General features: G+C 71.4%; 54 protein-coding genes (1 of these 54 cut by a window edge). 26 read left to right on the forward strand and 28 right to left on the reverse strand.

Going from position 1 to position 55,877, the window contains the following annotated elements; translation table 11 throughout:
- Positions 1-459 carry the final stretch of an FAD/NAD(P)-binding protein gene (locus tag ABH928_RS19430; RefSeq protein ID WP_370068071.1) on the forward strand. It extends 1,440 nt beyond the left edge of the window, so the window shows 459 of its 1,899 coding nt (coding positions 1,441-1,899); its start codon lies beyond the left edge, outside the window; the stop codon is at positions 457-459.
- Positions 460-520: 61 nt separating this feature from the next.
- Here the strand turns inward: ABH928_RS19430 and ABH928_RS19435 are convergent, their stop codons facing one another.
- The 5 genes from ABH928_RS19435 to ABH928_RS19455 all read right to left on the reverse strand — a co-directional run bounded on the left by ABH928_RS19435 (position 521) and on the right by ABH928_RS19455 (position 6,692).
- Positions 521-2,128 carry a glycoside hydrolase family 13 protein gene (locus tag ABH928_RS19435; protein ID WP_370068073.1) on the reverse strand — a complete coding sequence of 536 codons (1,608 nt, stop codon included), beginning with the start codon at positions 2,126-2,128 and terminating at the stop codon, positions 521-523.
- A 22-nt stretch (positions 2,129-2,150) separates the two neighbouring features.
- Positions 2,151-3,017, reverse strand: a complete 867-nt coding sequence (locus tag ABH928_RS19440; RefSeq protein WP_370068075.1) for a carbohydrate ABC transporter permease — start codon at positions 3,015-3,017, stop codon at positions 2,151-2,153.
- Entirely contained in the window at positions 3,014-3,955 is a 942-nt protein-coding gene (locus ABH928_RS19445) for a carbohydrate ABC transporter permease (protein ID WP_370068077.1), read from the reverse strand. Before ABH928_RS19445 ends, ABH928_RS19440 begins: the two co-directional genes overlap by 4 nt.
- Positions 3,956-4,031: 76 nt before the next feature.
- Complete coding sequence (locus ABH928_RS19450) at positions 4,032-5,399, reverse strand: extracellular solute-binding protein (RefSeq protein WP_370068079.1); 1,368 nt, start codon at positions 5,397-5,399, stop codon at positions 4,032-4,034.
- A 264-nt stretch (positions 5,400-5,663) separates the two neighbouring features.
- Positions 5,664-6,692: a LacI family DNA-binding transcriptional regulator gene (locus ABH928_RS19455; protein WP_370068081.1), complete on the reverse strand. Its 1,029-nt coding sequence runs from the start codon at positions 6,690-6,692 to the stop codon at positions 5,664-5,666.
- A gap of 305 nt (positions 6,693-6,997) precedes the next feature.
- Between ABH928_RS19455 and ABH928_RS19460 the strand changes: the two genes are divergently transcribed.
- The gene (locus tag ABH928_RS19460) at positions 6,998-9,826 is read left to right on the forward strand and encodes a discoidin domain-containing protein (protein WP_370068083.1); all 2,829 of its coding nucleotides are present in this window, start codon (positions 6,998-7,000) and stop codon (positions 9,824-9,826) included.
- 81 nt (positions 9,827-9,907) lie between these two features.
- Here the strand turns inward: ABH928_RS19460 and ABH928_RS19465 are convergent, their stop codons facing one another.
- Genes ABH928_RS19465 through ABH928_RS19475 form a run of 3 tightly spaced genes read right to left on the reverse strand, consistent with a single transcriptional unit; the run spans position 9,908 to position 13,661 of the window.
- Positions 9,908-11,023: an ABC transporter ATP-binding protein gene (locus tag ABH928_RS19465; RefSeq protein WP_370068085.1), complete on the reverse strand. Its 1,116-nt coding sequence runs from the start codon at positions 11,021-11,023 to the stop codon at positions 9,908-9,910.
- Entirely contained in the window at positions 11,020-12,618 is a 1,599-nt protein-coding gene (locus tag ABH928_RS19470) for an ABC transporter permease (protein WP_370068087.1), read from the reverse strand. The genes ABH928_RS19465 and ABH928_RS19470 overlap by 4 nt, the downstream gene beginning before the upstream one ends.
- A complete protein-coding gene (locus tag ABH928_RS19475) occupies positions 12,615-13,661 on the reverse strand; it encodes an iron ABC transporter substrate-binding protein (protein ID WP_370068089.1) in 1,047 nt (348 codons plus the stop codon). Before ABH928_RS19475 ends, ABH928_RS19470 begins: the two co-directional genes overlap by 4 nt.
- A 432-nt stretch (positions 13,662-14,093) precedes the next feature.
- Here ABH928_RS19475 and ABH928_RS19480 point away from each other — a divergent pair, with 432 nt between their 5' ends.
- Together ABH928_RS19480 and ABH928_RS19485 are read left to right on the forward strand one after the other, a co-directional pair.
- The gene (locus tag ABH928_RS19480; protein WP_370068091.1) at positions 14,094-15,518 is read left to right on the forward strand and encodes a recombinase family protein; all 1,425 of its coding nucleotides are present in this window, start codon (positions 14,094-14,096) and stop codon (positions 15,516-15,518) included.
- A 317-nt stretch (positions 15,519-15,835) separates the two neighbouring features.
- A complete protein-coding gene (locus tag ABH928_RS19485) occupies positions 15,836-17,881 on the forward strand; it encodes a putative Ig domain-containing protein (RefSeq protein WP_370068331.1) in 2,046 nt (681 codons plus the stop codon).
- Between the two features lie 135 nt (positions 17,882-18,016).
- On the opposite strand, the gene ABH928_RS19490 is transcribed toward ABH928_RS19485, so the two are convergent.
- From ABH928_RS19490 to ABH928_RS19500, 3 genes are all read right to left on the reverse strand, one after another.
- Positions 18,017-18,607, reverse strand: a complete 591-nt coding sequence (locus ABH928_RS19490; RefSeq protein WP_370068093.1) for an HD family hydrolase — start codon at positions 18,605-18,607, stop codon at positions 18,017-18,019.
- Between the two features lie 187 nt (positions 18,608-18,794).
- Positions 18,795-19,295 (reverse strand): hypothetical protein, encoded by a 501-nt coding sequence (locus tag ABH928_RS19495; RefSeq protein WP_370068095.1) that lies wholly within the window; start codon positions 19,293-19,295, stop codon positions 18,795-18,797.
- A 202-nt stretch (positions 19,296-19,497) separates the two neighbouring features.
- A complete protein-coding gene (locus tag ABH928_RS19500) occupies positions 19,498-20,676 on the reverse strand; it encodes an acyl-CoA dehydrogenase family protein (RefSeq protein ID WP_370068097.1) in 1,179 nt (392 codons plus the stop codon).
- Positions 20,677-20,842: 166 nt separating this feature from the next.
- Here ABH928_RS19500 and ABH928_RS19505 point away from each other — a divergent pair, with 166 nt between their 5' ends.
- The gene (locus ABH928_RS19505) at positions 20,843-22,501 is read left to right on the forward strand and encodes an FAD-binding dehydrogenase (protein WP_370068099.1); all 1,659 of its coding nucleotides are present in this window, start codon (positions 20,843-20,845) and stop codon (positions 22,499-22,501) included.
- Entirely contained in the window at positions 22,498-23,697 is a 1,200-nt protein-coding gene (locus ABH928_RS19510; RefSeq protein ID WP_370068101.1) for a 2-dehydropantoate 2-reductase, read from the forward strand. Before ABH928_RS19505 ends, ABH928_RS19510 begins: the two co-directional genes overlap by 4 nt.
- Before the next feature lie 97 nt (positions 23,698-23,794).
- Here the strand turns inward: ABH928_RS19510 and ABH928_RS19515 are convergent, their stop codons facing one another.
- The gene (locus tag ABH928_RS19515; protein WP_370068103.1) at positions 23,795-24,085 is read right to left on the reverse strand and encodes a hypothetical protein; all 291 of its coding nucleotides are present in this window, start codon (positions 24,083-24,085) and stop codon (positions 23,795-23,797) included.
- 161 nt (positions 24,086-24,246) lie between these two features.
- On the opposite strand from ABH928_RS19515, the gene ABH928_RS19520 reads away from it, so the two are divergent.
- Positions 24,247-25,062: a hypothetical protein gene (locus ABH928_RS19520; protein ID WP_370068105.1), complete on the forward strand. Its 816-nt coding sequence runs from the start codon at positions 24,247-24,249 to the stop codon at positions 25,060-25,062.
- An 81-nt stretch (positions 25,063-25,143) separates the two neighbouring features.
- On the forward strand, positions 25,144-25,677 hold the full coding sequence (locus ABH928_RS19525) for a PTS-dependent dihydroxyacetone kinase phosphotransferase subunit DhaM (protein ID WP_370068107.1): 534 nt from the start codon (positions 25,144-25,146) through the stop codon (positions 25,675-25,677).
- A 2-nt stretch (positions 25,678-25,679) separates the two neighbouring features.
- Here ABH928_RS19525 and ABH928_RS19530 read toward each other — a convergent pair whose 3' ends face one another.
- Complete coding sequence (locus tag ABH928_RS19530; protein ID WP_370068109.1) at positions 25,680-26,729, reverse strand: NAD-dependent epimerase/dehydratase family protein; 1,050 nt, start codon at positions 26,727-26,729, stop codon at positions 25,680-25,682.
- Positions 26,726-27,250, reverse strand: a complete 525-nt coding sequence (locus ABH928_RS19535) for an NUDIX domain-containing protein (RefSeq protein ID WP_370068111.1) — start codon at positions 27,248-27,250, stop codon at positions 26,726-26,728. The genes ABH928_RS19530 and ABH928_RS19535 overlap by 4 nt, the downstream gene beginning before the upstream one ends.
- Before the next feature lie 152 nt (positions 27,251-27,402).
- Between ABH928_RS19535 and ABH928_RS19540 the strand changes: the two genes are divergently transcribed.
- Positions 27,403-28,494, forward strand: a complete 1,092-nt coding sequence (locus ABH928_RS19540) for an O-antigen ligase family protein (protein WP_370068113.1) — start codon at positions 27,403-27,405, stop codon at positions 28,492-28,494.
- A gap of 68 nt (positions 28,495-28,562) precedes the next feature.
- Here the strand turns inward: ABH928_RS19540 and ABH928_RS19545 are convergent, their stop codons facing one another.
- On the reverse strand, positions 28,563-29,267 hold the full coding sequence (locus ABH928_RS19545; RefSeq protein ID WP_370068115.1) for a TetR/AcrR family transcriptional regulator: 705 nt from the start codon (positions 29,265-29,267) through the stop codon (positions 28,563-28,565).
- 219 nt (positions 29,268-29,486) lie between these two features.
- Between ABH928_RS19545 and ABH928_RS19550 the strand changes: the two genes are divergently transcribed.
- Positions 29,487-29,909, forward strand: a complete 423-nt coding sequence (locus ABH928_RS19550) for a nitroreductase family deazaflavin-dependent oxidoreductase (protein WP_370068333.1) — start codon at positions 29,487-29,489, stop codon at positions 29,907-29,909.
- Between the two features lie 133 nt (positions 29,910-30,042).
- Here ABH928_RS19550 and ABH928_RS19555 read toward each other — a convergent pair whose 3' ends face one another.
- Complete coding sequence (locus ABH928_RS19555) at positions 30,043-30,615, reverse strand: nucleosidase (protein WP_370068117.1); 573 nt, start codon at positions 30,613-30,615, stop codon at positions 30,043-30,045.
- Positions 30,616-30,678: 63 nt separating this feature from the next.
- Here ABH928_RS19555 and ABH928_RS19560 point away from each other — a divergent pair, with 63 nt between their 5' ends.
- On the forward strand, positions 30,679-31,347 hold the full coding sequence (locus ABH928_RS19560; protein WP_370068119.1) for an O-methyltransferase: 669 nt from the start codon (positions 30,679-30,681) through the stop codon (positions 31,345-31,347).
- Between the two features lie 65 nt (positions 31,348-31,412).
- On the opposite strand, the gene ABH928_RS19565 is transcribed toward ABH928_RS19560, so the two are convergent.
- Entirely contained in the window at positions 31,413-32,297 is an 885-nt protein-coding gene (locus ABH928_RS19565; protein ID WP_370068121.1) for a spermidine synthase, read from the reverse strand.
- 253 nt (positions 32,298-32,550) lie between these two features.
- On the opposite strand from ABH928_RS19565, the gene ABH928_RS19570 reads away from it, so the two are divergent.
- Complete coding sequence (locus ABH928_RS19570) at positions 32,551-33,456, forward strand: polysaccharide deacetylase family protein (protein WP_370068123.1); 906 nt, start codon at positions 32,551-32,553, stop codon at positions 33,454-33,456.
- 109 nt (positions 33,457-33,565) lie between these two features.
- Positions 33,566-34,486 (forward strand): hypothetical protein, encoded by a 921-nt coding sequence (locus tag ABH928_RS19575; RefSeq protein WP_370068125.1) that lies wholly within the window; start codon positions 33,566-33,568, stop codon positions 34,484-34,486.
- 198 nt (positions 34,487-34,684) lie between these two features.
- On the opposite strand, the gene ABH928_RS19580 is transcribed toward ABH928_RS19575, so the two are convergent.
- From ABH928_RS19580 to ABH928_RS19595, 4 genes are all read right to left on the reverse strand, one after another.
- A complete protein-coding gene (locus ABH928_RS19580; RefSeq protein WP_370068127.1) occupies positions 34,685-35,464 on the reverse strand; it encodes a glutamate racemase in 780 nt (259 codons plus the stop codon).
- 241 nt (positions 35,465-35,705) lie between these two features.
- On the reverse strand, positions 35,706-36,272 hold the full coding sequence (locus ABH928_RS19585) for a DUF6529 family protein (protein ID WP_370068129.1): 567 nt from the start codon (positions 36,270-36,272) through the stop codon (positions 35,706-35,708).
- Between the two features lie 129 nt (positions 36,273-36,401).
- Positions 36,402-37,532: a hypothetical protein gene (locus tag ABH928_RS19590; RefSeq protein ID WP_370068131.1), complete on the reverse strand. Its 1,131-nt coding sequence runs from the start codon at positions 37,530-37,532 to the stop codon at positions 36,402-36,404.
- Positions 37,533-37,859: 327 nt separating this feature from the next.
- Positions 37,860-38,030, reverse strand: coding sequence for a hypothetical protein (locus tag ABH928_RS19595; protein ID WP_370068133.1), 171 nt, complete (start codon positions 38,028-38,030; stop codon positions 37,860-37,862).
- Between ABH928_RS19595 and ABH928_RS19600 the strand changes: the two genes are divergently transcribed.
- The 3 genes from ABH928_RS19600 to ABH928_RS19610 all read left to right on the forward strand — a co-directional run bounded on the left by ABH928_RS19600 (position 38,029) and on the right by ABH928_RS19610 (position 40,627).
- Positions 38,029-38,496, forward strand: coding sequence for a hypothetical protein (locus ABH928_RS19600; RefSeq protein ID WP_370068135.1), 468 nt, complete (start codon positions 38,029-38,031; stop codon positions 38,494-38,496). The two genes, ABH928_RS19595 and ABH928_RS19600, sit on opposite strands and share 2 nt — an antisense overlap.
- A gap of 115 nt (positions 38,497-38,611) precedes the next feature.
- Complete coding sequence (locus ABH928_RS19605; RefSeq protein WP_370068137.1) at positions 38,612-39,250, forward strand: hypothetical protein; 639 nt, start codon at positions 38,612-38,614, stop codon at positions 39,248-39,250.
- 102 nt (positions 39,251-39,352) lie between these two features.
- A complete protein-coding gene (locus ABH928_RS19610) occupies positions 39,353-40,627 on the forward strand; it encodes a glycosyltransferase (protein ID WP_370068139.1) in 1,275 nt (424 codons plus the stop codon).
- 76 nt (positions 40,628-40,703) lie between these two features.
- On the opposite strand, the gene mshC is transcribed toward ABH928_RS19610, so the two are convergent.
- Positions 40,704-41,930 carry a cysteine--1-D-myo-inosityl 2-amino-2-deoxy-alpha-D-glucopyranoside ligase gene (gene mshC, locus ABH928_RS19615; RefSeq protein WP_370068141.1) on the reverse strand — a complete coding sequence of 409 codons (1,227 nt, stop codon included), beginning with the start codon at positions 41,928-41,930 and terminating at the stop codon, positions 40,704-40,706.
- A 161-nt stretch (positions 41,931-42,091) separates the two neighbouring features.
- Here mshC and ABH928_RS19620 point away from each other — a divergent pair, with 161 nt between their 5' ends.
- Complete coding sequence (locus ABH928_RS19620; protein ID WP_370068143.1) at positions 42,092-42,868, forward strand: type 1 glutamine amidotransferase; 777 nt, start codon at positions 42,092-42,094, stop codon at positions 42,866-42,868.
- A 19-nt stretch (positions 42,869-42,887) separates the two neighbouring features.
- Here the strand turns inward: ABH928_RS19620 and ABH928_RS19625 are convergent, their stop codons facing one another.
- The 3 genes from ABH928_RS19625 to ABH928_RS19635 form a co-directional block, all read right to left on the reverse strand.
- Positions 42,888-43,664, reverse strand: a complete 777-nt coding sequence (locus tag ABH928_RS19625; protein WP_370068335.1) for an SCO1664 family protein — start codon at positions 43,662-43,664, stop codon at positions 42,888-42,890.
- Positions 43,665-43,729: 65 nt separating this feature from the next.
- Positions 43,730-44,299 carry a DUF3090 domain-containing protein gene (locus tag ABH928_RS19630; protein WP_370068145.1) on the reverse strand — a complete coding sequence of 190 codons (570 nt, stop codon included), beginning with the start codon at positions 44,297-44,299 and terminating at the stop codon, positions 43,730-43,732.
- Between the two features lie 168 nt (positions 44,300-44,467).
- Positions 44,468-45,160 (reverse strand): histidine phosphatase family protein, encoded by a 693-nt coding sequence (locus tag ABH928_RS19635; RefSeq protein ID WP_370068147.1) that lies wholly within the window; start codon positions 45,158-45,160, stop codon positions 44,468-44,470.
- 106 nt (positions 45,161-45,266) lie between these two features.
- Between ABH928_RS19635 and ABH928_RS19640 the strand changes: the two genes are divergently transcribed.
- The 3 genes from ABH928_RS19640 to ABH928_RS19650 all read left to right on the forward strand — a co-directional run bounded on the left by ABH928_RS19640 (position 45,267) and on the right by ABH928_RS19650 (position 46,840).
- Positions 45,267-45,773 (forward strand): DinB family protein, encoded by a 507-nt coding sequence (locus ABH928_RS19640; protein ID WP_370068149.1) that lies wholly within the window; start codon positions 45,267-45,269, stop codon positions 45,771-45,773.
- A gap of 12 nt (positions 45,774-45,785) precedes the next feature.
- Complete coding sequence (locus ABH928_RS19645) at positions 45,786-46,079, forward strand: DUF1905 domain-containing protein (protein WP_370068151.1); 294 nt, start codon at positions 45,786-45,788, stop codon at positions 46,077-46,079.
- Between the two features lie 368 nt (positions 46,080-46,447).
- Complete coding sequence (locus ABH928_RS19650) at positions 46,448-46,840, forward strand: SH3 domain-containing protein (protein ID WP_370068153.1); 393 nt, start codon at positions 46,448-46,450, stop codon at positions 46,838-46,840.
- Positions 46,841-46,938: 98 nt separating this feature from the next.
- Here the strand turns inward: ABH928_RS19650 and ABH928_RS19655 are convergent, their stop codons facing one another.
- Complete coding sequence (locus ABH928_RS19655) at positions 46,939-47,595, reverse strand: TetR/AcrR family transcriptional regulator (protein WP_370068155.1); 657 nt, start codon at positions 47,593-47,595, stop codon at positions 46,939-46,941.
- An 80-nt stretch (positions 47,596-47,675) separates the two neighbouring features.
- On the opposite strand from ABH928_RS19655, the gene ABH928_RS19660 reads away from it, so the two are divergent.
- The 3 genes from ABH928_RS19660 to ABH928_RS19670 all read left to right on the forward strand — a co-directional run bounded on the left by ABH928_RS19660 (position 47,676) and on the right by ABH928_RS19670 (position 50,374).
- Positions 47,676-49,280 carry an FAD-binding oxidoreductase gene (locus ABH928_RS19660; protein WP_370068157.1) on the forward strand — a complete coding sequence of 535 codons (1,605 nt, stop codon included), beginning with the start codon at positions 47,676-47,678 and terminating at the stop codon, positions 49,278-49,280.
- 93 nt (positions 49,281-49,373) lie between these two features.
- On the forward strand, positions 49,374-49,916 hold the full coding sequence (locus ABH928_RS19665) for a GNAT family N-acetyltransferase (RefSeq protein WP_370068159.1): 543 nt from the start codon (positions 49,374-49,376) through the stop codon (positions 49,914-49,916).
- A 77-nt stretch (positions 49,917-49,993) separates the two neighbouring features.
- Positions 49,994-50,374 (forward strand): RNA polymerase-binding protein RbpA, encoded by a 381-nt coding sequence (locus ABH928_RS19670; protein ID WP_370068161.1) that lies wholly within the window; start codon positions 49,994-49,996, stop codon positions 50,372-50,374.
- A 148-nt stretch (positions 50,375-50,522) separates the two neighbouring features.
- On the opposite strand, the gene ABH928_RS19675 is transcribed toward ABH928_RS19670, so the two are convergent.
- Positions 50,523-51,866 carry a peptidase S8 gene (locus ABH928_RS19675; RefSeq protein ID WP_370068163.1) on the reverse strand — a complete coding sequence of 448 codons (1,344 nt, stop codon included), beginning with the start codon at positions 51,864-51,866 and terminating at the stop codon, positions 50,523-50,525.
- A gap of 693 nt (positions 51,867-52,559) precedes the next feature.
- On the opposite strand from ABH928_RS19675, the gene ABH928_RS19680 reads away from it, so the two are divergent.
- Positions 52,560-52,721: a hypothetical protein gene (locus tag ABH928_RS19680; protein WP_370068165.1), complete on the forward strand. Its 162-nt coding sequence runs from the start codon at positions 52,560-52,562 to the stop codon at positions 52,719-52,721.
- A 2-nt stretch (positions 52,722-52,723) separates the two neighbouring features.
- The gene (locus tag ABH928_RS19685) at positions 52,724-53,362 is read left to right on the forward strand and encodes a VC0807 family protein (protein ID WP_370068167.1); all 639 of its coding nucleotides are present in this window, start codon (positions 52,724-52,726) and stop codon (positions 53,360-53,362) included.
- A gap of 123 nt (positions 53,363-53,485) precedes the next feature.
- On the opposite strand, the gene ABH928_RS19690 is transcribed toward ABH928_RS19685, so the two are convergent.
- Entirely contained in the window at positions 53,486-54,547 is a 1,062-nt protein-coding gene (locus ABH928_RS19690) for an LLM class F420-dependent oxidoreductase (RefSeq protein ID WP_370068169.1), read from the reverse strand.
- A 266-nt stretch (positions 54,548-54,813) separates the two neighbouring features.
- On the opposite strand from ABH928_RS19690, the gene ABH928_RS19695 reads away from it, so the two are divergent.
- Positions 54,814-55,797, forward strand: coding sequence for an aldo/keto reductase (locus ABH928_RS19695; RefSeq protein ID WP_370068171.1), 984 nt, complete (start codon positions 54,814-54,816; stop codon positions 55,795-55,797).
- Positions 55,798-55,877 lie beyond the last annotated feature (80 nt).

The raw sequence follows: 55,877 nt of genomic DNA on the forward strand, positions 1-55,877 counted from the left end.
CTGGCGCTGTCGGACGCGGGCCTGCTGCACTTCCTCGGCCCCGATCTGCGCGTCGAGGCGGACCAGGCAACCGGCCGCTTCCTCGCCCACAGCCCCGCCCTTGCGGGAGTGGTGACGACCGCGACCACGCTCGTCGAGGCGCGGCTCCCGCGTGCCACGCTGCGGCGCACCGACTCCCCGCTCCTGCGCGACCTGTTCGCACGCGGCGAGGCGACCGAAGAGCTGCGTTCGGGACTGATGCTGACGGACCCTCAGAACGGCGCGATCGTCGACGCCACCGGCCGACCGCATCCGCGCCGGATCGCGCTCGGCGCGCACACCAGCGCCCGGGCGGTCGCGGCGTTCGCCCGTCCACGCAGCAATTCGCCGGCGTTCCGCCAGAACGACGCGGCTGCGCGAGCGCTGTTCGGCGCGGTCGCGCGGCTGGCCCAGGCACGGGCTCAGGTCGCGTCGTTCTGACGGGAGGCCGCACCGCTCACCCTCGAAAGCGGTGCGGCCTCGAGCGGCGTGGCTCCACGGGTCAGGAGGCGTGGAGCCACGCCGCGGTTTCCGGGGGCAACTGCCCGTCCGGCAGCGGGCCGCTGGCGAGCAGGACCGCGCGGTGCGGCGGGAGCGGCGCGGGGGCCTTGCCCAGGTTGGCCACGCAGGTGAAACCGGTGCCGTTGCGGGTGAAGGCCAGCACGGCGGGGTCGCCGGGAAGCCAGGTCATCGTGCCGTCCCCGAGCGCGGGATGGGTGCGGCGCAGGTGCAGGGCCTTGCGGTACAGCTGGAGCATCGAGTCCGGGTCGTCCGCCTGGCTGCCCGCCGTGCGCGGCGCCCAGTCCGGCGGCTGGGGCAGCCAGGTGGCCGCCGAGCCGGGTCCGGAAAAGCCGAACGGGGGCTCGGAGCCGCTCCACGGCAGCGGCACCCGGCAGCCGTCGCGGCCCGGATCGGCGCCCGCGGTGCGGTGGTACATCGGATCCTCGATCACCTCCGCCGGGAGGTCCTCGACCTCGGGCAGGCCCAACTCCTCGCCCTGGTAGAGGTAGACCGAGCCGGGCAGCGCCAGGCTCAGCAGGGCGGCGGCGCGGGCCCGGCGGGTGCCGAGCTCCAGGTCCGTCGGGATGCCGTGGGCCTTGGTGGCGAAGTCGAACCCGGTGTCGGCCCGGCCGTAGCGGGTGACGGTACGGGTGATGTCGTGGTTGGCGAGCACCCAGGTGGCCGGGGCCCCGACCGGCGTGTGCACGGTGAGCGTGGTCGTGATCGTCTCGCGCAGCCGGTCGGCGTCCCAGGGACAGCTCAGGAAGCCGAAGTTGAAGGCGGTGTGCAGTTCGTCGGGGCGCAGGTAGCGGGCGAACCGGTCGGGGTCGGGAAGCCAGACCTCGCCGATCAGAGCACGCGGCGGGCTGTAGGTGTCGGCGAGCTTGCGCCAGCTGCGGTAGATGTCGTGGATCTCGTCGCGGTCGACGTAGGGGCGTTCGTCGGTGCCTTCGACCACGTCGGGCAGCTGCGGGTCCTTGACCACCTCCGCGGCGGAGTCGATGCGGACCCCGGCCGCGCCGCGGTCGAACCAGAAACGCAGCACCTCCTCGTGCTCACGGCGCACCTCCGGGTGCTGCCAGTTCAGGTCGGGCTGCTGGGAGGCGAAGCGGTGCAGGTACCACTGACCGTCAGGGACGCGGGTCCAGGCGCTGCCGCCGAACTGCGAGGGCCAGTTGTTGGGCGGCAACTCACCGTTCGCTCCGCGTCCTTCGCGGAACCAGAAGCGGTCCCGCTGCGGCGAGCCCGGCCCTGCGGCCAGCGCGTGCTGGAACCAGAGGTGCTCCTCGGAGACGTGGTTGGGGACGATGTCGACGATGGTCCGGATCCCCAGTTCGAGCGCGTCGGCGATGAGCCGCTCGGCGTCGGCGAGGGTTCCGAAGGCGGGGTGGATGCGGCGGTAGTCGGCGACGTCGTAGCCGCCGTCCGCCATCGGCGAGGCGTACCAGGGGTTGAACCAGAGCGCGTCGACGCCGAGCCGGGCCAGGTAGGGCAGCCGGGAGCGGACTCCCGCCAGGTCGCCGACGCCGTCTCCGTCCGCGTCGGCGAAGCTGCGCACGTAGACCTGGTAGATCGCGGCGCCGCGCCACCATTCGTGGGCTTGAAGCAAGGTAGCGGTCTCCTCGGGAGAGTCAGCCCTTGAGGCTGCCTGCGGTCAGGCCGGACATGATGTTGCGTTGGAAGAACAGGAAGAACAGAACCGTCGGCACGGCCGAGATGGCCGCCGCCGCGATGAGGACGTTCTGGGGCACCCCGAGCGAGAGCGAGTAGATGCCGGCGTTCAGGGTCTGCTTGGTGGGGTCGGGCTCGGCCAGCAGCGGCCAGAGGAAGTCCTTCCACACGTTGACCAGGGCGAAGATCGACACCACCCCGAGGATCGGCCGCGACATGGGCAGCACGATCGACCACAGGGTCCGCAGCGGCCCTGCTCCGTCGATGGCGGCGGAGTCGAGCAGTTCCTGCGGGACGGAGTCGAAGAAGCGCTTGAGCAGGTAGATGTTGAACGCGTTGGCCACGGACGGCAGCCAGATCGCCCAGGGGCTGTTGAGCAGGTTGAGGTGGAGCAGCGGCAGGTCGAGCACGGTCAGGTACTGCGGGACGATCAGCACCATGGCGGGGATCATCAGGCTGGCCAGCATCAGACCGAGGATCGCGTTGCCGAGGACGGGCCGCAGCTTCGACAGCGAGTACGCGGCGGCGACGTCGAAGACCAGCTGGAAGACGAGGGCGCCGAAGGCGTACCAGAGGGTGTTCAGCAGCAGTTGCGAGATGTTGAGGCGGTTCCAGGCGTCGGAGTAGTTCGACAGCTGGACCTGGTGCGGGTAGAAGGTGGGCGGCGTCGCGATGGATTCGGCGGTGGACTTCAGTCCGTCCGTCACCAGCAGGTAGAGCGGGCCGAGGAAGACCAGCGTGAAGACCGCGACGACGAGCAGCAGCGTCACCCGGTAGACGGCGCGGTTCATCTGGGCCGGATTGATCAGAGTGCGGGTGTCACTCATGCGTCGGCCCTCCGGTTCAGCCGCACGTACAGCAGCGAGAAGCCGGCCAGGACCAGCAGCAGAAGCAGTCCGAGGGCGCAGGCGGCGCCGTAGTTGCTGAAGTTGAAGGCGTACTGGTAGATCAGGTAGACGATCGTGGTGGTGGAGTTGTCCACGCCCTGACCGCCGTTGGTGAGCACGAACGGCTCGACGAAGACCTGCATGGTCGCCACGATCTGCAGCATCAGCATGAGCGAGAGGATCAGCCGGGTCTGCGGGATCGTCACATGCCGGATCCGGCGCAACACTCCCGCACCGTCGAGCTCGGCCGCCTCGTAGAGCTCACCGGGGATGTTCTGCAGGGCGGCCAGGTAGATCAGGGTGGCGCTGCCCATGTTCATCCAGGTGGACGCGATGACCACGGCCGGCATCGACATGTTCGGCGACTGCAGCCACGCCGAGGTGGGCAGGTGCAGCAGCTGGAGCATCCGGTCGAGCAGGCCGTACTGCGGGTCGTAGAGGTCCTTGAAGACCAGCAGCGAGGTGATCGGCGGCAGCATCACCGGCAGGTAGACAAGCACCCGCAGATAGCCGCGGGCGTGCCGCAGTTCGTTCATCACCACGGCCACGACGAACGGCAGCGCGAACCCCAGGACCAGCGCGAGCCCGGTGAACTCGGCGGTGTTGCGCCAGGCGATCCAGAAGCTCGGGTCGTTGCTGATCTGCTGGAGGTTGTGCAGGCCGACCCAGGTCGTCTGCCCCGCCCGCGCCTTCTGGAAGCTCATGATCACTTCGCGGACCATGGGGTACCAGGTGAAGCAGGCGAAGCAGAGCACCGCGCCGATCAGGAAGCCGTGCGCGGTCAGGTTGCGCCGCACGCTTCTGCGCAGTGCCCCGGCCCGGCCCGCCGTCCGCAGGGGCGGCGAGCCGGTGTCGGAGGATGCGGTCAGGACCGCCATCGGGGACTCCTCGGAGCTCAAGTGAACGTGAGGCAACGGGGTGTGAGGCAACGGGGTGTGTGGCAGCGGGGCGGCCCTACTGCGCGTTGGCCAGGACCTCGTTGACCTGCGACTGGGCGGTGTCCAGCAGTTGCTGCGCGTTCGCGTGCGGGTCGGTGAGCACGGAGGCCATGGTCGTGTCGAGGATCTTGTAGATGGCCTGCGCGTTCGGCGGCTCGGTGACCCCGGGGATCGCGGCGTTCACGAACGGAGCGAAGGCCTGCACCGACATGGTCGCGTTGGCGGCCTTGAGCTTGTTGTCCGCGGCCGCGGTGGCTCCCTGGAACAACTCCGGCTCGGGCAGACCGACCGCCTGGCCGGACGTCTTGGACCGCGGGTAGTTGTACTGCTGTCCCTGACCCATCGTCAGCCACAGGTAGCTGACCAGCTGGATCCCCGCCGTGATCTGGGCGGGGCTGTCCTTGACGTTGAACAGGTAGTCGTCGCCACCGGCCAAGGTCCCGACGGCAGGCCCGCTCTGACCGGGCATCGGGCCCATGGAGAAGTCGGAGTAGTGCGCGCCGAGACTCTGCACCATGTAGGTGATGTCGTCCGGGGCGGCGATGTACATTCCGAGCTTGCCCGCGGCCATCTGCTTCTGCAGGTCGCCCCACTTGTACAGCTGCGTCGTCCCCATGACGTTGTCGGTGAAACGCAGGGTCTGCAGGTTCTGCAGGACGGCGAGGCCCTGCGCGTTGTCGAACGCGGCCTTGGTGCCGTCCGGGCTCACCATCCGCCCGCCCTGCGCGTAGAGCTCCGCCGCGAAGTGCCAACCGCCGTTGTTTCCCGCGCTGTAGTCGCCGTAGCCGGCGACGCCGTTGCCAAGAGCGGCGATCTTCTTGGCGTCGGCCTCCACCTCGGGCCAGGTGGTGGGCGGCTGATCGGGATTCAGCCCAGCCTGCTGGAAGAGCTTCCGATTGATGATCATCCCCATCGTGTAGTTGGTCCGCGGGACCCCGTAGGTCTTTCCGCCGGACGTCAGCGGCGCCCATACGGACGGGAGGATGTCGTTCTTGACCGGCAGGTTGGCCGTGGTCACGTACGGGGTGATGTCGGCGGCCTGTCCCGAGGCGAGGACCTGCGACAGGTCGGTGAAGTACGTGTAGAAGACGTTCGCCTCGGTGCCGCCGCGCAGCGCCGCAGTGAAGAGCTCCGGTGTCTCGCAGGGGAAGGTGTCGATGCTCCTGACCGTGATGTTCGGGTGGAGCTTCTCGAATCCCGCGATGTCGGCGTTCCACTGCTGCACCTGGGTGGGGCGGCTGCTCGGCGGTGCGCAGTCGATGGAGATGGTGACCTTGCCGTTGGCGTTACCGGTGTTGCCTGCTCCGCCGGTGCCGGAGCTGGAACAGGCGGCTGCGGTCATCGCGACGGTGGCGGCGACCACGAGCGCTGCGGATCTGCGCATGGCTGAAGACCCTTCGTGGGCAGGTGGGGTGAGTGGGTGTCAGCAGAGAGAGCCTGCGGTGCGCCTCACCATAGGGACGCCGACAGGGAGACACAAGATGCCGACGGAACTTTGCAAAATTACGACATCCAAACGAGATGTGATGACGTGCCAATGACAGAGGGACCGCATCCGAATGGATGCGGTCCCTCTGTCGTGCCGTACGCCCCGCAGTGGTGCTGCAGTGGTTCTGTCAGGGGTTGCAGGGTCAACTCCCGGCGCTGGTCAGCGACCTGACGCCGAGGACGCCGCGAGAGCCGGGCCGGTCGAGCCGCGTACGACGAGCTCGGGCTCGAAGAGCAGCTCGTCATGGGTGACCTGGGTGCCCGCCAACTCGCCGATCAGCAGCTCCACGGCAGTTCGGCCCATCGCCTCGATCGGCTGACGGACGGTGGTGAGCGGCGGATCCGTGCAGGTCATGAACGACGAGTCGTCATAACCGACGATCGAGACCTCCCGCGGCACGTCCAGCCCCTGCCGCCGCGCCGCGCGGATCGCGCCGAGGGCAATCGGGTCGGAGGCGCAGACGATCCCGGTCACACCGCGGTTCAGCAGGCGCATCGCGGCGGCCTGGCCGCCCTCCAGCGAGAACAGCGCGTGCTCCACACGGTCCTCCGGCAGGTCGAGCCCCGCCTTGACCAACGCCCGCTTGGCTGCCACGAGTTTGCGCCGCGAGGGCATGTGGTCGGGCGGGCCGAGGACCAGTCCCACGCGTTCGTGCCCCAACGACACCAGCAGCGCGACCGCCTGCTCCGCCGCCACCGCGTCGTCACAGCTGACCTGGGGAAACCCCAGGCCGGGAACGGCCGCGTTCATCAGGACGGTGGGCAGCCCGCGCTGCTCCAGGCGCTCGTAGTGCGCATGGGAGAGGCCGGCCAGGGCGTAGTGCCCACCGAAGAAGATCACGCCGGAAACCTGTTGCTGGAGCAGGAGTTCGACGTAGTCGGCCTCGGAGACGCCGCCCGCGGTCTGGGTGCAGAGCACGGGCGTGAACCCCTGCTGCGCCAGCGCACCGCTGACCACCTCGGCGAAGGCGGGGAAGATCGGGTTCTGCAGCTCCGGCAGCACCAGCCCGACCAACCGGGCTCGCTCACCGCGCAGTTGGGTCGGCCGCTCGTATCCCATCACATCCAGGGCGGTGAGCACCGCCTCGCGGGTTTGCGCGGAGACCCCGGGCTTGCCGTTGAGCACCCGGCTGACGGTCGCCTCGCTCACTCCGACCTTCTGGGCCACATGGGCAAGTCGTCGTGTCATGCCGACATGCTATATGCCGGATACCCGCAAATTCTTGCCTCTTCTTGCCATCCAGTGCAACAACCCGACGTGCTGCCCGCCCGTCTGCTCCACCGCGCCAGCCTCTCACTCGCTCAATATTTGCAGACTTCTGTCAGCATATTGCTCCCATCTGCCGCCTGTGCCAGAGTGACTCGCCAGGCCGAGACGGACCGGTCTGTGCTCTGCGGGGATGTGTCATGCCCCCGCCCTGCTGTGACCGCCATGTCGACCCTCGCGGCTGTTCCCTCTCCACGGAAGTCCCCGTCCACGGAAGGTCGTACGTGATGACGTACCGCCGCTCCACCGCCGTGCTCGCTGCCGTCACCGCAGCAGCGACCGGCGTGTTGGGCCTCCTCCTCGCCGGGCCCGCCCACCAGGCCCAGGCAGCAGCACAGGCAACCACACAGTCCGCGCTCACCCCGTTCGCCGCCGGCGCCGCCAACGGCACCGGCGCCTCGATCCCCGGCATGACCGAGTACGAGGCCGAGGGACCGCAGGCGTCCACCAACGGCACGGTGATCGGCCCCGACTACACCCAGGGCGACCTGGCCACCGAGGCCTCCGGCCGACAGGCGGTCCAACTGACCGGCCAGGGCCAGTACGTGACGTTCACCCTGACCGCACCCGCCAACGCCTTCGACCTGCACTACGCGGTGCCGCAGGGCAGCTCCGGCGACCTCTCGGTCTACGTCAACGGCACCAAGCTCAGCCAGCAGCTCCAACTGACCTCTGCCTACAGCTACATCACCACCGGCCAGGTGCCCGGCTCCAAGGTGCACAAGCTCTACGACGACGTGCGGATGATGCTGCCGTCCACGGTCAACACCGGTGGCACGGTGACCTTCCAGGTCGACGCGGGTGACACCGCGCTGCCCTACACCCTCGACGTCGCCGACTTCTTCGACGTGGGCGCGCCCGCGACGCAACCCGCCAACTCCGTCTCCGTGGTCAGCGAGGGCGCGGACCCGACCGGCGCGGCCGACTCCACCAACGCCTTCCGGACGGCGATCTCCGCTGCCGCCTCCGCCAACGAGTCGGTCTGGATCCCGGCGGGCACCTTCCTGGTCTCCTCGGCGCTGCAGGTCCCCAAGGCCACCATCGCCGGAGCCGGGGCCTGGTACTCGCAGATCAGGACCAACGAGTTCATCGACAACACCTCGGACGTCTCCGGCCCGGTCAACCTGAGCGGCTTCGCCATCCTGGGCTCGACCGTCGGCCGTCACGACGACAGCACCGCCAACGCGATCAACGGCTCGCTCGGCAGCGGCTCGACCGTCGACGGCCTGTGGATCCAGGACACCAACGTCGGCTTCTGGCTCCAGTACGGCAACACCGGGCTGACCGTGAAGAACTGCATCGTGCTGTCCACGGACGCGGACGGGCTGAACTTCAACGGCAACGCGACGAACAACACCGTCGAGAACAACTTCCTGCGCAACACCGGCGACGACGGGCTCGCCCTGTGGTCCTACCCCGCCGCCGACTCGGGCATCTCGCTCAGCGACAACACCATCGTCGAGCCGACGTTGGCCAACGGGATCGCGGACTACGGCGGCTCGAACAACACCATCCAGGGCAACGTCATCGCCGACACCAACCCGCTCGGCAGCGGCATCGCCGTCTCCAACGAGGCCTTCCTGCAGCCCTTCACCCCGCTGTCCGGGACCATCACGGTCTCCGACAACACACTGATCCGCACCGGGGCGATGAACCCCAACTGGGGCCACCCGATGGGCGCGATGCGGTTCGACGCCTACGACTCGGCGTTCACCAATGTCACCGTCAACGTCAGCGGCAACGCGGTGGACGACAGCCCCTACAGCGCCTTCGAGATCGTCGGGGGCGGCGGCCAGGGCTACGCAGTCAGCGGGCTCAACTTCACCGACAACAGCGTCGACTGGACCGGCACCACGGTCTTCCAGGCGGAGACGCCAGGCTCGGCCTCGGTGAGCGGCCTGACCGCGAGCAACGTCGGTGTGGCGGGCGCGTACGACTACGGCTACCCGAACGACGTCGCGGGCACGTTCGTGTTCAACCAGGGCAGCGGCAACAGTGGTTGGAGTACCACGCCGACGCTGACCGCCTTCCCCTCCCCGGTGGGCCTGCCGCCGACCGGTCCGGGCAACGGCACCGGCTCGCCGACCCCCACGCCGACCGCGACCAGCACCTCGCCGTCCCCGTCGCCCTCACCCACGCAGACCACCCCGCCGGGCGGCAACCTGGCGCTGGGCAAGGCGGTCTCGGACACCGGCCACACCCAGAACTACGTCGCCGCCAACGCCGTCGACGGCGACCCCAACACCTACTGGGAGAGCACCGACAACGCGTTCCCCCAGAGCTTCACGCTGGACCTCGGCAGCGCCACCGCCGTCGACCACCTGGTCATGCTGCTGCCGCCGTCATCGGCGTGGGGGGCGCGGACGCAGACCCTCTCCGTCCTCGACAGCACCGACGGCTCCAGCTACAGCACCCTCGTCCCGTCGGCCACCTACTCGTTCGACCCCAACACCGGCAACGCGGCCACCATCAACCTCCCTGCGGGCACCGACACCCGCTACCTCCGGCTGACGTTCACCGCGAACTCCTCCTGGCCGGCCGGACAGCTCTCCGAACTCCAGGCCTACGCACCGAGCAGTTCCGCGACGGCCAGCCCCACGCCCACACCCACCCCGACCGCCACGGCGATCGGGAGCACTGACCTGGCGCTGGGCAAGGTGGTCGCGGACACCGGCCGCACCCAGAACTACGTGGCCGCCAACGCAGTCGACGGCGACCCCAACACCTACTGGGAGAGCACCGACAACGCCTTCCCGCAGAGCTTCACGCTCGACCTCGGCAGCACCACCGCCGTGGGCAAACTGGTGATGCTGCTTCCGCCGTCGACGTCCTGGGGCGCGCGCACGCAGACCCTCTCGGTCCTCGACAGCACCGACGGCTCCAGCTACAGCACCCTCGTCCCCTCGGCCACCTACTCCTTCGACCCCAACACCGGCAACACCGCCACCATCAGCCTCCCCGCCGGTACCACCACCCGCTACCTGCGACTCACCTTCACGGCCAACTCCTCCTGGCCGGCCGGACAGCTCTCCGAATTGCAGGCCTACGCACCCTGAGCAGCGCGCTCACCTCGCCCGCCCGGCGCAACCACGCCGGGCGGGCGAGGTGGGTGGCAGCCAGGCTGATCTGACTGATCGTCAGTGCGCCTTCGCCACGGTGCGCTCGGGCACCGTCTCGGTCTCAGGTGCGGGGGCCGCAGCCGCCTCTCCAGCCGGGCTCAGTGCGTGCGCCGCACCGACGACCGTGACGCCGACGGAGCTGCCGGGCCCGGGAGGGGTGGTGTCGGTGTAGGCGACGAGCCGCTCCTGCCGCCCGTCCTCCCCCGCGCAGCTGAGCTCGACGCGGTGGTCGTGGCCGCGGAAGTGCACGGCGGTGACCGTGGCGCGCATGCCTTCGTCCCCGAGGCGCAGCTGCCTCGGCCGAAGCAACACGGTCCCGCTGCCGGACGAGGTCAGCGCCTCGGTCATGAGCAGCGGCTCGCTCAGCGGCAGCGCGCCGAGACCCGTCCGCGCCTCGCCGTCGGCGCAAACGGCGGGGAGCAGGTTGGCCTCGCCGAGGGCGCGGGCGACGTGGGTGTCGACCGGGCGGTGGAAGAGCGTGTCCGGGGCGTCGGCCTGGGTGATCCGACCGTCGCGCATGACGGCGACAATGTCGGCGAAGGCCAGTGCCTCGTCGACGTCGTGGGTGACCAGGACGGCGGTGGCCCCGGCGCTGCGCAGGGCCGCCGCGACCTCCGCGCGCAGCTCGATGCGGAGTTGGGCGTCGAGTGCGGAGAAGGGCTCGTCGAGCAGCAGCAGGTCGGGGCGGGGCGCGAGCGCGCGGGCGAGCGCCACGCGCTGCTGCTGGCCGCCGGAGAGCTGGTGCGGGTGCCGGTCGCCGAGGCCGCCCAGCCCGACCAGGTCGAGGAGTTCCGCCACCCGGGCCTTGCGCTCGGCGCGCGGCAGTCCGAAGCCGATGTTGCCCGCCGCTGTCAGATGCGGGAAGAGCGCGCCGTCCTGGGGGACGTAGCCGATCCGGCGCTGCTCGGCGCGGACCCGGGCCCGTCCGTCGTCCAGCACCCGGCCACCGACCGCGACGGTCCCGGACGCGGCGGCGTGGAAGCCGGCCACGATCCGCAGCAGGGTGCTCTTGCCGCAACCGGACGGGCCGAGCACGGCGGCCAGTTCGCCGTCGCCGACGGTGAGGTCGAGGCCGGTCAGCACGTCGGCCCGCCCGTGCCGCGCGTGCAGATCAGTGACGGTCAAGCCGCTCATCGCGCAGCCTCTTTCGCGGTTCGGGCCCCACCGAGGGTGCGGCGGGTCAGCAGGAGCACGGCGGGTACGGAGAGCGCGGTCATCACGGCCGCGTAGGGTGCGGCGGCGCCCCAGGCCAGTCCGGTGGTGTAGGTCCAGAACTGGGTGGCCAGGGTGTCCGTGCCGGTGGGCCGCAGCAGCAGCGTCGCCGTCAGTTCGGTGCTGGCGGTGAGCGCGACCATGGCGAAGGCCGCGCCGAGGCCGGGCAGGATCAGCGGCAGCGTCACCCGGGCCAGGACCGCCAGCGGCGCGGTGCCGAGCGAGCGGGCCACGTCCTCGACACCGTGCGGCACCTGCGCCAGCGAGGAGCGGACCGCCGTCAGCGCGAGCGGGAAGAAGAGCGCCACATACCCGGCGACCAGCAGCGGGGGCTGCTCGTAGAACGGCTGGGCGTAGCGGATGGCGAAGAAGACGACCGCCAGCGCGACCGCGATCCCGGGCAACGCGCGGGTGAGGTAGGCGGTCTGCTCGACGGCCCGCGCCAGGCGGGTGTCGCGCCGCCAGGCGTAGAGCGCGACCGGGACCGCGGCGGCGGTGGCGATGGCCGCGGCGGCCAGCGCGTAGCCGAGCGTGGTCGCGGTGAGGGACCAGATCTCGGCCGAGGGCAGCGTGGTGGAACCGCCCTTGACCAGCCAGTAGCCGAGCGCGTAGACGGGCACGCCGACCGCGACGCCGACCAGGGCCGCCATCGCCAGCAACGCCAGCGGCTTCGCGCCTGCCAGCGCGACGGGTGTGGCGGGGCGGGTCGCGTTGCCCTCGCGGACCACCCGGCCGCGCTGCCGTCCGATCCGGTTCTGCAGCAGCACCACGACCAGCGCGAGCGCGATCAGGATCAGCGAGAGGACGGAGGCCGAGACCGTGTCGAAGGCGGTCTCGAACTGGGTGTAGATGGCGGTGGCGAAGGTGTCGTACCGCAGCATCGCGAACGCGCCGTACTCGCCGAGCAGGTAGAGCGCGACCAGCAACGCGCCGCCGGCCAGGGCCGGGCGGGTCTGCGGCAGGGTGACCCGCCAGAGCACGGTCAGCCGGCCCTTGCCCAGGCTGCGGGCGACCTCCTCCGCACTGGCGTCGCTGCGGCGCAGCACGGCGGCGACGGGCAGGAAGACCAGCGGGTAGAGCGAGGAGGTCATCACCAGCGCCGCGCCCCAGAGTCCCTGGACGGACGGGAAGAGCGAGACCCAGCAGTAGCCGTGGACGAACTCGGGGATCGCCAGTGGCATCGCGACCAGCACCGTCCAGGTCCGCCGCAGCGGCAGGTCGGTGCGTTCGACCAGCCAGGCCGCGCCGAAGCCCAGCACCAGGGCGCCGACGGTGACGATCGCGGTCAGCACGGCGGTGTGCCAGAAGAGGGTGGCGATCAGCGGGCGGCCGAGCAGGCGCTGGACGGTGCCCCAGCCCGACTGGGACGCCTCCAGCGCGACGAACACCAGCGGGCTGGCGACCAGGAGCGTCACCACGATCGCCACCAGGGCGAGAACGCCGGAACCCGCCGTCCGGATCCGCCGCGGGGGACGCGGCGGACGGACGGCGGGTGACGGGGTGGACGTGAGCGTCACGAGAGCAGGCCCAGGCTCTGCATGAGCTGGATCGCCTGGGAGCCGTCGCCGAGTTGGGCGGCGGAGTCGACCGGGCCTGCCTGCTGCAGGGTCCGGGCGAGGCGGGTGTCGGTCACGCCGGGGAGCAGCGGGTACTCGTAGCTCTCGGAGGTGGCGATGATCTGCTGGGCGGGCTTGCTCACCAGGTAGGTGAGGAAGGCCTGGGCCGCCGCCTGGTGGTGACTGGACGCCAGCACGCCCGCGCCGGAGACGTCGACCAGCGAGCCGGGGTCGCCGGGGGCGAAGTAGGCCAGGGCGCTGTGGATGCTGGACGCGCCCTGCTCGTCGCGGAGCCGGTACCAGTAGTAGTGGTCGATGACGCCGCCCGCGACCTCACCCCGGTTCACGGCCGCGACCAGGTCCTCGTTGGAGTCGTAGACCTTCCCGTTGGCCTTGAGTGCCTTGAGCCACGACGTGGTGGCGGCCAGGCCCTTCATCTGGATCATGCGGGTGACGATCGGGGTGAAGTCGGTCTCGGACGGTGCGATGCCGAGCTTGCCCTGCCAGAACGCCGAGGCGAGGGCGGTGACCGAGGTCGGGGCCTGGGCGGCGGTCAACTTGCCGGTGTTGTAGACGAACACCGCCGAGCGCGCGGAGAGGCCGACCCAGTCGCCCTTGGCCGAACTGTCCGCGGCGGGCACGGCGCCGAGCGTCGAGGCGTCGACCTTGGCCAGGCTGCCCTTCTCCTCCAGGGTGGTGAGCGTGGGCGGGTTCTCCGAGACGAAGACGTCGGCCGGGGAGGCGGCGCCCTCGACCAGCAACTGCTGTGCCAGCTCGGCCTCGTCGCCGGAGCGCAGCTGCACCTTGACGCCGGTGTGCGCGGTGAAGCCCTTCACCAGGGCGTCCATGGTCTGCTCGTGCTGCCCGCTGTAGACGGTGATCGTCTGCCCTGCCAGGGAGCCGCCGGAGGCCGAGGAGGACACCGAGGACGCGCCCGAGCTGCCGCAGGCGCTCAGGGAGAGCACGCAGAGGCCCGCGAGGGACGTGACGGCAGTCGTGAACACCGACCGCTTCATGGACCGAACACCGACGAACACCGCACAACCTCCGACATGGGAAGAAGCACCTGGGCCGCCAGTGGGCGCGGTCCAGGCTGCCGCTCGGGCCGGGGCACACCCTCGCACCGACCCAGTAGGCAAGGCTTACCTTAGTTGCCGCCCGGGCAATCGCTACCCGCACCCCACCCTCCCCATGCGCGAGGCCGTGGCACTATGTCCGTTCTAGCCGCATTTATTCCGGCTTTTCCTGTGCCGGTGTGACCATTTCGTAACCCACACTCCCCACTTGCGAAGCGCGCCTGCCACATCGGGAGAAGCTGTGAAATGCAACGATGGCGTTGACTCAGAAGAAACTCAGAGGAACGATCGGTTCCACCGTGGACGCACCGAGTAGACGTCCACAGGTCTCGGAATCTTTCGCACGACTCTGGGGGGGACATGGGAGGCGGCGGCTCCGCCCAGGCCGGGGAGGCCGCGGTGTACTGCCGCGTGGCGCACCGGCGTTCGCCCCGACAGGCGGGCGTGGACCAGCGCGAGGCTCGGTGCCGTGAGTTGGCGGACCGTCATGGCGTCCACGTCGCACCCTGGCGCGTCTTCATCGACCCTCTGGCGACGAGCTGGACGCGCACCGGCCGACGCCCCGGCTGGGACGCACTGCTCCGGGACCTGGCGGCCGGCCCGGTGACACACGTCGTGCTTGCCGGGATCGACGAGCTCGAACGGTTCCGCCCCTGGGACCTGGCCGCACTGTTGACCCTCGCCGAGCGGCGCGGACTGACCCTGCTGGACCCCGAGCAGCCGGCGGACCTCAACGCGCCCGGCGCCCGCAGCGCACTCCGGGAACGGACGCAGGAACAGTGCCGCCGCCGGGAGGGCGCCTCCGGAACGACCCGGACCGCACAGTCCCAGGCCGCCGCCGAGGGACGGCCGCACGGCGGCGGACGCCGGGCCTTCGGCTACACGCAGGCCGGATACGAGCTCGTCCCGGACGAGGCGGCCGTCGTCGCCCGGATCTACCACTGGTACCTGACGGACCGTTCACTGTCCTGGATCGCCCGCGAGCTCACCACCGCACGCATATCCACCGCCGCCGGGGGACGGTGGACATCCACCAAGGTCGCGCGGATCATCGACGCCCCCCGGTACGCCGCGCTCCAGGTCCAGCAGGGCGAGGCGCTTCGCGACGAAGGCGGCGCATACGTGCCGGGACACTGGGAGCCGTGCGTCAGCCTCTCCCAGTGGGAGGCAGCCCAGGAGCTGCGCCGCCACGCGCAGTTCGCCACCCGCGCCGAACGCCGCCCGGAGCGGCACTACCGCCTGACCGGCCTGGTGCGCTGCGGTCGCTGCGGTCGGCGGATGGTCGGGGAGACCAAGAACGGCTACCCCATGTACGGGTGCATCGGCCGCAGCACCAGCGAGAGCGAACCCTGCCACCGCTACGTCAGCGCGACCCGGCTGGAGGAACTGGTCGACGAGCGCGTCCTGTTCGTCCTGGAGAACACGCGACTGTCCGGAGGGACGCCGCCCGTCGCGGTACTCGATCCGAAGACCGCGGAGGGCCGCGACCACGACCAGGCCAGGCTCGCCGAACTGCCGTCGCCCCAGTCCCACACGAGCCGCGAGCACGCGGCACTCGCGGCCCGGATCCGCGAGGAGAACCGCATGGTGGCGGTGCGCGTTCCGGACGCCGTCGACCCGGAGTTGACGGGCCGTCACGCACGCCGGAACTGGCGCCGGTTGTCCGCCTCGCGGCGTGACGACGTCCGCCGCTTCCTGATCGCGCACATCGACATCGGCCCGGTGACGGGCCCGCGCAGCGTGTTCGACCCCGCTCGCGTGCTGATCCTCCGGCATCCCGACTGAGGTCCAACACCCGGAAATCCCAAGGCCCTTACCAGGAACTTCTCAGTTTCTTCTCAGGCATCCATCAGTTCAGAGGGTTTCCAGAAGTTTTCCGCCCGATCCTCTGTTCAGTGTGTACGCGTCAGCCCTACTCTCACGTAGCAGCAAGACCACCACGATGCAGGGTGTCAACTGGCGATCGAACCGTCTCGCCAGGTGCCCCGACGTGTCGTCAGCACATGCACTGCGTTTCCTGATCCGGAATGGCACTGTGTTCTGACGTTGCGTCAGTTCTGCGTGCCTTCCCCTCGTCCCTCAGGGAGGGTGGGTTGCGTCCCCTGCGTACCCCCAGAATCGCGCGCCGTACCAGCGCGCTCGGCCGCACCGTGGCCGCGTCCGTCACCGCCGTCACCGTCGGCTTCTTCGGCCTCGCGGCGATCACGCCCGCGCAGGCGGCGACCGCCGCGCCTGCCGCGTCCGCGAGCAGCTCCGTCACGATCCACCGCCAGTGCCCGCAGGAGCCCGTGGGCTACTCGAGTTGCCTGGCGCTCAAGCGCACCGACGTCCATCCGCAGGCCTCACACGCGAACGCCTCGCCGCTGGCGACGGTGTCCGGCTACGGCCCCACCGACCTGCGGTCGGCCTACAACCTCGCCTCGGCGGCCGCGTCCAAGGGCAGCGGAGAGACCGTCGCGCTGATCGACGCCTTCGACTACCCGAGCGCGCAGAGCGACCTGGACATCTACCGCAGCCAGTACGGGCTGCCCGCCTGCGACAGCGGCTGCTTCACCAAGCTCAACCAGAACGGGCAGGCCAGCCCGCTGCCCTCACCCGCCCCGTCCAGCGACGACTGGACGGGTGAGGAGGCCCTCGACATCGACATGGTCTCGGCGATCTGCCCCAACTGCCACATCGACCTGGTCGAGGCCAACTCCGACAGCAACGACGACCTCGGTGCGGCGGTGAACGCGGCCGTCAACGCCGGGGCGAAGTTCGTCTCCAACAGCTACGGCGGCAGCGAGTCCTCCACCGACTCGACCTACGACACCGAGTACTACGACCACCCCGGTGTCGCGGTGACCGTCTCCTCCGGTGACAGCGGCTACGGCGTCGAGTACCCGGCCGCCTCGCAGTACGTCACCGCCGTCGGCGGCACCTCGCTGTCCACCGCCTCCAACTCGCGCGGCTGGACCGAGTCCGTCTGGTCCACCTCCTCGACCGAGGGCGCCGGGTCCGGCTGCTCGGCCGACGACCCCAAGCCCAGCTGGCAGACCGACACAGGCTGCTCCAAGCGCACCGTCGCCGACGTGTCCGCGGTCGCCGACCCAGCCACCGGCGTCGCCGTCTACGACACCTACAACAACAACGGCGGGTGGAACGTCTACGGCGGCACCTCCGTCGCCTCCCCGATCATCGCCTCCGTCTACGCCCTCGCCGGCAACCCGGGGGCGAGCGACTACCCGGCGAAGTACCCGTACCAGCACACCTCTTCGCTCAACGACGTCACCACCGGCTCCACGGCCAGCTGCTCCCCGGCGTACCTGTGCACCGCCGAGGCCGGCTACGACGGCCCGACCGGCTGGGGTACCCCGAACGGCACCGCCGCCTTCCAGAGCGGCTCGTCGACCGGCAACACGGTCTCGGTGACGAACCCGGGCAGCCAGACGTCGACGGTCGGCACCGCCGCGTCGCTGCAGATCAGCGGCTCCGACTCGGGTGGTGCGAGCCTGAGTTACAGCGCGACCGGGCTTCCGGCGGGTCTGTCGATCTCATCCTCGGGTCTGATCTCCGGCACCCCGACCACCGCCGGTACCTTCAACGTCACGGTCACCGCCACCGACAGCACCGGCGCATCCGGCACCACCTCCTTCAGCTGGACCGTCAGCTCCACCACCGGTGGCGGCGGCTGCGCCAACCCGGGCCAGAAGCTGGGCAACCCCGGCTTCGAGACCGGCGCAGCCACGCCGTGGACCATGACGGCGGGCGTGCTGAACAACGACACCGTCTCCGAGCCCGCCCACTCCGGCAACTGGGACGCGTGGCTGGACGGTTACGGCGCCGCCCACACAGACACCCTCGCCCAGACGGTTGCCGTCCCGTCCGGCTGCAGTGCCGCCTTCTCCTTCTGGCTGCACGTCGACACCGGCAAGACCAGCACCACCGCCGTCGACACACTCAAGGTCCAGGCCCTCAACAGCTCCGGCACCGTGCTCAGCACGCTGGGGACCTACTCCAACCTGAACGCGAGCAGCGGGTACAACCAGTACTCGTTCAACCTCACCAGCTACGCCGGGCAGACCGTCACCCTGAAGTTCACCGGCGTGGAGAAGTCCGGGGCGCAGACCAGCTTCGTGGTCGACGACACGGCACTCAACGCCTCCTGACCCGAAGCACCGGCGTCACCCGCACCATCGGCACCACCGGCACCACCTGAGCAACGGGGCCTCCTGCCACAGGGCAGGGGGCCCCAGCAGTTTCTGACCGCAACGTTGACGGCAACCCGGGCTGACGGCTGCGGCTTACTGGTTGGTGGGGGTCTCGCCGAGGGCGGTGCGGAGCCAGTCGAGGGAGTCGGTGGCGAGTAGGGCGTCGGCGAGGGCGATACCGGTTTTGGTGGTGAGGCGGGCGCGACTGTTGTCGATCCAGCGTTGGGCGTTGGCGTGGCCCTGAGCGCGGTACTCGATGCCCTGGAGGAGGCATTCGAGCTTGTCGGCGTCGCGGGCGCACGACGCTTCAGGTGATTCCTTGTCTTCGTACTCGGCGACGACGGAGCAGATGGCGTTGGCCAGGGGTTCGGGCATGCCGAGGGTCTGGTCGGCGGTGACGGCGCGGGGGTCGGCTTGGCCGGAGTACTTACGGCCGAGGTAGTTGACGTCTCCGGTGCGTGATTCCTGGGAGTCGTGCCAGACCGCAAGGAGGGCCGCTTTGGCGGGGTCGGCGCCTTCAAGTTGGGCGATGACGGAGGCGATGAGGGAAGTGCGCCACGAGTGTTCGGCGACGCTTTCGGGGTCGCGGACTCCGGCCATCCACCAGCCGGTGCGGCGGGCCTGCTTGAGGGTGCCGGCCTCGAAGAGGAAGTGAGCCACCGCGGTCAGATCGTCGTCGGCCATGTGCTGCCTTCCCTGGGGCGGTCAGCCGGCTGCCAGGCGGACCGCATATCGGATCGCATCGAGTTCCCGGCGGGACCGCGCCGAGACCTGGGCTCCATCCAACAGGATCTCCAGGCGCTCGCGTAGCAGCGCGGTGCTGCTGGCTGGGTCACCGAGGAGGCCGGCGCGGTCGGCGGTCGCGGTCTCATCAGGGCACCCGCGGCAGACTCGCCCCGTCGTCAAACCGGAACCCCAAGGCATGGGCGAGCTGGAACACCAAGTCCTCCGCCAGCGGATCACACTCCGCGTCCAGGGCAGCTCTCACCTCCATCGGGGTCGGGTCGAGCCCAGCTTCCCGAGCCCAGGCAACTGCATGCTCAGCTACTTTGTCCGGATCGCCGATCCACTCCTCGGGGAAGCCGTAGTCCCGCGCCATGACCGGAGACAACGCGGATTGCCATGACAGGCCGCTGGGGCTGGCTGCCTGCACGGTGACGAAGTCGCTGTCGACCACATGACAGACCAGCACCGGAGCCGCCGTCTCACCAACGATCGATGGGTCAGGGTCCCCTCCCGGGAGTGCTTGCAGGATCTGCCAACCGTTGTCCCGCGCCCACCAGACCGCGACACAGGGCGACGATCTCAGCGCCGCCAGCTCCGTCACGGGCCGATCAGCACGCGCGACGATGAATGATCCCGAGAACCCCATGGCCCGACACCATAGACGTGACCACCGACAACCGGATCATCACCTCACGCACACAGCAGACCGCGAAGCCGAGACCCCGCGGTTCCAACAGGCGAGGCCCGGTGCCAACTGGCTTGTCCCGGCTCAGGGGCTCAGTCCGATCCTGTCACCAGGTCTCAACTATCCTCATTAGGCGACAAATACAGTGCCGAGTCACACGAGTTCAGCGCCGCACGCGCGGCATGCCGAGGCCGATCCAGCTGATGATCTCGCGCTGGATCTCGTTGTTGCCGCCGCCGAAGGTGAAGATGACCGCGCTGCGGTAGCCGCGTTCCAGGTTGCTGCGCAGGACCTCGCCCGCAGAGCCCTCCTTGAGCGGGCCCGCCGCGCCGACGACCTCCAGCAGCCAGGCGTAGGCGTCGCGGCGTGCCTCGCTGCCGTAGACCTTGACGGCCGAGGCGTCCTGCGGGGTCAGCACGTTGCGGTGGACGGCGTCCACCATCTGCCAGTTGAGCAGCTTGACCGCGTCGAGGCGGCTGTGGGTGCGGGAGAGGCGCTGGCGGACCCAGGGCAGGTCGATGACCCGTTTGCCGCCCGCGAGTTCGGTCTCGCGGGCCCACTGCTGCACCTCGGCCAGGGCGCGGTTCGCCATGGTGGCGTGGGCGGCCAGGGTCACCCGCTCGTGGTTGAGCTGGTTGGTGATCAGCCGCCAGCCGGCGTTCTCCTCGCCGACGCGCATCGAGACCGGGACGCGGATGTCCTGGTAGTAGCTGGCCGTGGTGTCGTGCCCGGCCAGCGTACGGATGACGGTGGTGGTGTAGCCCGGGTCGGTGGTGTCGACCATCAGCATGGTGATGCCCTTGTGCGGCGGGGCGTCCGGGTCGGTGCGGGTGGCCAGCCAGACCCAGTCGGCGGTGTCGCCGTTGGTGGTCCAGATCTTCTGCCCGTTGACGACGTACTCGTCGCCCTCGCGGACCGCGCGGGTCTTCAGCGCGGCCAGGTCGGTGCCCGCGTCCGGTTCGGAGTAGCCGATGGCGATGTCGATCTCACCGGCCAGGATCTTCGGCAGGAAGAAGGACTTCTGCTGCTCGGTGCCGAACTTCATGATCGACGGACCGACCGTGTTCAGCGCCATGATCGGCAGCGGGACGCCCGCCTGCGCGGCCTCGTCGAAGAAGATGAACTGCTCGAACGCGCTCAGCCCGCGCCCGCCGTACTCGACCGGCCAGCCCACGCCGAGCCAGCCGTCGGCGCCGAGGCGGCGGTTGGTGTCCCGGTAGAACCTCTTCTGCTGCCGGGGGTCGTTGAGTCGGCCGTGCGCCTCGGGCGGCATCAGGTCGGCGAAGTAGGCACGCAGTTCGGCGCGGAGCCGCTGCTGCTCCGGCGTGTGGTCCAGGTGCACGACACTCTCCCTCTGCGGTCACGGCTCACGGCACGTTCGCTGCACGGCGCAGACTAGAACGTGTTCCACAAACTCGGAAGAGTCGCGGCAGCCGACTCGCCGGTAGGGTGCAGGCCAACAGACGGATCTCCGCCGCAGGAACAGCGCAGCAGCGAGGAGCACCACCGTGGACGCGGACGTCATCGTCGTCGGGGCCGGGCTGGCCGGGCTGACAGCCACCTGCGAGCTGGTCGCCGCCGGGCGCCGGGTGCTGCTGGTCGACCAGGAGAACCAGGCCAACCTGGGCGGTCAGGCGTTCTGGTCCTTCGGCGGACTCTTCCTGGTCGACTCCCCCGAGCAGCGCCGGATGGGCGTCCGCGACTCCCTCGAACTGGCCTGGCAGGACTGGCAGGGCACGGCCGGTTTCGACCGCGAGGACGAGGACTCCTGGGCCCGCCGCTGGGCCCGCGCCTACGTCGAGTTCGCCGCCGGGGAGAAGCGCGCCTGGCTGCGCGAGCGTGGCGTGAAGATGTTCCCGGTCGTCGGCTGGGCGGAACGCGGCGGCTACGACGCGCTCGGCCACGGCAACTCCGTGCCGCGTTTCCACATCACCTGGGGCACCGGGCCCGGAGTCGTCGAGCCCTTCGTCCGACGTGTCCAGGACGCCGCCGCGAGCGGGCTGGTGACCTTCGCCTTCCGGCATCAGGTCGACGAGCTGCTGACCGGCGCGAGCGGCGTCGAGGGGGTGCGCGGCACGGTCCTCGCGCCCAGCGCGACGGCGCGCGGCGAGGCGTCCAACCGCGACGCGGTCGGCGAGTTCGAGTACCGGGCCGAGTCAGTGATCGTCACCTCCGGCGGCATCGGCGCCAACCACGATCTGGTCCGCGCCAACTGGCCCGAACGGCTGGGCACTCCGCCCGCGCACATGCTGACGGGCGTGCCCGCGTACGTCGACGGACGGATGCTCGCGATCAGCCAGGCGGCGGGCGCACGGCTGGTCAACCGCGACCGGATGTGGCACTACGTCGAGGGCATCACCAACTACGCCCCGATCTGGCCGGGCCACGGCATCCGGATCCTGCCCGGCCCCTCCTCGCTCTGGCTGGACGCGACGGGCAGCCGGCTTCCGGTGCCGCTCTTCCCCGGCTTCGACACCCTCGGCACGCTGGCGCACCTGCGCACGACCGGGCACAACCACTCGTGGTTCGTGCTGACCCAGAAGATCATCGAGAAGGAGTTCGCGCTCTCGGGGTCCGAGCAGAACCCCGACCTGACCAGCAAGGACCTGCGCCAGGTGCTGGCCGCCCGGCTCGGCGGCGGCGCGCCCGCGCCGGTCGAGGCGTTCAAGCGGCAGGGCGCCGACTTCGTCGTGGCGGACAACCTCGCCGACCTGGTCCAGGGCATGAACCGGCTGACCGACGAGCCGCTGCTCTCCTTCGAGGCGATCCAGCGTCAGGTCGTGGCCCGGGACCGGGAGATCGACAACGCCTTCACCAAGGACCTGCAGATCGCGGCGCTCCGCTCGGCCCGCGCCTATCGTGGCGACCGGCTGATCCGGGTCGCCCGGCCGCACCGGCTGCTCGACCCCAAGGCCGGACCGCTGATCGCGGTCAAGCTGCACGTGCTGACGCGCAAGACGCTCGGCGGCCTGCAGACCGATCTGGAGAGCCGGGTGTTGGGCGTGGACGGCGCGCCGATCCCCGGCCTCTACGCGGCGGGTGAGGTCGCGGGCTTCGGCGGCGGCGGGATGCACGGGTACCGCGCGCTGGAAGGCACCTTCCTGGGCGGCTGCCTCTTCTCCGGACGGGCGGCGGGCCGCGCGGCAGCGGAGGCGGTCCGGTCATGACGGACGACGCGACGCAGCCGGGACGATCCGAGGGCACCCGGTCCGACAACACGAGGTTCGAAGAGACGGAGAAGGAGACCATGACGGACGGGACGACGGGCACGGGCCCCACGGCGCGCGGCGCGACCGGCGGCGTGGTCGACGGCCCGCTGCGCGTCGCGGTCATGGGCGCGGGCAGCATCGGCTGTCACCTGGGCGGGAGCCTCAGCACCGTGGACGGCGTCGAGGTGACCCTAATCGGCCGCCCGGCGGCCATGGCGCTCCTCGCCGAACGCGGGCTCACCCTGACCAGCTCCCGCCGCCCGCCGCGCCGGGTCGCCGCCGACGCGTTCCGCACGGCGACCGACGCGAGCGCCGCCGCCGGGGCGGACGTGGTGCTGATGACCGTCAAGTCCGACGGAACCCGCGAGGCCGCACGGCAGTTGGCACCGCACCTGGCTGCGCATCCAACCCGGGGCACGGTCGTGGTCAGCTTCCAGAACGGCCTGCGCAACGCCGACGTGCTGCGCGAGGAGCTGCCGGAGCAGACGGTACTGACCGGGATGGTCCCCTACAACATCCTCCAGACCGAACCCGGCAGCTTCCACCAGGGCACCGGCGGCGCGCTGATGTTGGACGACACACCGGCAGGCAGTCCGCTGGTCGGCGCCCTGACGCTGGCCGGGCTGCACGTCCAGCCGCGTGCCGACATGCGCGAGGTGCAGTACGCCAAGCTGCTGATGAATCTCAACAACGCAGTCAACGCGCTCTCCGGCATCCCGCTGCGCGCGGAGCTCAGCGAGCGCGCCTACCGCGCGTGTCTGGCCCTGGCCCAGACCGAGGCGCTGGCCGCCTTTCGTGCGGCCGGGATCCGTCCGGCCCAACTGGGCGCGGTGCGGCCATCGCTGACGCCGGTTCTGCTGCGGCTGCCGGACGCCCTGTTCACCCGGGCCGCCGCCAAGATGCTGGCCATCGACGAGAAGGCGCGCTCCTCGATGTGGGAGGACCTGCAGCGCGGCCGACCGACCGAGGTCGACTCCCTGCAGGGCGAGGTCGTCGCGCTGGCCCAGCAGCACGGGCTGACCGCACCGGCGAACGCGCGCCTGGCGGCCCTGGTCCACGAGGCCGAGGGTGCCCCTGCGGGGCAGGCCCGCGCCTGGTCCGGGCCTGAGTTGCTGGCAGAGTTGAGGGCTGCGACGACCAGCTGCACTACCTAGGCGCGCGGGGAACTGCGCGAGTACCACCCGGTGCGGATGACACTGCTCGTTCAGCGACCCACCGCACAGGGTGGTCACTCGCGCAGTTCCCCGCGCCCTAAAGAGTGCAACCATCTGCTGGAGCAACGTCGGCCCCCCGCACGGCGGGCAGCGCCGCTACGAGCGCAGTGCGCGGGAGGATCCGCGCGCCCATCACCAGCCCGAGCCCGCTGCCGCCGCCCCCTGCGGCGAGCACGGCGAAGGAAATGGCGAGTGACGCCATCTGGGTTCCGGTCTGCGAGGCCACCTGTGCGTACAGGTAATTCCGGAAATCGCGGCCGAGCGAGTCGCCGTCAGGGCCGGACGAACGCAGACGCCGGCCCTGACGGCCGCCGATGCCAAGTGCCATGACGTCGAGAATGCGACACCACGGCGGGCCCACTCAAGGCCTTTCCCTGTTTTTCCCGAGAAATCTCGCCTATTCTTTCCCGAAGCATGATCTGCCGCAGTAAATACCTGTATTTACTGCGGCAGCGAATACCCGTGACGAAAGAGACGGAAGAGGGGACGATGGCTGCCCAGCCGGTCGAGTTCGCCGTCGCCGTCGAGCGCTACCTCGCGAGCGCGCCGCTGACGGAGTCGTCCCGCCGCGTCTACCGGATCGCGTTGACGCGCTGGGCGTGGACGCTGGTGGGTGAGGCCCCACCCAGTGGCGCGGACCGGCGCGGCGCACGGCCTCCGGTCGTGCTGCTCTCCGCGCTGGACGATCCGGGGCAGGCGGCACGCGTCGAAGCCGCCCTCGCGGCACGGAACCCGCGGACGCGGCAGCGTGAACTGTCCACCCTGCGCAGCGCAGTGACGTGGTGGCGCGCCCAGGGCTGGCTCGACGCCGGGCCTTTGCCGGAACCGCACGGCGCGGCCGTCGCGCCTGCTGCCCCGAAAGCCGAGCCGAGACCGACACTGACGGATGGTCAACTCAACGCCGTGCTGGGCCTCCGTGCCACTCTGCGCGACCAGGCGCTCTGGCACCTGCTCCACGACAGCGGCGGCAGCGCCGAACACGTCCTGGCGCTCGACATCGGCGACCTGGACCGCCCCCACCGCCGCACGCACGTCCGCGCCCACGTCCGCGCCCACCGAGGTGGCCTGCCGCAGCTGCACTGGGGCGAGGCGACCGGTCGCCTGCTCTCCCTGCTGCTGATCAGCCGCACCTCCGGGCCGGTCTTCCTGACCCAACGGCGCGCCCCGGCCGCCACGCCGACGGAGGACCGCTGCCCGCTGACCGGCCGCGGACGCCTGTCCTACCGCCGCGCCGCCGAGCTCTTCGCCGAGGCCACCCGCCCGCTCGACCCCTCCGGACGCGGCTGGACACTGCACCAGCTGTAGCACCGGAGCCCCGCCACCTGTGTCATCCCGGCAGAACCCGCCCCCGCGTCCTACGCTGATCGCCGGAGGTGGAGCGTGAACGTGAGCGCCGGGCCGGATCAGCCGCCCGACAGGGCGAACGCCGATGTCCTGCCCCTGCACCCGGCCGCCCGGGACGACGCGGACGCGGACGCGCGGGCTCCCCTCCGGATGCTTCCGCCCGCCGAGTACGACCGGGTCGGGATCGTGCTGGTCTCGCACAGCCGCGCGCTGGCCCAGGCAACGCTGAACCTCGCGGTCGGACTGCTGACCGGCACCGCACCGGCACCGGTCGCGGCGGTCGGCCGCGACGCCGAGGCCGTGGTCGCGGCCACGCGGCAGGTCGACGAGGGCGTGGGCGTGGCGCTGCTCTGCGATCTGGAGGAGACGGCGCACGAGTTGGCCGCCCTGCTGGAGCGGGCGGAGGAGCTGGCACTGCCGTTCCCGATCCGGTTCTGCGACGCGCCGTTGGTCGAGGGTGCGGTTCCCGCCGTCGCGACAGCGGCGGCCGGTGGTGACCTGGCAGCGGTGGTCGAGGCGGCCGAGGACGCCTACCGGGTCCGCAAGACCAACGACCACCACCGACCCCCGATCTGACCTCAGGTCTCCTCGGACGCCCGCGCTGGCCAGCTGGCTGACGCGGCGTCACCGTCGAGTCCGGCCAGGAACGTCGCCTCACGGGCCGGGTCGAGGCCGACCGCCGAGCTCCCCGGGCGCTTCGGGGCCGACCCGCCGACCGACTGCAGCCAGGCCCAGGTGTCGGCGACCGTCTCGGCGACAGGGCGCAGCCGCAGCCCGGCGGCGAGCGCCTTACGGACGTCGGTGCCGTGCATGGTCGCGTGGTCCTCGCCGGGCTCGATCCAGATCGGCAGCTCGGTCCAGCCCTCGATACCTGCGGCCAGGATCGTCTCCGGGTCGGTCCAGCGCAGCCGCGCCTCCGAACCGGTGACGCGGCGACAGCTCTCCAGCAGCTCACCCATGGTGGTGAAGCCGGGCGGGGCGATCAGGTTGTACGCGCCGCCCAGACCCGCGGCCAACCCGTCGAGCAGGAAAGCCGCCAGGTCCCGCGCGTCGATGTACTGGAGCGGGAGGTCACGCGGACCAGGCGCGAGGACGGTGCCGCCGCGCGCGATCCGGTCCAGCCACCAGGTGAGTCGGCCGACGTTCTCGCGCGGGCCGAGGATCAGTCCGGCCCGGCCCAGCAGCGCCCGCTCGCCGAACGCGTCCAGGACGGCCAGCTCGCCGCCGCGCTTCGCCTCCGGGTAGGGCGCCACCGCCGCGTCCGGCGAGGCGTCGACGAGCGGCCAACTCTCGTCACTGCCCGCCGGATTCGGGTAGGTGTAGACGGAGCCGCTGGAGACGTAGGCGTAGCGGTCGGCTCGCTCCGCCAGCACCTGCACCGCGTCGCGGACCGCGACGGGCGCGGCCGACCAGGTGTCGACGACCGCGTCCCAGCGCTCGCCGTCCGCCAGCTCCTCCAGCGCGGCCAGACCACCCGGCGCGAGCCGGTCGCCGCGCAGCTCCCGGGCGCCGTCCGGCGGCCGGTGCGTCCCGCGGTGGAAGACCGTCACCTCCCAACCACGGGCCAGCGCGTCGTCGGTGACGGCACGGCCGACGAACTCGGTACCGCCGAGGATCAGAAGTCTCATGCCCCCGACCCTGCGTCGTGATCGTCCGCCGCGCCATGGGTGCTCGCTTTCAGCGAAAACCGGGTGCGCTCCTCGTCCTCGAGCGCCCAGGCCAGGTGCTGACGCTGGTGCGCTCCGACCTCGGCGGGCAGCTCGTCCACCGCGAACCAGCGGACAGCGAGCGACTCGTCGTCGTTGACCCGCGCCTCGCCGCTGAGCACCCGGCAGCGGAAGGTGAGGTTCAGGTACTGCACCTGGTCGCCGTTCGGATAGACCGCGGGCGGATCGACGCCGACGCCGGCCAGCCGCTCCGGCAGGACCCGCAGGCCGACCTCCTCCCACGCCTCCCGCACCGCGGCGTCCGCGGGCTCCTCCCCCGGTTCGACGATCCCCGCGACCAGCGCCCAACGTCGGTTGTCCGAGCGGTGGGTGAGCAGCACCCGGCCCTCCCCGTCGAGGATCACGGCGGTGACGCCGGTCATCCAGAGCGGACCATGGCCGATGTGCGCGCGTAGCTCGCGTACGAACTCAGGTACTGGCATGGCGCCAGCCTAGATCGTGGCGCCCGCTCGGCCCGGGATCTCACCGGCGGCCGAACGTTCGAACAACTCCGTGCAGCGAGGGCACATTCGGCCAATCGCGGGGCTACCGTGGAGCCGCCGGGCAGCACACAGTCGTGCGAGGGGGGACGCCGATGGCGCACACCGGCGTGCCCGGCAGCGGATCTGCGGCGTGGAGCGCCGACGGGGAGGTCGCGGGCGGAGCAAGGCGGGGCGCCCCGGGCCCTCGCGGCGGGACCGCGTGCGACGTGGCCGGGGTGCTGCTGCTGGCCGCCTGTGCGTGCTGGGCCGTCTACAGCTCCAGCGGGCGGGACGCGCAGCCGGAGGGGACCCTGCTGGGTCTGCTGGCGATCGCTGCCGGTTACGCGACCGGCCGGATCGCGGGCGCGGTGCTGCCGGTCGGGGCGCCACTCGTCGCTGCCGGCTCGGCCGCCGCGCTCGCCCCCTGGACGGGTGCGCACCTGCACAACGACGACGCCCTGGCCGCGCTGCTCGCCCTGGCCGTCGGCGCGGCCTGCTGCGCCGGCTACGCGGCCCAGGCGCACGGCCTGCGCTGGGCCGCGCGCGGCTGCGGCGCGTTGGCGGCGCTGCTGGTGGCCGAGTCGCTGACCACGGACTCGATGCTGGGACCGATCGCCTGCGGCGGCACGCTCGTGGTCGCGGTCGCGGTGCACCGCGTGCGCCGACGTGTCCCGGCTCTGGCGCTGCTCTCCCTCTGCGTCCTGCTGACGCTGGGCGCGACCGTGCTGCTGGCACAGCACAGCGGAGCCACCGTCACCGGCCCGTCGCCACTCGCCGACGGGCCGGTGACGCAGGTCTCGGCGCAGCGCCTCGCGCTGTGGCGGGACGCGGTAGAGGAGTTCGACCAGCAGCCGTTGCGCGGCGTTGGTCCCGGCCGGTTCACCGACGTCAGCCCGACGGCGCTGGAGTCGACGGAACCGACCGGCGCCTCCTCGTCCGCGCTGCAGACCGCGGCCGAACAGGGCCTGCCCGGACTACTGTTGCTGGGCGCGGCCTTCGGCTGGACGCTGTGGACGCTGGCGCGTTCCCCGCGACCCACGGCGGCGGTGCTCAGTGCCGCCGGGGCGATGGCCGCGCTGGGCGTGCAGGCCACCGTCGCCTCGGTGCTGAGCGTGGCCTGGGTGGTGGTCGGCGGCGGCCTGCTGCTGGGGATGACCGCCGCGCGTCCCATGCCTCGCGTCCAGCGGGAACACGGTCCCGGCTGACCGATACCGGCCGACGCCGACCGACCGTCACGAACCAGCACTGCTGTAGGTTCGGACCGGTTGGCACCCTACGAACCGTCAGGAAGCCCGAGGAAGTCGGCCATCGTGTCGACGGTGTGGGCGAAGAAGCCGTCCGCGGGCTCAACCGTCCCGACCAGATGGCCAAAGAGCTCGAAGCCGATCATGCCGAAGAGCTGGGTCCAGGCCACCAGCGCCCGGCTGACCACGACCGGGGTGAGCTCCGGCGCGACCTCCGCCCCCAGTGCCGCGACCTGCTCGGCGAAGACGCCCTCCAGCGGGCGGGCGGCGGCCGCCGGTTCGATGCGGTCCGCGGCTCCGCGCAGCACCGAGATTATGGCCAGCGAGACCCGCGACGCCGGGGCCACCGTGTCGGCCGGGGCCGCATAGCCGGGGACCGGGGTGCCGTAGAGCAGCGCGTACTCGTGCGGGTGCGCCACGGCCCAGGCGCGGACGCTGTGGCAGAGCGCGCGCCAGCGGGCCCGGTCGTCGTTCGCCGGAGCCGTCGCGACCGCGTGCTCGGCGCGTTCGCCGAGCGCGTTGTAGGCGTCCACGATCAGCGCGGTGAGCAGTTCGTCGCGGCTCGGGAAGTACCGGTACAGCGCGGACGAGGCCATGCCCAGCTCACGGGCGACGGCGCGCAGGGACAGGCGCTGCGCACCCTCCTCCGCGAGCTGACGTCGGGCCTCCTGCTTGATCTCGCGGGTCAGCTCCTCGCGGGCTCTCTCTCGAGCGGTACGGATCACTGTCGGCATGTCGAACAGGATGCCACAGACAAGAGCAGCGAACCTAGATGCATGCAACAGACTGTTTCGAGAGCACTGCTCTTGACAGAGCGCACCGATCGCGCAATAGTCGAGACATAACGCGAGAGCAGTGCTCTCGCAAAGGACATCAGCTGTGCCAGGGCCGAAGGAGCAGGCAAGATGAGCCAGAGCGCATCCACCCGACTGATCACCCCGCAGGGCCCGGTCATGGTCACCATCGACCGGATCACCCGCCAGCTCATGATCTGGCTGACCCAGGCGGGCATCAGCGTCCTCGACTCCCGCATCCTGGCCGTCCGCGGCCGGAAGAGCGGCGAGTGGCGCACCACCCCCGTCAACCTGCTCACCCTGGACGGCGAGCGCTACCTCGTCGCGCCGCGCGGCCACACCCAGTGGGTCCGCAACATGCGCGCCGTCGGCGGCGGCGAGCTGCGCCTGGGCAAGAAGGCCGAGGCCTTCACCGCGGCCGAGGTCCCGGACGAGGAGAAGCCGGCCATCCTCCGCGAGTACCTGCGGCGCTGGGCCTGGGAGGTCGGCTACTTCTTCGGCGACGTCAAGGCCGACTCCCCGCAGGAGGACATCGAGCGCATCGCCCCCGGATTCCCGGTCTTCCGGATCACCGCCGCGTGAGAGCGCCGAGACAGCACCCACGGAAGTCCCCGCAGCACTGAGCCCGCCGCCTGCCGACCGCAGGCCGCGGGCTCAGGTGCGCTGTTCCCCTGTTCAGCAACTCAGCAACTCAGCTATTCAGCAACTCAGCAACTCAGCCGAGGTTCTCGCCCACCCAGCGGGCCAGCTCCTGCGCGCAGCCGTCGACGGCTTCCTTCCAGCTCTGCGCCGCGCCCTCGCCCGCCTCGTCGCTGACGTGCTTCACCAGCCGCACCGGCAGCCCGGCCTGACGTACCGCCGAGGCGACGGCGTAACCCTCCATGTCGACCAGGTCCGCCCGCTCGGCCAGCCGCATGCGCGCGTCCTCGTCCGCGACGAAGAGGTCTCCGGTGGCGAGGACCGGCCCCCGGCCGCTGAGGCCGATGGGCAGCCCGAAGTTGACCCCGGTCAGGCCCGCAAGCACTTCGGAGTCGAGGTCGTGCTGGAGCACCGCGCTCACCTCGTGCGTCCCGGCCAGGCCCGGCTTCAGCGCCCCGGCCGTGCCCAGGTTGACCACAGACGTCGGACGCGGGCCGCGGGCCAGCACCGCAGCCACCGCCATGGCCGCGTTCACCTTGCCCATCCCGGTCAACAGCACCGGAAGGTCGGTGGAGAGGTGGGCCGCTTCCTCCGCGACAGCGATGACAAGAAGCGGACGGGTCGGGTCAAGATCTCCGATGAGGCGCATGGAGCCATGCTAACCAGCCGGGAAATGCCCTCGGACAAGGCCTTCTGCGGTTACTTTGGCGTCATGAGCACCCATGAGAACTGGACTGCTGTCGACGCCTACCTCACCTCGACGCTCGACCTGCTCGACCCCGCACTCGACAACGCGCTCAAGGCGAGCGCCGCCGCCGGACTCCCCCACATCGAGGTCTCCGCCCCGGCCGGACGGCTGCTGCGGCTACTGGCGGAGCTCCAGGGCGCCCGCCGCGTTCTGGAGATCGGCACGCTCGGCGGCTTCTCCACCATCAACCTGGCCCGCGGACTGGCCGAGGGCGGCCGGGTGGTCACCCTGGAGTACGACCCCCACCACGCCGAGGTGGCCGCCGCCAACATCGACGCGGCGGGCCTGGCGGACCGGGTCGAGATCCGGGTCGGCAAGGCGCTGGACACCCTGCCGCAGCTGGAGCTCGAAGGCCGCGAGCCGTTCGACCTGGCCTTCATCGACGCGGACAAGCAGAACAACCCGAACTACGTCCGCTGGGCCCTGCGGCTGTGCCGCCCCGGCGCGCTGATCGTGGTCGACAACGTGATCCGCAACGGCGGCGTGCTCGACCCGAACGGTGACGAGGCCATCCAGGGCACCCGGGCGACGCTGGAGCTGATCGAGAGCGAGCCGCGGCTCCTCGGCACGGCGATCCAGACCGTCGGCGCCAAGGGCTGGGACGGCTTCGCCCTCGCCCGCGTGGTCGACTGACGCCGTATCAGTCGCCGTAACAGTCGCCATCCTCAGCCCTTGCCGGTCACGCGGCGCACGACCGCTCAGACCGAGAAGGCCCCGTTCGGCGGGGGCGGGGACGGCACCGCCGTCGCGTCGGTGACCGGGCGCACCCGCGCCGCCAGCGCGGCGGCCTCCTCCCCCGCGACGACCCGCGCCGGGAAGGGGTCGCCGGCGGCGCGCCGGGTCAGCCCGGCCACCGGGAGCGGGCGGCGGGAGGCCACCAGCACCACGTTCCCGTAGCGCCGCCCGCGCAGCACGGACGGCTCGGCGATCAGGGCCAGCTCCGGCAGCACGGTGCCGACGGTCGCGATCTGGCCGCGCAGGAAGTCCAGTGGCGCGCCGTCCGCCAGGTTCGCCGCGTAGACGCCGTCGGCGCGCAGCACGCGGGCGACCATCGCGGCGAACTCGAGGGAGGTCAGCGCCGCCGGGATGGTGTGCCCGCCGAAGACGTCGGCGATCAGCAGGTCGGCGCTGTCGGGCGGACAGGCCGCCAGGAAGGCGCGGGCGTCGGCGGCGTGGACGGCGGGCTCCGGCCCCTCGCCCCACGGCAGCGCCTCGCGGACCAGCGCGATCAGCCCGGCGTCGAGCTCGGCGACCTGCTGCCGCGAGCCGGGACGCGTCGCGGCGAGGTAGCGGGGCAGGGTGAGCGCGCCGCCGCCCAGGTGCACGACGTCGAGGGGCGCGCCCTCGTCCGCGCAGAGGTCCGCCACGTGGGCCAGCCGCTGCACGTATTCGAACTCCAGATACTGCGGGTCCGTCAGGTCGACGTAGGACTGCGGCGTGCCGTCCATGGTGAGCAGCCAGCCGCCCTGCCGGTCCACGTCGGGCAGCAGCCGGGCCGTGCCCAGATCCACCTCCCGGACGACGGGATGGTCGTCGGGGCGGTTGTCCGGGCGATCGTCCGGCAAGGGCGGCTGAAATGTCATGCGCACATTCTCTTCCCCGTTCGTCCAGGACCGAAATCCGGGGCTCCGGACCGGAAATTCCAGGCTTCTCCCCGTGATCTCCACCTGATGTCCACGGATCACGGAACCCGCAGGTCGCACCGTAAAGTCACACCAATCCCAACAGGCGCAGAGGTCGCGGAAAACTCATCGACAAAAATCGCGTACCGCGTACAACCTTCCTCCGAAGGCGGGTGTCTTCCATGTGTCTGAAGCCGCCACTGAAGGGAAGCCCGTGCGACAGCCGACCCACGTCACCACGGTGCCACTTCTGCGGGCCCGCACCGCCCGCCGACTCGCGGTGCTGACGTTCCGCGAGGTGTTCGACCGCGGCGTCTTCGAGGCGCAGCTCGACCGGGTGCTCCGGTCGGCCACGCCCGTCTCCGTGAGCCAGGTCGAGCAGGCCATGACCGGCGGGCCCAGCCTGCCCCCGCACAGCGTCCTGCTCACCTTCGAGCACGGCCACCGCAGCGTGGCCACCGAGGCCCTGCGGCTGCTCGCCGCCCGGCGCGTGCCGGCGCTGGCGTTCGTCGTCGCCGGGCTGGTCGACACCGACCGGCCCTACTGGTGGGACGAGGCCGAGTACCTGGTCGCCCAGGGCGGTTGGGCACGCTCCCTGTCCGGCCGCGCGGGCGGCCCGGTCGCCGAGAAACTGGCCGCCATGCCCGACCCGGACCGGCGCCGCAGCCTGGCCGAGCTCCGGGTGACGGCCCGCCACCGCGCCCCGTCCGCCCCCCAGCTCACCACCGACGACCTGCACCGGCTGCTGGACGCGGGCATCGCCGTCGGCAGCCACGGCCTCGACCACGCCCGGCTCGACCGGTGCGACGAGTACGCACTGCGCGAGGAGATCGTGGGCGCCCACGACCGCCTGACCGAGCTGACCGGCGCGGCCACGACCTCCTTCGCCTACCCCGAGGAGACCCACGACCTGCGCGCCGTGGCACTGCTCCGCGAGCTGGGCTACCGCAGCGCCTTCCGCAACGACGGCATGCTCGTCGACACCCGCGGCGGCCTGCCCGACCCGCTCTGCATCAGCCGCCTCCGCGTCGACTCCCGCACCGCCCGCACCCGCTTCGACGCCGCCCTGGCCGGCTGGGTCCCGAGCAGGCGCCTGCGCGGAGCCCTGCAGGAGGCTTGAAGCGATCGGCCCTCCCCGGACAACCGGGACGGCCGAGCCTGAGCCGCCGTCACCGGGCCTGCGCCAAGCGCAGGCCCGGGTGTCAGTGGCGGGTGCCAGACTCCCAGTCATGCTCCCCGTCAGCGTGTACACCGAGCGCACCGCGCGCCTGCTCCGCCCGACCGCCGAGGCTCTGACCGCCCTGGTGCGCGGTCTTGGCCATCCGGGCGACCGCTTCCTCGTGGCCGGACGCGTCCCCGACTTGCCGGACGTCTACTTCCAGGTCTGGCACGAGGAAGGCGCCGACTACACGGTCGAGTACCGCGACGGCGCTGCCGTGCGCCACTTCCGGACTCGAATGCCTGAGCCCGAGCAGGTGGTCGCAGCACTGCTTGGCTGGGCCCGGTGGCAGGCGGGCTGGGACACGGGGCTGACGTGGGAGCGGCTCACGGACTGGGACGACACGCCTCCGGTCCCCGAGCTGGAACTGTCCGACTCCGACCGCAGCGATCTGGAGTCGTGCCTGCGCGCGCTGCTGGTCTGCGGCTACGTCACGCGCGGGGCGCTGGCCGAAGCAGCCGAGGAGTACCTGGTCCGCGACGGCGTGCGCCCGGTGTCCCGCCTTCAGGCCGTGGCGCTGGCAGACCGGATGTGGCAGGAGCGCGTCGCCGAGCAGGCCTCCTGGGCGGGCGAGACCGACCCGGAGCGGATCACCCGGGCGTTCGACACGCTGGAGGAGCGCGGCATCACCGCCCGCGAGCACTTCACCTGCTGCCGCTCCTGCGGCCAGGCGGAGATAGGCGCGGAGGCCGAGCCGGAGTCCCGCGGCTTCGTCTACTTCCACAGCCAGGCCGCCGAAGGCGCAGCCTCCGGTGGCTCGCTGTATCTGCTCTACGGCAGCTTCGACGGCTCCGAGGAGACCACGCGCGCCATCGGAGCCGAGGCCGTCACCGCACTGGAGCAGGTCGGGCTCTCCCCCAAGTGGGAGGCCGATCCTTCCCAGGCCGTCCGGCTCCCCTCCCTGGACTGGCGCAAACGCCTCATCGGCTGACGGTGCGGATGTTCATGAGCGAGCGTCTTCCGGCGGGATCTGACCCGTCAGCTGACTGAGCTCGGGTCCTCAACGCAATCTGTGGCCCTGTCCGGGATCGAACGCACCACACCCGACGCCCGGTCCCGACCTTCCGTCAACTGCTGCGCCACCGCCGGGAGACGGCGAGCGCGATCGACGCGTACCCCGCGTTCGCCGCTACAACAGTCCCGCAGTCGGCTGGGCGCTGATCGCGCGGCCCTCGGCGTAGGCGAGCGCCTCCGGGGCCAGCTCCTCGATGCGGCCGCTGCGGACCACGGTCAGCGTGCCGGCGCCGGTCTCGCGCAGCGGGCGGGCCCGGCGCAGCGCCTGCTCGGCGACGGCGCGGGCGGAGCCGAAGAAGGCGAGGTCCGGGCAGGTGCCGGCGAGCGCCGCGGCGATCTCGTCCCGCAGCATCTCGTAGTGGGTGCAGCCGAGCACCAGCGCCCGCGTCCCCGGCGGGGTCTGCTCGGCGGCTGCCGCGACGATCGCAGCGGTGGCCTCGGCGTCGGCGTACTCAACCGCGTCGGCGAGCCCCGGGCACGGGATCTCGGTCACGTCCACGTCGGCGGCGAACTCGCGGATCAGGCCGCGCTGGTAGGCGCTGCCCGTGGTCGCGGGGGTCGCCCAGATCGCGACCGGTCCGCCGGTCGCGGCGGCGGGCTTGATCGCGGGGACGGTCCCGATCACCGGGATGTCCGGCTCCAGCTCGGCGCGGATCGCCTTCAGCGCATGCACGGACGCGGTGTTGCAGGCCACGACCAACGCGTCGGCCTTCTGCTCCGCCGCGGCGCGGGCGACGGCCAGTGCGTGCGCGGTGATGTCCTCGGGCGTGCGCGGGCCCCACGGCATGCCGTCCGGGTCCTGCGACAGCACCAGGTCCACGTCGGGCCGCAGCGTCCGCAACGCGGCGGCGGCGGCCAGCAGGCCGATCCCGGAGTCCATCAGTGCGATCTTCACGGCTTTCGCTGCACCTCCGTAGCTCACCTCTGACCAGCGGAAAGCCATCGGAAAGCGCTTTGCCGGACACCAACGAGCGCAAGTCTATGCGGCGGACCCCGAGCGGCAGGCGCTACCCCGGAGGAACCTACCCTCTGCCCACACGTGAGCGACTTCGCGGGTCATGCGCGCAGCATGCCCCGTGTACGCGGTGGCTGCCAGCCCTTCGGGGCAGCTCGCCCTGGACCCGGCCCGACCCGCCTCAGAACCCGGGTACCTGGAAGTCGTTGAAGAACCAGAGCGCGCTCGTGTACCAGATGACGACGACCGCGACCACGAGGAGGCCGCCTGCGAGCGGCAGCAGCCAGCCGACCGGCTGCCGGTAGCGAACGAATACCACCTTGGCCGCGAACGCGCCGTAGAAGAAGCACGCCGCCACGGAGTGGACGGCTGCCCGTACGGGGGTGAGTTCGACGCCGTAGGTCTGGATGCAGTGGATGGTGATAGGAATCGTGCCGAGGAGGACGAGGGCACCGATCAGCCGGTGTGCCCGTGGAACAGCTTTCGGCACCGTCCTGACGCGCGGGAGCCGCCGGTACATCCACAGCGCCAGTAGCAGCTGGACCATCGCCAGCCCGAGGATGGCCGTGGCCAGTCGGGCCTTGAGCTGCACCGCGTCGGTCAGATGCTGCCCGAAGAGCCCTGTCGCATAGTCGGGTGTGATGTTGCGGCCGACCAGGAACAACGCCAGCGCCACAGCGATGGCCAGGGCCGTGGCCGATCCCACCACCACGCCCGTCCTGTGGCGGCGCTGCGCATCCGCATCCACGGCCCATCCTCCGTCCAAAGAGCCGGTGCGAGGGGCGGACCGCTCGACCGACAGCACCTTGCGGGTGTCTGCCCGGGTCAGCGGTCCGCGTCGGGTGCCGCGCGGGTCGCGGCGTGACGGCGCTGTCGGCTAGTGGAGCTTGTCCAACTGGTTGGTGGCGTCGTCGACGAAGTAGACGGCGTCCTGGTTCAGGCTCACGGCCAGGCCGAAGAGCGCGCCCGCGCCGGGCGGGGCGCCGCTGGCGTCCAGTTGGCGCCAGGCGATCTGGTCACCGTGCGGCGTGGTCTCGACGATGTTGCCATCGCCCGCGTTCACGGTCAGCACGTCCCCGCGGGGCGAGATGGCCAGTCCCAGGGGGCCGTTGAGGTGACCGCCCGTGCTGATGACCCGTCCGATACCGGCGCTTCGGTCACGGTGGAGGGCATCGGGGATGGCGGTGATCCGGTTGGCTGCGGTGTCCGCGACGTAGAGCGTGCCGTGTCGGCCCAGTCCGACACCCGTGGGCCCCACGACGAGTGCCGCGGGATCGGTCCGCTCCGGAAAGCCGGAGCCGATGACGCGGGTGTCGACCCAGGCCGGCGGATCGTCGCCGCACCGGCTCAGGGTGATCCGCAGGACGGTGCCGCGGTGGACCGTCTTGCCACCGGCGGCCACGGTGCCGTTCAGGACGTTGCTGACGAACAGGTCCGTGGTGTCCCCGAAGCTGGCCGCGGTCATGTCCCAGGGGCCGTTGATGCCGTGGCCGGCCAGCGTCTCGCGGACATCTCCGCGGCTGTCCAGGACCAGCAGGCAGCCGGCTTTCGCCGTGGCGGCGGTGCCGTCGGTGGTGGGCAGGCTGCCGACGACGACCCAGCCGCCCGGGAGAACCGCCAGCGCGGTGGTGAGCCCGATTCCGCCGGGGCAGCTCCCGGGCAGATGGTTGGCGTCGATGCGGGCGAACTGTCGGACCCGGCCGCCTGGGGCGACCTCGACGATCGTGGTGCCGGTGCCCTGGAGATTCTTGCTGTTGTTGAAGTTGCTCACCAGCACGTCGCCACGGTGCAGGCGGCCGGCGGACGACTCGACTACGGCGGTGCCGTAGGGGTTCACGTCCCCGTTGCCCGGCACGGTGGACGCCACCGTGGAGATGCGGTGGAGTCCTCCCAGGAACGATCCCGCGGCTCCAGCCGGGGACGCTCCGGCCACCGTCAGCGCTCCCATGGCCAGTCCGGCGGCCAGCACCGGGGCCACCAGCGACCTGCAGCGGATTGCGAGTCTCACGCCCACCTCCATCAGGGGACGGCCGACTTCGCCGCCTCGTCACACACGGTTGCGATCCATCACAGCACGCGCATGGCCGGGCGGGCACACGACACGCACACCGGTGCGACCTCGGCCTGGGCCACCCGAAAGGACGGTCGGCGGCCGGGCAGCGGTACCCGACGGCGAACGTATCGCTTCAACGGGCCCGGCTGGGCGCGCCGGTCGGGCGCTGGTACACCCGCACGCGTGAAGGTCCGGCGTGGGGCCGATCGCCCGGGGCAGCGGGGCGGGCCTCCGTGCGTAACGTGGTTCCGCGACTCGCCGTCGGCGGGCCGGTGGCCGGTGTCACCGCATCCCCAGGGCCCAGAGGTCTGTCATGAAACGTGTCATCAGGCTGGCAGTCGGTATGGCCGCCATCGCGGTGTGTTCTTCCGGATGCAGCAGCTCCGGTACCACCGCTTCCTCAACCCCGCCCGCCAGCACCAGTGCCGTGACGACCACCGCCGGCTCGGCCATGCCCAGTAGCAGTGGCGCCACCCCGACCGGCACCGCCGCCACGGTGAAGACGGCGAGTTCGCCGCTCGGCCAGATCCTGGTCGACGGCTCAGGCCGGACGTTGTACCTGTTCAAAGCGGACACCGGGACGACCTCGACCTGCAACGGCTCCTGTGCCCTGGCCTGGCCGCCGCAGACCACGACGGGGAAACCCAGCAGCAGCGGAGTGACCGCATCCCTCATCGGAACGACCACCCGATCCGACCACTCCACCCAGGTGACCTACCACGGCCACCCGCTGTACTACTTCTCCGAGGACACCAAGCCCGGCGAAACCCACGGCCAGGGCGTCAACGCCTTCGGCGCCTCGTGGTACGTGGTCAGTCCCAGCGGTAATCCGGTCACCAGCGCTGCGTCGGCCTCCACGTCCGCGTCCGCGTCCGCGTCAGCATCTGCCGGCTCCACAAGCGGCGGTGGCGGGTACTGAGACCCGCTCCTCACGTCCGCCCGCTCGATGACGAGCAACGGCAGACCATCGCCCGGCGGGGTCATCCGGCCTGGACAATCGTCAGAACTGGCACCTCACCGGAGAGTTGGCGAAGATGACGAACGCCGAGTTCATTCAGACCAGGCGGAGCCTGCACGGCCTGGCCGAGCTGCTGATGGCCGGGCCCCAGTTCCGCCGCAGCGGCACGATCCGGCTTCGGGTGATCCCCGGCGGATTCGCCACCACGCAGGAACCGGACATCAAGGTGCAGGACCTGCGCCTGCTCGCGGGCGGACACACGCTCTCCCTGGCAGGCAGCTACGCAGAGCTGGCCCACAACGCCGGGATCACGCCCGGAGCCCCGGTGGACCTCTACCCCCAAGGGTGCGACGTCGCGATCGAGGACACCATCGAGGTCGATCCGCAGTCCGCTCGGCACATCACCGACGGCCTCGCACTCGGTCTTCAGGCGCTGCGCCGCTTCGCCCCGCACGAGACCCCCGTGCTGTGGCCCGAACACTTCGACCTCGGCGTCACCTGGGACGAGGTCAACTTCGGCGTCTCCCCGGGCGACGCATTCGCGGACGAGCCCTACGCGTACGTCGGGCCGTGGACCCCACCGCAGTCGGACGCGTTCTGGAACGCGCCCTTCGGCGCCGCACGTCCCCTGAGCGAACTCTCGGACGCCTCCGCACTCGAAGCCTTCTACGCGGAAGGCCGACGCCTGGCCCGCCAGGCCCGTTCGGCGGGATGACACACCCCGGTCGCTACGCCGGAGCGGTCTTCGCAGCGTCCGCCCCCGTCCGATGCGTGCGCCGGAGGCGCCCGGCGGCGCTACTGCGGCATACTCGCGCGGGTGACCGCGCTGAGCTTGATCGCATGGGTGTCCCTGCTGGCCTGGGCATGGCTGGCCTTCGGCCAGGGCCGGTTCTGGTGGACCGACCTTCGGCTGCCGCCACGCGACCCCGGCGCGCCCCGGCCGAGCGTGGCCGTCGTGGTGCCCGCCCGGGACGAGGCGGAGGTGCTGCCACTGAGCCTGCCGTCCCTGCTGGCCCAGCAGTACCCGGGCGAGGCCCGGGTGATCCTGGTCGACGACGGCAGCACCGACGGCACCGGCGACCTGGCCCGCAAGCTCGGCGAGGCCTCCGAGGCCACCGTGGCGGGCGAGACCTCCGAGCCGGGCGAGCCGGGCGAGAGCGCAGGCGCCCTCCCGCTCACCGTCACCTCCCCCGGTGAGCCGCCCGCAGGATGGACCGGCAAGCTCTGGGCACTGCGGCACGGCGTCGAACTGGCCGGGGACGTCGAGTACCTGCTGCTGACCGACGCGGACATCGCCCACGCGCCCGACTCCCTGGACAGCCTGGTCGCCGCCGCCGAGACCGGCCGCGACGGGAGCCGGGACGGGTCGGGCAACAGCGGCGGCTACGACCTGGTCTCGCAGATGGCCCGGCTGAGCGTGGCGACCCGCTGGGAGCAACTGATCGTCCCGGCCTTCGTCTACTTCTTCGCCCAGCTCTACCCCTTCCGCTGGAGCAACCGGCCGGGCGCACGGACCGCTGCGGCAGCGGGCGGCTGCACGCTGGTGCGCCGCGAGGCGCTGGCCCGGGTCGGCGGCGTCGCCGCGATCCGGGGTGCGGTGATCGACGACGTCAACCTGGCCCGCCTGGTCAAGCGCGGCCGCGGCCGGACCTGGATCGGGCTGGCCGACCGGGTGGACAGCGTCCGCCCGTACCCGGAGCTCGGCCAGCTCTGGCGGATGGTCTCCCGCAGCGCCTACGCGCAGCTGCGGCACAACGTCCTGCTACTGATCGGCACCGTACTGGGGCTGGCCCTGGTCTACCTGGTACCGCCGGTGATGCTGGTGGTCGGGCTGGTCACGCTCTCGCCGACGGTGATCGTGCCGTCCCTGGCCGCCTGGGCGCTGATGGCGGTGACCTTCCGCCCGATGCTCGCCTACTACGGCCGCCCGGCAGCCGAGACGCTGCTGCTGCCGTTCACCGCGGCGCTGTACCTGCTCATGACGGTCGACTCCGCGATCCAGCACTGGCGCGGACGCGGCGCGGCCTGGAAGGGCCGTACCTACCCGGCTCCGGACCAGCACGGTGAAGAAAGCGAACTGCCCGCCCGCTGAGAGATCCAGCGGACGGGCAGTGCCCAACAGTTGTTCGTACGGCCTCGCTCAGACGGCCTCGCTCAGACGGCCTCGCTCAGAGCGCGACGCCCATCAGCGCGTCGACCGCACGGGAGACCAGGCCCGGCGCGCCGGTGTCCTCGCCGCCCTCGGCCTCCTGACGTGCGGCCCAGGCGTCGACCGCCGCAAGCGCGCGCGGGGTGTCCAGGTCCTCGGCCAGCGCGGCCCGCACCTCGGCCAGCAGCGCCGTGGCGTCGGGCCCGTCCGGACGCGAGACTGCGGCCCGCCAGCGGGCCAGCCGCTCCTGTGCGCCGTGCAGGTCGGCGTCGGTCCACTCCCAGTCGCTGCGGTAGTGGTGCGCGAGCAGCGCCAGCCGGATCGCCGCCGGGTCGACGCCGTCGCGCCGCAGCGCGGAGACGAAGACCAGGTTGCCCTTGGACTTGGACATCTTCTCGCCGTTGAGGCCGACCATGCCCGCGTGCACGTAGTGCTTGGCGTACGGGTGGGCGTCGGCGTGCACCTGGGCGTGCGAGGCGCCCATCTCGTGGTGCGGGAAGACCAGGTCGCTGCCGCCGCCCTGGAGGTCGAAGCCCATGCCCAGGTGTTCGAGCGCGATCGCCACGCACTCGATGTGCCAGCCGGGTCGGCCGTGGCCGAGCTCGGTGTCCCAGGCGGGCTCGCCCGGACGGGCGGCGAGCCAGAGCAGCGGGTCGAGCCGGTGCTTCTTGCCGGCCCGGTCCGGGTCGCCGCCGCGCTCGCCGAAGTAGCGCAGCATCTCGTCGGCGTCGTAGCCGGAGACCTCGCCGAAGCGCGGGTCGGAGGCCACGGAGAAGTAGATGTCGCCGTCCAGCTCGTAGGCGGCGCCCTTGGCCAGCAGGTCCTTGATGATCGGGACGATCAGCGGGATCGACTCGACCGCGCCGATGTAGTGGGCCGGCGGCAGCATCCGCAGCGCCGTCATGTCCTCGCGGAACAGCGCGGTCTCACGCTCCGCCAGCTGGACCCAGTCCTCACCGGTGGCGACCGCACGCTCGAGCAGCGGGTCGTCGACGTCGGTGACGTTCTGCACGTACACGACCTGGTGACCGGCGTCCAACCAGATGCGCTGCACCAGGTCGAACGCGTTGTAGGTGGCGGCGTGGCCGAGATGGGTGGCGTCGTAGGGCGTGATCCCGCAGACGTAGAGCCGGGCGGTCGGCCCGGGACTGGTCGTCTGCAAACCGCCGGTCGCGGTGTCGTGGATGCGCAGGGGGTGTCCCTTGCCGGGAAGCAGGGGCACCTCGGAGGCGGGCCAGGCATGCATAGCCCTGACTCTAACCGGCTGATCATTCGATCCGCTAACGACCTTCCTCGATCACGTCTCGATCAGGCCTTGATCAGGCCTCCGTCGGCCGCGCATGCTTGCGGCACCCGGCCCTGGGGTAGAGCGCCAGTCGTCGGCTGATCAGGGAGGCGGGGCGGCTTGTGACGGACATCCCGACGGGCATACCGGCGTACGTGCTGGCGGACGTACTGGTGGTCCAACAGGAGGACGCGGCCGGTCCCGGCATCGTCGGGGCCGCACTGGAGGCGCAGGGCCTGCGCCTCGACGTCCGGCATCCGTGGCGCGGCGAGCCGCTGCCCGGGAGCCTGGACGGCTTCGCCGGGCTGCTGGTGCTCGGCGGCGCGTCCAACTGCGACGACGACACCGCCGCACCCTGGCTGCCGGACGTCCGTTCGCTGATCCGCCAGGCGGTCGACGCGGAGCTGCCGCTGTTCGGGATATGTCTGGGCGCGCAGATCATGGCGTCCGCGCTGGGCGGCCGGGTACGGCCGCGCGCCGAGGCCTCCGGCCGTGCCGGGCGGCCCCCGGAGGTCGGCGTGGTGCCGTTGCACCGTCTGTCGGCCGTGGCCGAGGACCCGATGCTGGGCGGGGTGCCCGAGGGCGCCCCTGCCGCGCAGTGGCACTGGGACGACATCGTCACGCTGCCGCCGGGCGCGACCCCGCTGCTCACGGGGGACGCGTGCGAGTACCAGGCGTTCCGGGTCGGCCGGGCGGCCTGGGGTGTGCAGTTCCACCCCGAGGTGCTGGGCGCGGACGTCGTCGCCTGGGCCGCCTCCGACGGAACGGCGGTGCGGGAGGCGGGCGTCGACCCGGACGCCGCCGTCGCGCAAGTCCACGCGGCCGAGCGGGAGTTGCGGACACTGTGGACGGCGACCACCCGCGCCTGGGGCGCCCGGGTGCGGGCCGCCAGCACGTGACACGGTGTCAGTTGCCGTGTCAGATCGGCGGCCAGGGAACGCTCGGCCACTCCTGCGACGGGAGCGGGTGCCGCCCCTCCTTGAGCAGCCCGTCCACCCGTGACCGCGTCGCCGCGATCTCCCGCTCCGTCAGCAGCGGTGCGAGCGCCGCGCCGAGCGCTCGGTCCAGCTCCTCCCGGAGGCCGCCGAGGACCTGCGTCGCCTCGTCCGTCAGCGGCTCGCCCGCCCAACCCCACAGCAGCGTGCGCAGCTTGCCCGGGACCGCGAAGGTCACACCGTGGTCGATGCCGTAGAGCCGCCCGTCCGCCGCGGAGAGGAAGTGACCGCCCTTGCGGTCCGCATTGTTGAGCACCGCGTCCAGCACCGCGAGCCGCCGCAGCCGCTCGTCGTCGGCGTGGACGAAGAGCGCGGTCCGGCCCGGCTCGACCTCGGCCTGGCCGATGGCGTGCCAGCCCGGCGCCGGTGTCTCCCCCGGCTGGAGGGCGATCAGGTCGGGCGCGTCGCCGTCCTCCTCGACCCATATCTGGCACATGCCCTGGCCGAACGGCCCGTCACGCAGCACGGTCGGCGGGATCAGACCCCAGCCGGTCGCGGCCGAGACCAGGTACGCCGCGGTCTCGCGTCCGGCGAGCGTGCCGTCGGGGAAGTCCCACAGCGGGCGTTCACCGCGCACCGGCTTGTGGACGCAGACGGCCGTGCCCAACTCCGGGTGGGTGACGGTGCAGTAGAAGACCGCGTTGGACGCCGAGGTGACCCGCCCGTGGACGGTCAGCTCACCGTCGCGCAGCAGCGGCAACGCGCGCTCCGGGTCCGCCGCGAGCGCCGCGCTGGCGACCGCGTCCGCCTCGGGGACGGCGGCGCTCAGCGCCGGTAACCGTTCTGGCGCGGGCACACGTGGCCCTCCGGGTCCAGCGGCAGGCTGCAGAACGGGCACGGCGGGCGACCCGCCGAGACCAGGTCCAGCGCGCGCTTGGCGAAGACCCGGGCCATCGCGCCGTTGAGCCGGACCCGCAGCAGCGACGGACCGTTCTCCTCGTCCTCGAAGAGCGCCGCCTCGTCCGCCTCCTCACCCTCGCCCTCGACCACCGCCTGCGCCTCGACGACCAGCAGCTGCACCGCGTCGTCCCAGGCCAGGGCCATGGTGCCGACGCGGAACTCCTCGTCGACCGGCTGGTCCAGCGGGGCGCTGTCCATCAGCTCCGGCGGAGCCAGGGCCGGCACCGTGGTGCTCCCCCCGGCGCGGCGGACCACCTCGTCGAGCAGCTCGTCCACCCGCTCGGCGAGCGCGGCCACCTGGCCCTTCTCCAGCAGCACGGTGGTGATCCGGCCACGCGCGCTGGCCTGCAGGTAGAAGGCGCGGTGGCCCGGCTCACCGACCGTGCCGGCCACGAAGCGCTCGGGAGGGTCGTAGAAGAACACCTGGCGGGGCACGATGCTTGCTCCACTGGATCGGGGGTTTCGAGCTGGGCTCGTTCCTCGGACTGCGACGGGACTGTTGACGGGACTGTGGGGGATGCGCTCGGGGACTTGTACGACTGCCTGTTCGATGGACACGACGCTAGCTCTCGTGGTGTCCACCCTACCTACCGGACCTTGTCGTCAGCGGGTTCCGGTGGATCCGCCGATCACGGCGTCGTCGCCCTCCGGGCGCGGCCGGGGCGCGAACCCGGCCAGCTCACCGGTGTCGCCGAGCCGCAGCAGATAGGGGCGGACCGGGGTGTAGCGGATGGCGGTCACCGAGGCGGGCTCGACCGAGATCCGCTGGAACAGGTCCAGATGCAGGCCGAGCGCGTCGGCGACGATCGCCTTGATGATGTCGCCATGGCTGCAGACCAGCCAGAGCGCGTCCGCGCCGTGCTCGCGCTCGATCTCCGCGTCCCACTCGCGGACGCTGTCCACCGCGCGGCGACTCATCTCCCGCAGCGACTCCCCGTCCGGGCCGGGGAACGTCACCGCGGACGGCTGGGCCTGGACGGTCGCCCAGAGCGGTTCCTTCGACAGCTCGGCCAGGGTGCGGCCGGTCCAGTCCCCGTAGCGGCACTCGCCGAGACGCTCGTCCATCCGCAGCGCCAGCTCGGGACGGGTGGCCAGCAGCGGTGCGACGGTCTGCCGGCAGCGGTCCAGCGGGCTGCTCACGACGGCGCTGACCGGCAGTCCGGAGAGCCGCTCGGCAAGGCCCTTGGCCTGCTGTTCCCCCTGCTCGTCCAGCGACACACCCGGACTCCACCCGGCCAGGACCCCGGAGGAGTTGGCGGTCGAACGGCCGTGGCGGACGAGCAGCAGAGTCGGCATGCTGCCCAGGGTAGATCACCCATCCGAACAGGCCACCGTGCGGCCGCTGCGAACCGACGGGAAAACGCACGCGCGCTGTCAGTGGCCGCTGCTAGCTTGCTCGGACATGACGACCACACGGGAGATCCCCCGGGACGAGAAGACCATCCTGTTGCAGAGCATGGAGCGCCACCGCGACGCCGTGCTCTGGAAGCTCGACGGCCTGGACGACAAGCAGCTGCGCCTCCCCATGGTGCCGTCCGGCACCAGCCTGCTGGGCCTGGTCAAGCACCTGGCCGCGGTCGAGTACGGCTGGTTCTGCGAGCCCTTCGGGATCGAGACGGAGCCGCTGCCGTTCGACGACAACGACCCCGAGGCCGACCTCCGCGTCCGCGACGAGGAGACGACCGCGGACGTCCTCGCCTTCTACGCCCGTTCCCGCGCGGCGGCCAACGCGGCGGCCGGGTCGACCGACCTGGACGCGGAGGGAACGGCCTGGTTCGGGGAGACGGTCACGATGCGCTGGGTGCTGGTCCACATGATCGAGGAGACCGCCCGTCACGCGGGCCACATCGACATCCTCCGCGAGCTGATCGACGGCAAGATCGGCGACCACGACCGCGACGACGACTGACGGGAGCGATCCGTGCAGCTCCACTTCACCGGCAACGTCTTCGAGTGGCGTGGCCCCGCGCCGTTCTACTTCGTCGCCGTCCCCGACGAACAGTCCGCCGACGTCCGCGAGGTGGCGGCCCAGGCCAGCTACGGCTGGGGCGTGATCCCGGTCGACGCCCGGATCGGCGGGACCGCCTTCTCCACCTCGCTCTTCCCGAAGGACGGCGGCTACCTGCTCCCGCTGAAGAACGCGGTGCGACGGCCGGAACGCCTCGCCGAGGGGGACGAGGTGACGGTGCAGATGACCGTCCGCCTCCAGGCCTGACATCCCAGCGGGTCTCTCCCACGTCAACTCCCGCGGCGGGGGCGTGAGTTCTTCCTGACGCGCCTCTTCCCCACGGTGACCGACCGGATCATCTCCCGCACTCTTGCCGCCCGGGCGCGCTCTGGTGCTTTCGAGGGTGCCGAGTTGGCCTCAGGCGTCGTCCACCTCCGCACGCCCTCGAAGCCGTGATTCGCTACCCACAGTGACAAGTTGCCGACTCCTGGTGACGTGCATAGCGTGAGCTTCGACCGGTCCGGAACGACGGATTTCGCTCCAGGGCCGTCTTCGAGGGGTGCCCCGCGCCGCCTTCCGGCAGCAGGCCCCCATTCCTCGGCCCGAACTGGGCCGCCTCACCAGGAGATTCGTAGATGCTTCTGCAGTCGACGATTCGCAAGATCGCCTCCGTCACGGCCATCGGCGCGCTCGCCACGCTGGCCGCGGCGGGGACCGCCTCTGCCGCTGCGCCGCAGATGGCTCCGGCCTCGCAGGCCAAGCCCGCCATGGCGATGCACCACCATCACCACCTCTACAAGGGCAGGGTCATCGCCCGCACCGGTCTGCTCATCCGGAGCGGCCCGTCGCAGAGCGCCCGGGTGATCGGCTCGCTCGGCTACGGCCAGACCGTCTGGATCGTGTGCAAGGTCAACGGCCAGTGGATCGACGGCAACCCGCGCTGGTACAAGCTGGCCGACGGTCGGTGGGCGTGGTCCTCCGCGCGCTACATCGTCAACGTCGGCCCTGCGCCGCGCTGGTGCCACTGATCCACAGCACCGCATCACGGCGCAACACCAACGCCGGTCCGCGCCCGGGTCCCCGGGCACGGGCCGGCGTTCGGCGTCGGCCCTGAGACGGCGACAGCTCAGGCGCCGTCGCCGTCACCATCTTCCGGATCGACGAATCGGGTGGCGGCGAAGAGTCGTGCACAGCGTCGCGCCATCGCGTCGGGCGACTCGTCGGGGTGGTTGATCCACCACCGGACCAGGGCAGTGCACAGGCCGCGCCACGCGTACATGAGGGCGTCGGCGTCGAGCGGGTCGCCGGATCCGGCAGCCTGCAGCAGGTCGGCCGAACCGATCGCGGCAAGGCCGTCGATGGCGTCGCGGTAGTGGGCCGCACGTTCGGCGGCCTCGCTTCCGGGCGGCAGCGAGGGATCGTAGAGCACGAACCACGCCCGGCGCTCCCCGTCGAGCGCAGCGAAGAGGGCGCTCAGCACACGCAGGGGCGTGCGCAGGGCTGTGGGCGACGCGTCGGCGCCCGGTTCGGCCATCGCGGCACGGACGGCACCCAACAGCCTGTCGCCCACCGGGTTGAGGCAGGCGAGGTAGAGGTCCTGCTTGCTCCCGAAGTACTGGTGCAGCAGCGGCTTGGTGACCCCGACGCGGGTGGCGATGGCGGCGACGGTGGTTGCCTCGTAACCGTGTCGGCCGAACTCCTCGGTGGCCGCGGCGAGGACCTGTTGTTCGCGCGCGGCCCGCGGCACGCCCTTGGTGCCGGCCCGTGAGGGGAGCGTTGTCATGGGTTCGATCTTACCCTAGGGTAACTTTCCGTTGGGTAAGTTCCTCGTATCCCCCGCTGTCCCCCACTGGGAGCACCGTCATGCCTGCAGCCACGCCACGCCCCGGCTCCTCCCGCACGCGCTCCTGGTGGGGCTGGGGCTATGCCGATGCCCATCCCGACGATGCCGAGTGCATGGCGATGGGCTCGCTGCTGCCCGGCAGCCTGACCCGGCCGCTGCCGATACCCCGGGTCGCCGACCTGGACATCACCCGCCCGGCCGTGACGCCCCCGTCCACGCTGGCGCAGCTGGTCACCACAGATCCCGAAGCACGCGCCGCCCACGCCATGGGCAAGGCCTACCGCGACGTCGTCCGCGCCCTGCACGGCAGGCCCGGCCGGATCCCCGACCTCGTCACCCTCCCGGCCTGCGACCAGGACGTGGCCGACCTGCTGGACTGGGCCGGTGACCACGACGTCGCCGTCATTCCCTTCGGCGGCGGCTCCTCGGTGGTGGGCGGCGTGGAGTACCGCGGCGACGCCCACCGCGCCGTGCTGTCGCTCGACCTGACCTCGATGGACCGGGTCCTGGAGATCGACGCCACCAGTCGCTCGGCGCGCATCCAGGCCGGGGCTCTCGGTCCCGTGCTGGAACAGCAGTTGCGGCCCCACGGGCTGACGCTGCGTCACTTTCCGCAGAGCTTCGAGTTCTCCACGCTCGGCGGCTGGCTCGCCACCCGCGCGGGCGGGCACTACGCCACCGGACACACCCACATCGACGACTTCGTCCAGTCCCTGCGCGTGGTCACGCCCGCAGGCACCAGCACGTCCTGGCGACTGCCCGCGTCCGGCGCCGGACCGTCGCCCGACCGGCTCTTCCTGGGCTCCGAGGGGACGCTCGGAGTCATCACCGAGGCGTGGATGCGCCTGCAGCAGCGGCCCCTCCACAAGGCCTCGACATCGGTCTCGTTCACCGACTTCTCCCGTGCACTGGACGCTGTACGCGCCATCGCCCAGTCAGACCTCACGCCCGCCAACTGCCGTCTGCTCGACCCCGGTGAGGCGCTGCTCTCGGGTGCCGCGAGCGACGGCTCATCCGTTCTGGTCCTGGGCTTCGAGTCCGCCACCGGGCCGGTCGACGACCGCCTCGCGAGCGCCCTGGACATCGCCCGTGCCCACGGAGGCCGCGGCGAGGACCCTTCCACGCACCGCGACGCCCCGGCCGACACGGCCGTGGGCGCCTGGCGTTCGGCGTTCCTGCGCATGCCCTACCTGCGCGACGGACTGGCCCGCGTCGGCGCCGTCGTCGAGACCTTCGAGACCGCTGCCACCTGGGGCGCCGTCCCCGCGCTGATCGACGCGGTCCGCACCGAGGTCGGCGCCGCCGCCCTGAAAGCCACCGGTCACCCCGCGACTATCAACTGCCGCCTCACCCACGTCTATCCGGACGGCGCCGCGCCCTACTTCACCGTGGCCGTCGCCGGACGTCCCGGCGACGAGGTCGCGGTCTGGGACGAGATCAAAGCCGTCGCGACCGAGGTCCTCCACCGCCATCGCGCGACGATCACGCACCACCACGCCGTCGGCCGCGACCACCGCCCGGGCTACGACCTCCAGCGCCCGGCCCCCTTCGCCCTGGCCCTGCAGGCCGCAAAGGACGCGCTGGACCCGCACCACGTCCTCAACCCCGGCGTCCTGATCGGCTGACCGAGGCCGACGCCGCGGTTCGCGGTGGCGGCCCGGCTTCGGGGAGCGTTCGGTAGCCTTGGCGCACCGTCGTACATCAGGAGCTTCGCCGTCATGGATACCCAGCGAGTCGCGCTTCCGACTTTCCGTACCGCTACAGCTGCGGATGTGCCCTCCCTGGTGGCACTGATCGAGTCGGCCTACCGGGGCGAATCCAGCCGCGCGGGGTGGACCACCGAGGCCGACCTGCTGGAGGGGCAACGGACGGACCCCGAGAGTGTCATGGCGGTCCTCCAAGGCCAGGACAGCCGCATGGTCGTGGTCGAGTCGGACGGCACACTCCTCGCCTGCTGCCAACTGGAGAACCGTCGCGGCCACGCGTACTTCGGGATGTTCGCGGTGCGTCCCGAACTCCAGGGCGGCGGCCTCGGCAAGCAACTCCTCGCCGAGGCCGAGCGCCTCGCCGGCGGCGAGTGGGGCGCGAAAGAGATGCACCTGACGGTGATCACCGCCCGGGAGGACCTCACCGCCTGGTACGTACGTCGCGGCTACACCCGAACCGGGCGGACGAGTGCCTTTCCCTACGGCGACGAGCGCTTCGGCCTGCCCACGCGCAATGACCTGGAATTCGAGTTGTTGGTGAAGGAACTGCGCTAGAAGACCAGCACGGCAGCGGCTCGGTGGAGAGGGGTGGGGCCGCTGTCCCGGTGAGGGGACGTACGCTGGGCGTCCCCATGCACATCCGAGGCGTGGACATCGTGGCCGAGGAGAGCATCGTGGCACAGGGACGTTCTGGCATCAGGGGTGCGCGGATCGGGTCGGGACCGATGGGGGAACCGGAGCGCGGCGACCTCGCCCCGCGCACGACGGTTTCGTTCTGGTGCGGCAACAGCCACCAGACGCAGCTCAGCTTCGCGATCGAGGCCGTGGTCCCGCAGACGTGGGACTGCCCCAGGTGCGGTCTGCCCGCCGGCCCCGACCCGGACCAGGTGCCCGTCGCCGAGGGCAACGCCCCCTACATGACACACATGGGCTACGTCCGCCAGCGCCGCAGCCAGGAGGACGGCGAGATCCTGCTCAACGAGGCGCTGGCCAAGCTGCGCGGGACCATCTGACCGACTCGGGACGCCGCCGGCCTGCCGGTGCGGTTCGGGCGCGCCCACGCTTGCCCGGGCCCGCCTCGGATCACGACGCGCCTGTGGGGCCGATCGGACGACCGGCCCCACAGGGGATTGCTGGACTACTGGGCTGACGCCAGGAGACCTAGTGGGCCGCGCGGTCCAGGCCCGCGCTGCTGCCGCTGCCCGCGGTGAAGGCGGTCAGGCCGTTCGGGGTGCCGAGACCGGTCGGACCGTCATAGCCGGTGCCCGCGGTGCACAGGTAGGTCGGGGTGCAGCCCGAGCCGCTGTTGCTGCCGGTGGTCACGTCGTTGAGCGCCGAGGTGTTCTTGTACGGGTACTGGGCCGGGTTGTCGTTCGCACCCGGGGTGCCCGCGTCGGCGTAGACCGAGGCGATGATCGGCGAGGACGCGCTGGTCCCACCGACGACCTGCCAGCCGTTGGACTGGTAGCTGTCGTAGACGGCGACACCGGTGGCCGGGTCGGCGACGGCGGAGACGTCGGCGACGGTGCGGTTGGAGCAGCCGCTGTCGGTCTGCCAGGTCGGCTTGGGCTCGTACGCGGAGCAGCCGGAGCCGGTGCCCTCGGTCGAGTTGGTGTACCAGACGGACTCGGACCAGCCGCGCGTGCTGGAGTCCTTGGTCAGCGAGGTGCCGCCGACCGCGGTGACGTCGGGGGACGCCGCCGGGTACTCGACGCCGTAGGCGCTGTCACCGGCCGAGGCGGTGATGACGACACCGGGGTGGTTGTAGTAGCTGCTGTCGGTCTGCGTGTCGGAGGAGTCCTCCGAGCCGCCGTAGCTGTTGGAGACGTACTTGGCCCCCATCTTGACCGCCTCGTTGACGGCGGTGCCCAGGTCGGAGGTGTTGGCGCTGGTCGCCTCGACGAGCAGGATGTGCGCGTTCGGCGCGATCGCGGAGACCATGTCCAGGTCGAGGGATATCTCCCCGGCCCAACCGGCGTCGGCGGTCGGGTAGTTGGTGCCGCCGCTCTCGTCGACCTTCTGGAAGCAGCCGTTGGCCGTGGTGCAGGCGGGCAGCCCGTACTGGGTGCGGTAACTGCCCAGGTCCGCCTCGGCGTTGGGGTCGTCCTGCGCGTCGACGATGGCGATGGTGGCGCCCGCGCCGCCGTTGGCGGGGATGTTGTAGGCGCCCAGCAGGTCGCTCGGACCGAAGCCGTCAGGGGTCGCGGCGTTGCTGTCGGCGTGCAGCGCCAGCGCGTGCGGCTCCGTCACGTCCGTCCGGACCAGGGCGAAGCAGGAGGCCTGGTGCGCCTTCGGGGCAGCGCACTCGTGCCGGTAGTGCGCCGTCGAGTGACCGTGGCCGGCCTGGGCCGACGCGGCGATCGGCGCCGCAATCGGCGCGGCGTTCGGCGCAGTGGTCGCAGCCTGGGCGATGGGACTGGCGGCCAGGCCCGCCACGGCTATGCCGAGGGAGACCATCCCGGTCAGGACCTTACGGGGCCGACCAGCGTGGATGGGGTTGCGCATGGGGGGAGCTTCCTCTCATGTCACGTGACGCCAGCACGCGGTTTCCCCAGGCCGGCAGACATGGCAGGAGCCAAGCGCCGACGCAGCGGAAGCAGCTGACGTCGTGTCACCACATTGAGTGGTGAGAGCGGCGGTTGGCACGAGAGTGAACCAGGGTTGTCGGAGACGGGTCAAGGCATGACACCCAGAAAGCTCTCAGTTTCTTCTCAGTGATCTGTGAGCTATGTCTCAACAGGGCGATTTGTGACGCACCGTTGGGGCGCAAACGCAGGCAGCAATCTCGGATGATTGCTCATCAAATCGGCATATGTCCGATCCTCTGGGGGAGCTGTGCGCCCAGCCCGGACCGTACGGGAGACGCGTCGTCAGCGCCTGCTGCGCTCCGCATCCGAAACGGCACCGCGTTCTGGCGTCGCGTCAGAGCGACAGAGGCCCGAGCAGGGGCGCAGCACCAGCGCCCTCGAAGCCACGACCCCCGGTCGAACTCAGGCCGACCCGGACTGCCCCACGGCCTCAACCGCCGCGCGGAGCGCAGTGATCCGCCGCCCCCGCTACCACTGCCAGGGTTCAGCCACGGCGAGGTCAGGCCGCCGCCCGCGCCCCTGCGCGGCTGCGGGCCTCCCGGCGTACGATCCCAGACCCCGGCGGCGTTCCAGTCCCGCAGGCGCTGCCAGAGCGGCGTCGGCGGTTCCCGTGGAGATGACCACCGAGCGGCTGGATTCCGCTATCCGCTGGATGCTGTCGAACACCCCTGCCGCGTTGGACGGGCATCAGGTTCTGCCGGACGACGTGCGGACCGAGCGGCGGGCGGCAGCGGGGTCGTCGCCGAAGCCGACGGTCAGCTGGCCGGTCTGAGCTTGGGCATCGGCCTGCCGCTGGCCGGTTACTACACACTCCACGCCCTCGGCGCCTCCGACTGGGCCGCGCTGCTCGCAGCCACGGCCGCCACAGGGGCACGGCTCGTGGCCGTGGGCGCCTGGACCCGACGGGTGTCCTGGTTCGCCGCAGTCATGCTCGCAGTGTTCGGCGTCGGCCTCGCCCTGGCCTTCGTCGGCGGCGACCCACGGTTCCTGCTGCTCAAGGACTCCTTCAGCACCGCCGCGCTCGCCCTGGTGTTCCTGGCCAGCCTGCTCGGCGACACCCCACTGACGCTCGTCGGCGCGCAGAACTGGAAACCCCACCAGGCCCAGGCCCTCCGCCACCTCTACGCCGGCGAACCCACGGCCCGCCGCGCCTTCCGCACCAGCGCCCTCGGCTGGGGCCTGGGGCTGCTCGCCGAGTCCGCGCTCCGGGTACCCCTCGTCTACGCGCTGCCCGTGCCGGTCGCCGTCGGAGCCTCCACCGCGTGGATGATCACGGCGCTCTGCGCGATCGCGGTCTGGAACGCCGTCTACATCACCCGCGCCGCCCGCCGCACCCCCGCCCTGTCTGTGCTCCTTCCCGGTGGCGGAGCGCAGCCTGATCCCGATTCACCCACTCCCGACCGCTTTCGTTAGTCGAGTAAGTGCGGTCGCCGTGCTGCGAGGGGCGAGGAGAATCGGCACGCCGACCGCGTCGCCCGGGTGGCCCCGTCTCGCACAGCCGCCCTCCATGTCCGGCACGAGCTCGCCGACCGCTGCTCAGGCCAGCCCGGCCTGCTCCAGCGCCTCAACCGCCGTGCGCAGCGCGGTGATCCGCTCGTCGAGCGAGAACCCTCCCGGGGAGAGGTTCAGCGTGGTGACGCCCGCGTCCGCGTAGGCGCGGAGGCGGTCGGCGATGCGGTCGCGGGTGCCGACGAGGGTGGTGGAGTCGATGAGTTGCTGCGGAACTGCGGCCGCCGCAGCCGCCTTGTCGCCGGAGAGGTAGAGCTTCTGGATCTCGTCCGCCGCCGCCTCGTAGCCCATGCGGCAGGCGATGCGGTTGTAGAAGTTCTGCTCCTTGCTGCCCATGCCGCCCACGTACAGCGCGGTGTAGTGGCGGAAGATGTCCGCCGCCGCGGCCAGGTCCGCCTCGCTGTCGCTCGCGGCGACGGCGATCGGGACGTTCGGGGCGACGTCGAAGCCGTCCAGCGTCAGGCCCGCCTTCTCGCGGCCGGCGCGCACGGAGGCGAGCGAGAGCTCGGCCTGCTCCGGGGCGAAGAAGATACCGAGCCAGCCGTCGGCGATCTCGCCGGTCAGCTCCAGGTTCTTCGGGCCGATGGCCGCGATGTAGAGCGGGATCCGCTCGCGCACCGGGTGGATGGTCAGCTTGAGCGCCTTGCCGGGTCCGCCGGGCAGCGGCAGCGTCCAGTTGGCGCCGTCGTGGGCGACGCGCTCGCGGGACATGGCCTTGCGGATGATCTCGACGTACTCGCGGGTGCGGGCCAGCGGCTTGTCGAACTTGACGCCGTACCAGCCCTCGGAGACCTGCGGGCCGGAGACGCCGAGCCCGAGCCGGAACCGGCCGCCGGAGAGCGTGTCCAGGGTGGCCGCGGTCATCGCCGTCATCGTGGGCGTACGGGCCGGGATCTGGAAGATCGCGGAGCCGACGTCGATCCGCTCGGTCTTGGCCGCGACATAGGCCAGCACGGTCGCCGCGTCCGAGCCGTAGGCCTCGGCCGCCCAGCAGACCGAATACCCGAGGCGGTCCGCCTCCTGAGCGACGGCGATGTTGTCGGCGTCGTTGCCGAGCCCCCAGTAGCCGAGGTTGATCCCGAGTCGCACGCTGCTGCCTCCTTGCCGGCGGGTCTCCGTGGTTCCGGGGCTGTCCCCTGATCCCCAGCGGAGCGTCTGCGCCGACTCTAGCCCCCGCGTCCGCGCGCGGCTACCGGCCAGTAGCACGGGTCTCCGGCCAGGACACGCCTCCGTTCGGGTGGCAGCCGATGCCCTCGGCACGCAGAGGTTCCGCGTAGGCTCACCCCGCCAGCTCCCCGCCGGCTTGCCGCCAGCTCCCCGCCAGCTCCCTGCCTGTCACCGGAAGGCTCCCACCCGTGCTGCAGCGTCATCTGGGCCGCACCGGCCTGCGCGTGTCCCGTCTGGGCCTCGGCACCATGACGTGGGGCCGGGACGTCGACGAGCACGACGCCGCCGACCAGCTCAAGGTCTTCCTGGACGCGGGCGGCTCCCTGGTCGACACGGCGGACGTCTACGCGGACGGCGGCGCGGAGTACCTCCTCTCCCAGCTGATCGGCGCTCTGGTCCCGCGCAGCGAGCTGGTCATCGCCACCAAGGCGGGCAGCGTCCCCGACCGCGACCGCCGTTTCGACGGCTCGCGCGGCCATCTGCTCGGCGCGCTCGACGCCTCGCTGGCCCGGCTCGGCGTCGACTACGTCGACCTGTGGCAGGTCCACGCGTTCGACCCCGACACCCCGATAGAGGAGACGCTCCAGGCGCTCGACCTCGCCGTCACCAGCGGCCGGGCCCGCTACGTCGGCGTCAGCAACTACTGCGGCTGGCAGCTGGCCAAGGCCTCCACCTGGCAGCGGGCGGTCCCGGGCCGGGTCCCGCTGGCGGGAACGCAGATGGAGTACTCGCTGCTGCAGCGCGGGATAGAGCGCGAGGTCCTGCCGGCCGCGCTGGACGCGGGCATCGGCCTGCTGGCCTCGTCGCCGCTCGGCCGCGGGGTCCTGACGGGCAAGTACCGGCACGGCACCCCGCCGGACTCGCGCGGCGCGTCACCGACGTTCGGCGCCTTCGTCCACCCGTACCTGGACGAACGCGGTCGCCGCATCGTCGACGCGGTCGCCACGGCGGCCGACGGGCTCGCGACCACACCCCTGCAGGTGGCGCTGGCCTGGATCCGCGACCGCGAGGGGGTGACCGCGCCGGTCCTGGGCGCGCGCACGGCCACGCAGTTGCAGGCGGCGCTGCAAGTGGAGTCGCTGACACTCCCGACGGAGATCCGCAACGCGCTGGACGACATCTCGGCGCCGGTGCACGTCTATCCGGACCAGAACTGGACGGCGTTGTACTGAGTCGTGCCGGTCGGTGTACTGCCCGACGCACTGGTCCGGACGGTCCGGCTGTGGTTCGGATTCCGGATTTGTCAGTGCCG

Source organism: Streptacidiphilus sp. MAP5-3 (genome assembly GCF_041262505.1).
In the GTDB taxonomy this organism is placed as follows: Bacteria; Actinomycetota; Actinomycetes; order Streptomycetales; family Streptomycetaceae; genus Streptacidiphilus.

What these genes read in the sequence shown, in the direction of transcription:
- ABH928_RS19440 (WP_370068075.1), bottom strand. Translation starts at nt 3,017, where the DNA reads ATGAGTGACACCCGCACTCTGATCAATCCGGCCCAGATGAACCGCGCC.
- ABH928_RS19445 (WP_370068077.1), bottom strand. Translation starts at nt 3,955, where the DNA reads ATGGCGGTCCTGACCGCATCCTCCGACACCGGCTCGCCGCCCCTGCGG.
- ABH928_RS19450 (WP_370068079.1), bottom strand. Translation starts at nt 5,399, where the DNA reads ATGCGCAGATCCGCAGCGCTCGTGGTCGCCGCCACCGTCGCGATGACC.
- ABH928_RS19455 (WP_370068081.1), bottom strand. Translation starts at nt 6,692, where the DNA reads ATGACACGACGACTTGCCCATGTGGCCCAGAAGGTCGGAGTGAGCGAG.
- ABH928_RS19460 (WP_370068083.1), top strand. Translation starts at nt 6,998, where the DNA reads ATGACGTACCGCCGCTCCACCGCCGTGCTCGCTGCCGTCACCGCAGCA.
- ABH928_RS19465 (WP_370068085.1), bottom strand. Translation starts at nt 11,023, where the DNA reads ATGAGCGGCTTGACCGTCACTGATCTGCACGCGCGGCACGGGCGGGCC.
- ABH928_RS19480 (WP_370068091.1), top strand. Translation starts at nt 14,094, where the DNA reads ATGGGAGGCGGCGGCTCCGCCCAGGCCGGGGAGGCCGCGGTGTACTGC.
- ABH928_RS19490 (WP_370068093.1), bottom strand. Translation starts at nt 18,607, where the DNA reads ATGGCCGACGACGATCTGACCGCGGTGGCTCACTTCCTCTTCGAGGCC.
- ABH928_RS19495 (WP_370068095.1), bottom strand. Translation starts at nt 19,295, where the DNA reads ATGGGGTTCTCGGGATCATTCATCGTCGCGCGTGCTGATCGGCCCGTG.
- ABH928_RS19510 (WP_370068101.1), top strand. Translation starts at nt 22,498, where the DNA reads ATGACGGACGACGCGACGCAGCCGGGACGATCCGAGGGCACCCGGTCC.
- ABH928_RS19515 (WP_370068103.1), bottom strand. Translation starts at nt 24,085, where the DNA reads ATGGCACTTGGCATCGGCGGCCGTCAGGGCCGGCGTCTGCGTTCGTCC.
- ABH928_RS19520 (WP_370068105.1), top strand. Translation starts at nt 24,247, where the DNA reads ATGGCTGCCCAGCCGGTCGAGTTCGCCGTCGCCGTCGAGCGCTACCTC.
- ABH928_RS19530 (WP_370068109.1), bottom strand. Translation starts at nt 26,729, where the DNA reads ATGAGACTTCTGATCCTCGGCGGTACCGAGTTCGTCGGCCGTGCCGTC.
- ABH928_RS19535 (WP_370068111.1), bottom strand. Translation starts at nt 27,250, where the DNA reads ATGCCAGTACCTGAGTTCGTACGCGAGCTACGCGCGCACATCGGCCAT.
- ABH928_RS19540 (WP_370068113.1), top strand. Translation starts at nt 27,403, where the DNA reads ATGGCGCACACCGGCGTGCCCGGCAGCGGATCTGCGGCGTGGAGCGCC.
- ABH928_RS19545 (WP_370068115.1), bottom strand. Translation starts at nt 29,267, where the DNA reads ATGCCGACAGTGATCCGTACCGCTCGAGAGAGAGCCCGCGAGGAGCTG.
- ABH928_RS19550 (WP_370068333.1), top strand. Translation starts at nt 29,487, where the DNA reads ATGGTCACCATCGACCGGATCACCCGCCAGCTCATGATCTGGCTGACC.
- ABH928_RS19555 (WP_370068117.1), bottom strand. Translation starts at nt 30,615, where the DNA reads ATGCGCCTCATCGGAGATCTTGACCCGACCCGTCCGCTTCTTGTCATC.
- ABH928_RS19560 (WP_370068119.1), top strand. Translation starts at nt 30,679, where the DNA reads ATGAGCACCCATGAGAACTGGACTGCTGTCGACGCCTACCTCACCTCG.
- ABH928_RS19565 (WP_370068121.1), bottom strand. Translation starts at nt 32,297, where the DNA reads ATGACATTTCAGCCGCCCTTGCCGGACGATCGCCCGGACAACCGCCCC.
- ABH928_RS19575 (WP_370068125.1), top strand. Translation starts at nt 33,566, where the DNA reads ATGCTCCCCGTCAGCGTGTACACCGAGCGCACCGCGCGCCTGCTCCGC.
- ABH928_RS19600 (WP_370068135.1), top strand. Translation starts at nt 38,029, where the DNA reads ATGCCCAGTAGCAGTGGCGCCACCCCGACCGGCACCGCCGCCACGGTG.
- ABH928_RS19595 (WP_370068133.1), bottom strand. Translation starts at nt 38,030, where the DNA reads ATGGCCGAGCCGGCGGTGGTCGTCACGGCACTGGTGCTGGCGGGCGGG.
- ABH928_RS19605 (WP_370068137.1), top strand. Translation starts at nt 38,612, where the DNA reads ATGACGAACGCCGAGTTCATTCAGACCAGGCGGAGCCTGCACGGCCTG.
- mshC (WP_370068141.1), bottom strand. Translation starts at nt 41,930, where the DNA reads ATGCATGCCTGGCCCGCCTCCGAGGTGCCCCTGCTTCCCGGCAAGGGA.
- ABH928_RS19635 (WP_370068147.1), bottom strand. Translation starts at nt 45,160, where the DNA reads ATGCCGACTCTGCTGCTCGTCCGCCACGGCCGTTCGACCGCCAACTCC.
- ABH928_RS19640 (WP_370068149.1), top strand. Translation starts at nt 45,267, where the DNA reads ATGACGACCACACGGGAGATCCCCCGGGACGAGAAGACCATCCTGTTG.
- ABH928_RS19650 (WP_370068153.1), top strand. Translation starts at nt 46,448, where the DNA reads ATGCTTCTGCAGTCGACGATTCGCAAGATCGCCTCCGTCACGGCCATC.
- ABH928_RS19655 (WP_370068155.1), bottom strand. Translation starts at nt 47,595, where the DNA reads ATGACAACGCTCCCCTCACGGGCCGGCACCAAGGGCGTGCCGCGGGCC.
- ABH928_RS19660 (WP_370068157.1), top strand. Translation starts at nt 47,676, where the DNA reads ATGCCTGCAGCCACGCCACGCCCCGGCTCCTCCCGCACGCGCTCCTGG.
- ABH928_RS19665 (WP_370068159.1), top strand. Translation starts at nt 49,374, where the DNA reads ATGGATACCCAGCGAGTCGCGCTTCCGACTTTCCGTACCGCTACAGCT.
- ABH928_RS19670 (WP_370068161.1), top strand. Translation starts at nt 49,994, where the DNA reads ATGCACATCCGAGGCGTGGACATCGTGGCCGAGGAGAGCATCGTGGCA.
- ABH928_RS19675 (WP_370068163.1), bottom strand. Translation starts at nt 51,866, where the DNA reads ATGCGCAACCCCATCCACGCTGGTCGGCCCCGTAAGGTCCTGACCGGG.